This is a genomic window from Streptomyces musisoli, assembly GCF_016741855.1.
GTDB classification, from domain to species: domain Bacteria; phylum Actinomycetota; class Actinomycetes; order Streptomycetales; family Streptomycetaceae; genus Streptomyces; species Streptomyces musisoli.
This window is the reverse complement of sequence record NZ_JAERRH010000027.1, coordinates 1-56,635: the sequence shown is the minus strand read 5'-3', so window position 1 is coordinate 56,635 and position 56,635 is coordinate 1. Positions and strand designations below refer to the sequence as shown.

At 72.6% G+C, this 56,635-nt stretch carries 50 protein-coding genes and 3 pseudogenes; 22 read left to right on the top strand and 31 right to left on the bottom strand.

The annotated features are described in order from the left end of the window. Positions 1-147 precede the first annotated feature (147 nt). Positions 148-657 carry a glycosyltransferase gene (locus JK361_RS36625; RefSeq protein WP_372448775.1) on the bottom strand — a complete coding sequence of 170 codons (510 nt, stop codon included), beginning with the start codon at positions 655-657 and terminating at the stop codon, positions 148-150. 436 nt (positions 658-1,093) lie between these two features. On the opposite strand from JK361_RS36625, the gene JK361_RS36620 reads away from it, so the two are divergent. After that, the gene (locus JK361_RS36620; protein WP_201826696.1) at positions 1,094-3,436 is read left to right on the top strand and encodes an FUSC family protein; all 2,343 of its coding nucleotides are present in this window, start codon (positions 1,094-1,096) and stop codon (positions 3,434-3,436) included. A gap of 209 nt (positions 3,437-3,645) precedes the next feature. On the opposite strand, the gene rox is transcribed toward JK361_RS36620, so the two are convergent. The 5 genes from rox to JK361_RS36595 all read right to left on the bottom strand — a co-directional run bounded on the left by rox (position 3,646) and on the right by JK361_RS36595 (position 11,008). After that, on the bottom strand, positions 3,646-5,073 hold the full coding sequence (rox, locus tag JK361_RS36615; protein ID WP_201826722.1) for a rifampin monooxygenase: 1,428 nt from the start codon (positions 5,071-5,073) through the stop codon (positions 3,646-3,648). Positions 5,074-5,345: 272 nt separating this feature from the next. Beyond that, complete coding sequence (locus JK361_RS36610) at positions 5,346-6,605, bottom strand: MFS transporter (protein ID WP_201826695.1); 1,260 nt, start codon at positions 6,603-6,605, stop codon at positions 5,346-5,348. A 75-nt stretch (positions 6,606-6,680) separates the two neighbouring features. Then, positions 6,681-7,484: a GntR family transcriptional regulator gene (locus tag JK361_RS36605; protein WP_201826693.1), complete on the bottom strand. Its 804-nt coding sequence runs from the start codon at positions 7,482-7,484 to the stop codon at positions 6,681-6,683. Between the two features lie 148 nt (positions 7,485-7,632). Beyond that, positions 7,633-10,419: a SpoIIE family protein phosphatase gene (locus tag JK361_RS36600; RefSeq protein ID WP_201826691.1), complete on the bottom strand. Its 2,787-nt coding sequence runs from the start codon at positions 10,417-10,419 to the stop codon at positions 7,633-7,635. Positions 10,420-10,633: 214 nt separating this feature from the next. After that, entirely contained in the window at positions 10,634-11,008 is a 375-nt protein-coding gene (locus JK361_RS36595; protein ID WP_201826689.1) for a type 1 glutamine amidotransferase family protein, read from the bottom strand. A gap of 74 nt (positions 11,009-11,082) precedes the next feature. On the opposite strand from JK361_RS36595, the pseudogene JK361_RS42765 reads away from it, so the two are divergent. Further along, positions 11,083-11,379, top strand: a pseudogene (locus JK361_RS42765) (hotdog fold domain-containing protein); the annotation flags it as partial. A 138-nt stretch (positions 11,380-11,517) separates the two neighbouring features. Here the strand turns inward: JK361_RS42765 and JK361_RS36585 are convergent. Genes JK361_RS36585 through JK361_RS36575 form a run of 3 tightly spaced genes read right to left on the bottom strand, consistent with a single transcriptional unit; the run spans position 11,518 to position 15,478 of the window. Continuing rightward, positions 11,518-13,374: a GMC family oxidoreductase N-terminal domain-containing protein gene (locus JK361_RS36585; RefSeq protein ID WP_307787417.1), complete on the bottom strand. Its 1,857-nt coding sequence runs from the start codon at positions 13,372-13,374 to the stop codon at positions 11,518-11,520. Beyond that, entirely contained in the window at positions 13,371-14,765 is a 1,395-nt protein-coding gene (locus JK361_RS36580; RefSeq protein ID WP_201826685.1) for a tocopherol cyclase family protein, read from the bottom strand. The genes JK361_RS36585 and JK361_RS36580 overlap by 4 nt, the downstream gene beginning before the upstream one ends. Beyond that, positions 14,762-15,478, bottom strand: coding sequence for a FadR/GntR family transcriptional regulator (locus tag JK361_RS36575; RefSeq protein WP_201826683.1), 717 nt, complete (start codon positions 15,476-15,478; stop codon positions 14,762-14,764). Before JK361_RS36575 ends, JK361_RS36580 begins: the two co-directional genes overlap by 4 nt. 266 nt (positions 15,479-15,744) lie before the next feature. On the opposite strand from JK361_RS36575, the gene JK361_RS36570 reads away from it, so the two are divergent. After that, positions 15,745-16,845 carry a PP2C family protein-serine/threonine phosphatase gene (locus tag JK361_RS36570; protein WP_201826681.1) on the top strand — a complete coding sequence of 367 codons (1,101 nt, stop codon included), beginning with the start codon at positions 15,745-15,747 and terminating at the stop codon, positions 16,843-16,845. A 147-nt stretch (positions 16,846-16,992) separates the two neighbouring features. Here JK361_RS36570 and JK361_RS36565 read toward each other — a convergent pair whose 3' ends face one another. Both JK361_RS36565 and JK361_RS36560 read right to left on the bottom strand, forming a co-directional pair. Further along, positions 16,993-17,805: a maleylpyruvate isomerase family mycothiol-dependent enzyme gene (locus tag JK361_RS36565; protein WP_201826679.1), complete on the bottom strand. Its 813-nt coding sequence runs from the start codon at positions 17,803-17,805 to the stop codon at positions 16,993-16,995. 104 nt (positions 17,806-17,909) lie between these two features. Beyond that, positions 17,910-19,058: a carboxylate-amine ligase gene (locus tag JK361_RS36560; RefSeq protein ID WP_201826677.1), complete on the bottom strand. Its 1,149-nt coding sequence runs from the start codon at positions 19,056-19,058 to the stop codon at positions 17,910-17,912. Positions 19,059-19,893: 835 nt separating this feature from the next. On the opposite strand from JK361_RS36560, the gene JK361_RS36555 reads away from it, so the two are divergent. Continuing rightward, entirely contained in the window at positions 19,894-20,388 is a 495-nt protein-coding gene (locus JK361_RS36555; RefSeq protein ID WP_201826675.1) for a cupin domain-containing protein, read from the top strand. Between the two features lie 89 nt (positions 20,389-20,477). On the opposite strand, the gene JK361_RS36550 is transcribed toward JK361_RS36555, so the two are convergent. Then, positions 20,478-20,624: a hypothetical protein gene (locus tag JK361_RS36550; protein ID WP_201826673.1), complete on the bottom strand. Its 147-nt coding sequence runs from the start codon at positions 20,622-20,624 to the stop codon at positions 20,478-20,480. A 165-nt stretch (positions 20,625-20,789) separates the two neighbouring features. On the opposite strand from JK361_RS36550, the gene JK361_RS36545 reads away from it, so the two are divergent. Beyond that, entirely contained in the window at positions 20,790-21,389 is a 600-nt protein-coding gene (locus tag JK361_RS36545; protein ID WP_201826671.1) for a TetR/AcrR family transcriptional regulator, read from the top strand. A 140-nt stretch (positions 21,390-21,529) separates the two neighbouring features. Next, a complete protein-coding gene (locus tag JK361_RS36540) occupies positions 21,530-22,921 on the top strand; it encodes an ATP-binding protein (protein ID WP_201826670.1) in 1,392 nt (463 codons plus the stop codon). Between the two features lie 49 nt (positions 22,922-22,970). Here the strand turns inward: JK361_RS36540 and JK361_RS36535 are convergent, their stop codons facing one another. Then, a complete protein-coding gene (locus tag JK361_RS36535) occupies positions 22,971-23,525 on the bottom strand; it encodes a DoxX family membrane protein (protein ID WP_201826668.1) in 555 nt (184 codons plus the stop codon). A gap of 335 nt (positions 23,526-23,860) precedes the next feature. Here JK361_RS36535 and JK361_RS36530 point away from each other — a divergent pair, with 335 nt between their 5' ends. Further along, entirely contained in the window at positions 23,861-24,271 is a 411-nt protein-coding gene (locus tag JK361_RS36530) for a hypothetical protein (RefSeq protein ID WP_201826666.1), read from the top strand. Positions 24,272-24,499: 228 nt separating this feature from the next. On the opposite strand, the gene JK361_RS36525 is transcribed toward JK361_RS36530, so the two are convergent. Beyond that, complete coding sequence (locus tag JK361_RS36525) at positions 24,500-24,820, bottom strand: hypothetical protein (RefSeq protein ID WP_201826664.1); 321 nt, start codon at positions 24,818-24,820, stop codon at positions 24,500-24,502. Between the two features lie 335 nt (positions 24,821-25,155). Here JK361_RS36525 and JK361_RS36520 point away from each other — a divergent pair, with 335 nt between their 5' ends. Further along, positions 25,156-25,446: a DUF6355 family natural product biosynthesis protein gene (locus JK361_RS36520; protein ID WP_201826662.1), complete on the top strand. Its 291-nt coding sequence runs from the start codon at positions 25,156-25,158 to the stop codon at positions 25,444-25,446. Between the two features lie 99 nt (positions 25,447-25,545). On the opposite strand, the gene JK361_RS36515 is transcribed toward JK361_RS36520, so the two are convergent. From JK361_RS36515 to JK361_RS36500, 4 genes are all read right to left on the bottom strand, one after another. After that, the gene (locus JK361_RS36515; RefSeq protein WP_201826660.1) at positions 25,546-26,214 is read right to left on the bottom strand and encodes a DUF5825 family protein; all 669 of its coding nucleotides are present in this window, start codon (positions 26,212-26,214) and stop codon (positions 25,546-25,548) included. Between the two features lie 25 nt (positions 26,215-26,239). Continuing rightward, on the bottom strand, positions 26,240-28,153 hold the full coding sequence (locus tag JK361_RS36510; protein ID WP_201826658.1) for a RiPP maturation radical SAM C-methyltransferase: 1,914 nt from the start codon (positions 28,151-28,153) through the stop codon (positions 26,240-26,242). 142 nt (positions 28,154-28,295) lie between these two features. Further along, positions 28,296-30,143 carry a S9 family peptidase gene (locus tag JK361_RS36505; RefSeq protein WP_201826656.1) on the bottom strand — a complete coding sequence of 616 codons (1,848 nt, stop codon included), beginning with the start codon at positions 30,141-30,143 and terminating at the stop codon, positions 28,296-28,298. Beyond that, positions 30,140-31,369, bottom strand: coding sequence for an MFS transporter (locus JK361_RS36500; protein ID WP_307787416.1), 1,230 nt, complete (start codon positions 31,367-31,369; stop codon positions 30,140-30,142). The genes JK361_RS36505 and JK361_RS36500 overlap by 4 nt, the downstream gene beginning before the upstream one ends. 529 nt (positions 31,370-31,898) lie before the next feature. On the opposite strand from JK361_RS36500, the gene JK361_RS42490 reads away from it, so the two are divergent. The 5 genes from JK361_RS42490 (at position 31,899) to JK361_RS36475 (ending at position 35,688) form a co-directional block, all read left to right on the top strand. Further along, positions 31,899-32,579 (top strand): TetR/AcrR family transcriptional regulator C-terminal domain-containing protein, encoded by a 681-nt coding sequence (locus JK361_RS42490; protein WP_201826652.1) that lies wholly within the window; start codon positions 31,899-31,901, stop codon positions 32,577-32,579. Further along, positions 32,576-33,448, top strand: a complete 873-nt coding sequence (locus JK361_RS36490) for an alpha/beta fold hydrolase (RefSeq protein WP_201826650.1) — start codon at positions 32,576-32,578, stop codon at positions 33,446-33,448. The genes JK361_RS42490 and JK361_RS36490 overlap by 4 nt, the downstream gene beginning before the upstream one ends. A gap of 328 nt (positions 33,449-33,776) precedes the next feature. Next, on the top strand, positions 33,777-34,001 hold the full coding sequence (locus tag JK361_RS36485; protein WP_201826648.1) for a hypothetical protein: 225 nt from the start codon (positions 33,777-33,779) through the stop codon (positions 33,999-34,001). A 148-nt stretch (positions 34,002-34,149) separates the two neighbouring features. Next, on the top strand, positions 34,150-34,533 hold the full coding sequence (locus JK361_RS36480) for a twin-arginine translocation signal domain-containing protein (RefSeq protein ID WP_201826646.1): 384 nt from the start codon (positions 34,150-34,152) through the stop codon (positions 34,531-34,533). Between the two features lie 195 nt (positions 34,534-34,728). Beyond that, the gene (locus tag JK361_RS36475; RefSeq protein WP_307787415.1) at positions 34,729-35,688 is read left to right on the top strand and encodes a RimK family alpha-L-glutamate ligase; all 960 of its coding nucleotides are present in this window, start codon (positions 34,729-34,731) and stop codon (positions 35,686-35,688) included. Between the two features lie 118 nt (positions 35,689-35,806). Here the strand turns inward: JK361_RS36475 and JK361_RS36470 are convergent, their stop codons facing one another. Beyond that, positions 35,807-36,412, bottom strand: a complete 606-nt coding sequence (locus tag JK361_RS36470; RefSeq protein ID WP_201826644.1) for a 2'-5' RNA ligase family protein — start codon at positions 36,410-36,412, stop codon at positions 35,807-35,809. Between the two features lie 271 nt (positions 36,413-36,683). After that, positions 36,684-37,835, bottom strand: coding sequence for a glutathione-independent formaldehyde dehydrogenase (locus JK361_RS36465; protein ID WP_201826642.1), 1,152 nt, complete (start codon positions 37,833-37,835; stop codon positions 36,684-36,686). 313 nt (positions 37,836-38,148) lie between these two features. Between JK361_RS36465 and JK361_RS36460 the strand changes: the two genes are divergently transcribed. From JK361_RS36460 to JK361_RS36445, 4 genes are all read left to right on the top strand, one after another. Continuing rightward, positions 38,149-38,559 carry a hypothetical protein gene (locus JK361_RS36460; protein ID WP_307787414.1) on the top strand — a complete coding sequence of 137 codons (411 nt, stop codon included), beginning with the start codon at positions 38,149-38,151 and terminating at the stop codon, positions 38,557-38,559. Between the two features lie 9 nt (positions 38,560-38,568). After that, positions 38,569-39,444 carry a helix-turn-helix transcriptional regulator gene (locus JK361_RS36455; protein WP_201826640.1) on the top strand — a complete coding sequence of 292 codons (876 nt, stop codon included), beginning with the start codon at positions 38,569-38,571 and terminating at the stop codon, positions 39,442-39,444. 235 nt (positions 39,445-39,679) lie between these two features. Continuing rightward, positions 39,680-41,167 carry an amidohydrolase family protein gene (locus JK361_RS36450; protein WP_201826638.1) on the top strand — a complete coding sequence of 496 codons (1,488 nt, stop codon included), beginning with the start codon at positions 39,680-39,682 and terminating at the stop codon, positions 41,165-41,167. 271 nt (positions 41,168-41,438) lie between these two features. Continuing rightward, positions 41,439-42,353 carry a phenylalanine 4-monooxygenase gene (locus JK361_RS36445; RefSeq protein ID WP_201826636.1) on the top strand — a complete coding sequence of 305 codons (915 nt, stop codon included), beginning with the start codon at positions 41,439-41,441 and terminating at the stop codon, positions 42,351-42,353. 60 nt (positions 42,354-42,413) lie between these two features. Here the strand turns inward: JK361_RS36445 and JK361_RS36440 are convergent, their stop codons facing one another. Beyond that, positions 42,414-43,445: a medium chain dehydrogenase/reductase family protein gene (locus JK361_RS36440; protein WP_201826634.1), complete on the bottom strand. Its 1,032-nt coding sequence runs from the start codon at positions 43,443-43,445 to the stop codon at positions 42,414-42,416. 124 nt (positions 43,446-43,569) lie between these two features. On the opposite strand from JK361_RS36440, the gene JK361_RS36435 reads away from it, so the two are divergent. Both JK361_RS36435 and JK361_RS36430 read left to right on the top strand, forming a co-directional pair. Beyond that, complete coding sequence (locus JK361_RS36435) at positions 43,570-44,220, top strand: TetR/AcrR family transcriptional regulator (RefSeq protein WP_201826632.1); 651 nt, start codon at positions 43,570-43,572, stop codon at positions 44,218-44,220. A 198-nt stretch (positions 44,221-44,418) separates the two neighbouring features. Next, a complete protein-coding gene (locus JK361_RS36430) occupies positions 44,419-45,654 on the top strand; it encodes an MFS transporter (protein WP_201826630.1) in 1,236 nt (411 codons plus the stop codon). A gap of 113 nt (positions 45,655-45,767) precedes the next feature. Here the strand turns inward: JK361_RS36430 and JK361_RS36425 are convergent, their stop codons facing one another. The 8 genes and pseudogenes from JK361_RS36425 to JK361_RS36390 all read right to left on the bottom strand — a co-directional run bounded on the left by JK361_RS36425 (position 45,768) and on the right by JK361_RS36390 (position 53,273). After that, positions 45,768-46,208, bottom strand: coding sequence for a hypothetical protein (locus JK361_RS36425; RefSeq protein ID WP_201826628.1), 441 nt, complete (start codon positions 46,206-46,208; stop codon positions 45,768-45,770). 101 nt (positions 46,209-46,309) lie between these two features. Continuing rightward, positions 46,310-47,736 (bottom strand): annotated as a pseudogene (locus tag JK361_RS36420) (alkaline phosphatase family protein). A 356-nt stretch (positions 47,737-48,092) separates the two neighbouring features. Then, complete coding sequence (locus JK361_RS36415; protein WP_307787413.1) at positions 48,093-48,614, bottom strand: hypothetical protein; 522 nt, start codon at positions 48,612-48,614, stop codon at positions 48,093-48,095. A 146-nt stretch (positions 48,615-48,760) separates the two neighbouring features. Next, complete coding sequence (locus JK361_RS36410) at positions 48,761-49,150, bottom strand: RidA family protein (protein WP_201826626.1); 390 nt, start codon at positions 49,148-49,150, stop codon at positions 48,761-48,763. Positions 49,151-49,403: 253 nt separating this feature from the next. Continuing rightward, complete coding sequence (locus JK361_RS36405; RefSeq protein ID WP_201826624.1) at positions 49,404-50,678, bottom strand: cytochrome P450 family protein; 1,275 nt, start codon at positions 50,676-50,678, stop codon at positions 49,404-49,406. 219 nt (positions 50,679-50,897) lie between these two features. After that, the gene (locus JK361_RS36400; protein ID WP_201826622.1) at positions 50,898-51,299 is read right to left on the bottom strand and encodes a PPOX class F420-dependent oxidoreductase; all 402 of its coding nucleotides are present in this window, start codon (positions 51,297-51,299) and stop codon (positions 50,898-50,900) included. A 123-nt stretch (positions 51,300-51,422) separates the two neighbouring features. Next, positions 51,423-52,619, bottom strand: coding sequence for an MFS transporter (locus JK361_RS36395; RefSeq protein WP_201826620.1), 1,197 nt, complete (start codon positions 52,617-52,619; stop codon positions 51,423-51,425). Positions 52,620-52,772: 153 nt separating this feature from the next. After that, positions 52,773-53,273 (bottom strand): GNAT family N-acetyltransferase, encoded by a 501-nt coding sequence (locus JK361_RS36390; RefSeq protein ID WP_201826618.1) that lies wholly within the window; start codon positions 53,271-53,273, stop codon positions 52,773-52,775. Positions 53,274-53,534: 261 nt separating this feature from the next. On the opposite strand from JK361_RS36390, the gene JK361_RS36385 reads away from it, so the two are divergent. Next, positions 53,535-54,098 (top strand): NADPH-dependent FMN reductase, encoded by a 564-nt coding sequence (locus JK361_RS36385; protein ID WP_201826616.1) that lies wholly within the window; start codon positions 53,535-53,537, stop codon positions 54,096-54,098. Between the two features lie 271 nt (positions 54,099-54,369). On the opposite strand, the gene JK361_RS36380 is transcribed toward JK361_RS36385, so the two are convergent. Then, on the bottom strand, positions 54,370-54,867 hold the full coding sequence (locus tag JK361_RS36380) for a CAP domain-containing protein (protein ID WP_201826614.1): 498 nt from the start codon (positions 54,865-54,867) through the stop codon (positions 54,370-54,372). A 234-nt stretch (positions 54,868-55,101) separates the two neighbouring features. Further along, entirely contained in the window at positions 55,102-55,680 is a 579-nt protein-coding gene (locus JK361_RS36375) for a TetR/AcrR family transcriptional regulator (protein ID WP_201826612.1), read from the bottom strand. Between the two features lie 272 nt (positions 55,681-55,952). On the opposite strand from JK361_RS36375, the gene JK361_RS36370 reads away from it, so the two are divergent. Both JK361_RS36370 and JK361_RS36365 read left to right on the top strand, forming a co-directional pair. Continuing rightward, a complete protein-coding gene (locus tag JK361_RS36370) occupies positions 55,953-56,534 on the top strand; it encodes a (2Fe-2S)-binding protein (RefSeq protein ID WP_201826610.1) in 582 nt (193 codons plus the stop codon). Further along, positions 56,531-56,635, top strand: a pseudogene (locus JK361_RS36365) (FAD binding domain-containing protein); the annotation flags it as partial. The gene JK361_RS36370 and the pseudogene JK361_RS36365, both read left to right, overlap by 4 nt.

The window sequence follows — 56,635 nt, the reverse complement described above, 5'->3', positions numbered from 1 at the left end:
TACGCGTACGAGGGCGGTGCATGCGGGCGGGGGACACGCGTACGCGGGTGGTGCAAGCGGGCGGGGGACACGCGTACGCGGGTGGTGCATGCGGACACGGGGATACGCGCGTGCGCGGGTGGTTCACGCGGACATGTGCGGGCCTTCTCAGCTGCCGCTGTCGAGCAGCAGCCGCGCGGCCACCGACGCCCCGTCGGCGCGGACCCGGCCGGCCACGGCGGTCGCCCGTGCGCGGGTCTCGGGGGCCAGGGCATCCCGAAGGGCGGCGGACAGGGAGGCGAAGGTGGGGGTGGGCCCGTCGTGCGCCACACCGACGCCCAGCTCGGCCACCGACAGCGCGCCCGCGGCGGCGGGCAGCACGCCCGTCGCCACCAGCACGTCGCAGCCCTCGGCCGCCGGGGGGACCGCGTCCAGCTGACCGGCGATCAGTTCGGCCGCGCGCCGGGGCAGGGACGAGGGCGGTGGCGCCGCGTTCGTCAGCGCGCGCGCCGACGGGCCGACCGGCACCAGCGGCACGCCGACAGCGGCCAACCGCTGCGCGAAGACCTCGTCCGGCGGCGCGCACACCCGCACCTCCGCGCCGAGTTCCCGCAACCGCGCCGCAAGCCCCGCCAGCGGTTCGACGTCCCCGCGCGACCCATACGTCGACAACAGCACACGCACTTCGTACATCCCCCATTTTCGCTGCTTCCTGGCCTAGGCCGATGATTCTGCGGTACGACGGGGGCCTTGCCGCAAGCCCCCCGGTGCGCTATAAGTTGAGAGTGGCAAGGAGTGGGTGACCTCCTTGCCTTTCGTTTTTTCGCCCCCGGCCCACCGGAGTCTCCGGCTCGTGCGGAGACCGGGTGACGGCCGCGCGGGGGCGACGTGGCGGCCACGACGGCGAGCGCGGCGGGCGGCGTAGTCCTTCGCGGCTCGGATGCCGCCGACGACCAGGCCGAGCCGAACAGGGCGGATCGTGGCCGAGCCGAGCCGCTCGGGGGTGGCCGAGCCGAGCCGCTCGGGGCGTGGCCGCCGCCGTCGACGACGAGCCGGCCCCGGCGAACCGGTGATCAGAAATGCCGGATGCCGTGGGGTAGGTGATTCTGAAGAGATGCGGGGTGTTCCAGGTGCTCGGCTGCCGACGGCCTACGCCGCCTCTGGCCGACGTGCGCTGCGTGTGACCCTTGTCGCCGGAGGGTGCTTCTACTTCTTCCGGTACGGCCTCGACAATCCCGTGGCGGCGATCTACGCGCTGTTCACCGTGGTGGCGCTGGGCGGGCTCTCCAGGATCCCCGGTACCGGGCGGCAGCAGGCGGCGGTGATACTGCGCCTGCTGCCGGTGTGCTGGGTGCTGGTGACCGTGGGCACCTATCTGTCGGTGCGGACCTGGAGCGCGGCACTCGGGATGCTGGTGGTCGGCTTCACGCTGGCCTTCTCCGCCGTGGGCGGCCCACGCCCGGCCGGCGCGGCCCCCGGCCTTCAACTCCTCTACATGCTGCCGTCCTTCCCGCCGTACGATCCCGGCTCGCTCGGTGACCGGCTGATCGGTACGACCACGGGAGCGGTCCTGTTCGTGGTCGCCGAGGCGCTGCTCTTCCGCGAGCCCGCCCCGCTCTCGTACCGGGAGCGGGCCGCCCGGGCCGCCCTGGCCGCAGAGCACTGGGCGGCCGGCCTCGCGGTGTCCTCCTGCGCCCTGACGGACGCGGACGTCCAGGAGGCCCGGGCGGCGGTCCAGGCGCTGCGGCCCCTCAACGTGCCGGACGCGGAACGCCCGGCGGGGCCCGGGGTACGCGACCGCGCCCTCGCCCACACCGGTCTGGCCATCCGGACCCTGCTCAGCAGACTCGTCCAGTTGCCCGCCGCGCCGGGGCGGGAGGCGACACCCGCCACGCCCGCCGAGCCGGGCCGGGAGGCCGCGCCCGCCGTGCCCGCCGCGCCGAGGCGGGAAGCGACGTCCGGCAGGCCGGCACCCGACGTACCGGCCGGGCCGGGGCAGCAGGCGGAACCCGGCGTCACCGCCGTACTGCACGCTGTGGCGAGCCTGGCCGCCGCGACCGCGGCCTGTCTGCGGACGGGAGCGCCCCCCGTGGCGGAGCAGAGGGCGCTCACCGGGGCACGCGCCCGTCTGTCCGACATGTCCGCGGGCCCTCCTCCCACGGCCCTCACCTCCCTTCCGCCCCAGGAGGAAGCGGATGCGCCCGCCGCTCCTCTTCCGCCCGCCGTCCTGCGCCGCCACGCGGCCGTGCTGGAGATCGCCGACGCGGCGCTGGCGATGGGCGCGGCCGCCGATCTGGCGGTGCGCGGCCGGCACGCCACGGTGGAGCTGCCGGTGGGCCACTTCTGGTACGCCAGGAACCGGGCCCCCGTCCTGTGGTGGCACCGGATGCACGGCCACGCCGGGCGCAGGTCGGTGTTCTTCCAGAACGCGGTGCGCATGGCCCTGGCCCTGGCCGCGGCCAGGCTCGTGGCCGGGGTGGACACCCTGCCGCACGGGTTCTGGGCCACGCTGGCCACCCTCACCCTCACCCGCACCACACTGGGCGCGACATGGAGCACCATCCGTGTGGCGCTCGCCGGCACGCTGGCCGGGGCCCTGGTGAGCGGCGGAATACTGATCTTCGTGGGTTCCGGCACCGCCGTCTACGCCGTCCTGCTGCCGTTGCTGATGCTGTTCTCCTTCACGGTGGGACCGGTCAAGGGCATGGGCTGGGCACAGGGACTGTTCACCGTGACCGTGGCACTGGTCTTCGCGCAGCTGGCGCAGCCGACGTGGCGGCTGGCGGAGGTGAGGATCCTCGACGTGCTGGTCGGCAGTGCGATCGGCGCCGTCTTCGGTGTGCTGGCCTGGCCCCGGGGTGCCCATGACGAGATGCGCCGTGCGGGGGCGGAACTCCTGCGCAGGGCGGCGGAGATCGTGGTCGCGACCAGCGCCTCGGTGGCGGGCGGCGCGGCGTCGCCCGCCCCGTCGGGAGTGCCGGGCCGCCGGTCGCTGCAACGTGCCGTCATCCTCGCGGAGTCCGCCTACGCACAGTTGCAGAGCGAGCCCCCGCCCCTCGGGGGGCGGGGGCGCAGGGCGGGGCCGCCTCCCGTGGTGGACTGGCAGGCGACGCTGATCACCGGGCATCACGCCCTGTGGGGCTCCGCCCGGATGCTGGAGCCGCCGGTCACCGAGCTGGGTCCCGCGGCGGCCGAGTCGGCGGGCACTCTGGGGGAGCGGGTGGCGGGGCGGATGCTGCTGGTCTCGGCGGCACTGGATCCGGGAGAGGACACGCCGGTCACGTCGATACCGCTGATCGATCCCGCCCGGGCGGCCTTCTCCGTCGAGCCGCCCGGCGCGCCGCGACAGTACTACGCGGCCGTGGCCTGGCTGGGCTCGCTCATGACCGACCTGACACGCATCGCGCACGGCGATCGCGCCCCCGGGGCCGGCGCGGCAGGAGCCGACGGGCGGTGACCACCCGCTCATCCGGCGGCGGTGCCGAACCACGGGCTCATCCGGCGGCGGTGCCGGATCACCCGCTCAGCCGGGGGCGGTGCCGAACCACGGGCTCATCCGGCGGCGGTGCCGGATCACCCGCTCAGTCGGCGGCGGTGCCGAACCACGGGCTCATCCGGCGGCGGTGCCGGACCACCCACCCAGCCGGGGGCGGTGCGAACCACGGCTCAGTCGGCGGCGGTGCCGAACCACTCGGGCAGCCGGCCCAGCAGCTCCTGCTGGTCGTCGCCGGCCCACGCCACATGGCCGTCCGGCCGCAGCAGCACCGCGGGCGCCTGCAGCTCCTCGCTGACGTCGACGACGTGGTCGACGCGGTCCGCCCAGCCCCGTACCGACAGCCGGCCGGTCTGGTCGAGCAGCAGCCCGCGTCCGCCGTGCATCAGCTCGTAGAGGCGACCCCCCTTCAGCTGAAGGTCGCGCAGCCGCCGGCCGAGCAGTTCATGGCCCTCGCCGAAGTCGTAGCGGACCCCGACCGCGGTGATCAGCCCGGTGACGTACCGGTTCACCTCCTCGAAGTCCATCAGCTCCGAGAACAGGGTCCGCAGCGCGGTCGCACCCGGATCGGACCCCAGCAACGCCATCTGCGCGCGGGTGTTCTCCAGCACGCGCGCGGCCACCGGGTGCCGTTCGGCGTGGTAGCTGTCGAGCAGCCCCTCCGGCGCCCAGCCGTTCACCGCTGCGGCCAGCTTCCAGCCGAGGTTGAACGCGTCCTGAACGCCGAGGTTCAGCCCCTGCCCACCGGTCGGCGGGTGGATGTGCGCCGCGTCGCCGGCCAGCAGCACCCGGCCGACCCGGTAGCGCTCGGCCTGCCGGGTGGCGTCGCCGAACCGGGAGAGCCAGCGCGGCGAGTGCGCGCCGAAGTCGGTGCCGGCGAAGGCCCGCAGCCGCCGCTTGAACTCCTCGAGGGTCGGCGCGACCGCACGGTCCTCGGCCACGCCGTCGGCGGGTACGACGAGGCGGTACCTCCCGTTCCCGAGGGGCGAGGCGCCGAACCGGAGCTGGGTCTTGCGCACCTCCTCGACGGCAGCGGCGACCACCGCCGGATCCTCGGTCAGCTCCATGTCGCCCAGCAGCGTCTCCACCGTGGCCGGTTCACCGGGGAAAGCCACGCCGATCCGCTTGCGCACCGTGCTGCGGCCACCGTCGCAGCCGACGAGATAACGCGAGCGCAGGCGCGTGCCGTCCGCCAGCTCGACGGTCACCCCGTCCTCGTCCTGGCTCAGCCCGGTCACTTCGCAGCCGCGCCGGATCTCGGCGCCGAGTTCGCGAGCACGCTCGTCGAGGAGCCGTTCGGTGACCGGCTGCGGCGTGGCGAGACCGTACGGGTGAGCCGTGTCCAGCTGATCCGGCCACGGCTTCTGGATACCGCCGAAGAGGCCGCCGACCTGGAACTTCTCGCTGACCGCCAGGAACCGGTCCAGGAGGCCGCGCTGGTCCATCACCTCGACGCTGCGCGTGTGCAGGCCCTGTCCGCGGGACTCCCCGGTCGGCTCGGTCAGCCTCTCCAGCACGACCACCTGCACGTCGTGCAGCCGCAACTCGGCGGCCAGCATCAAGCCGGTCGGTCCGCCGCCGACCACGATCACGTCCATCATCACAACGCCCATTTCCGAGCCCCGCACGTCGACGAAGCACAGGTTGCTCCGTGAATCCCTGATTTCCGCAGGTTCTGGCTACGACCGGAGATTTTGCAGCAGCTCCCGGGCCTTGCCGCAAGGCCCCCCGTGCGCTATACGTTGAGAGTGGCAAGGAGCGGCGACCTCCTTGCCTTTGCTGTGTGTGCCGCACCCTTGCCGGGCGCCGGGCCCGGCCCCGACGGTGCCGCGGGCGGGCAGCCGGCGCCGCGGCACGCCCGGTCCGGTGGACCTCAGCGGGCGAACTCGGGGTCCCGGTCCGCGGGCAGGGAGTGCAGGGTCCGCAGCGGTGACAGGAAGGTGGGGAGGGCGCTCAGCGTCATGCCTACGGCACCGACCCACAGGGTGGCCGTCGCCCCGAACGCGGAACCCGAGACTCCGCCCAGCAGACCGCCCAGCGGAATGCCACCCCAGGACACGAACCGAGCCGTCGCGCTCACCCGGCCCAGCAGCCGATCCGGTGTGAGCGCCTGCTGGAGGCTCGACTGGGCCACGACGCGGACCACTCCCCCCAGGGAGAGAGCCGCGAGTCCGCACGCGGCCACGTACCCGCTCCAGCCCGGTCGTGCCAACGGCATCAGGGCGGTCAGCGGACAGGTGACCAGGGACGCCAGCCAGATGACCGGGCCGTGCCCGATGCGGGCCGAGACCCTCTTCGCCAGCAGCGCGCCCAGCAGGGCACCGCACCCCATTCCCGACAGGACGAGGCCGACGCCGAAGGGCTGGAGGCCGAGTTTCCGCTCCAGGAAGACCAGCAGCATGGTCTGGTACATGACCAGGAAGAGGTTGAATATCGCATCCCCCGCCATGACGGCACGCAGGGCGGGGTGCCCGAGGACGAACCCGAGTCCCTCCCTGATCTCCCGGCCCAGCCGTGGGTGTCCACTCGGCTCAGGCCGCTGTTCGCGTGTGCGGATGGTGAGCGCGAGCAGACCCGACATGGCCATCCCGGCCGCACTCGCCAGGAGCGTCGCGGGGGCTCCCACCAGGCCGGCCATCGGCCCTGCCACCGTCGGCCCGCTGATACTGGTCACCGAACGTATCGCCGAGAGTTTCGCGTTCCCCTCCATCAGACGTTCGCGACCCACCAGGTGAGGGAGGAAGCTGACGTAGGAGACGTCGAAGAAGACGGTCAGCACGCCGTGGACCAGGGCGACCGCGTAGAGCCACCAGATGGTCAGCAGGTCTGCCCACCACGCCACCGGTATCGTCGACAGGACCAGCGCGCGCACCAGATCGGCGCTGATCATCACCGATCGCTTCCGCACGCGGTCCACCCACGCGCCGGCCGGCAACCCGACCAGGAGCGAACCCGCCGTGGTCATCGCGGCCAGTAATCCGACCCGGAACTCGTCGGCGTCCAATGCCTCGATGGCCACCAGAGGCAACGCCAGGAAGATGATGCGATCGCCCAGCTGGCCGAGCGCCGTGGCAGCGAACAGACGCCCGAAGTCCGGGTCGTGCAGGAGTCCGGGCCGGGACGTTTTCGACATGCGTGTCTCCTACTGCCGGTCTCGAAAAGCGCTTGAGTGAATGCGAGAAGCGCTACGGGCGGTCGACGAGGAGCCCTACGGGCGGTCGACCCCGAATTCGTAGACCACTTCCCGCAGTGCGTCCGGGATGACCATGTCCGCGGTTTCCACCGGACGTCCGTCCGTGTCGTAGATGGTCCGCTCGATCTGGAGCACCAGGTCCCCCGGGCTGATCCCCAGGAGGTTCGCCTGGGCCGGGGTGGCGCGAGCCGGACGCGGCATCTCGACCACGGTCTCGACGACCACGCCGATGGAGCGCATGCGCTCGACCACGCCCTTGCCCGCCAGGGGGCCCATCTCGGGCAGCACGACCGGAGTCCCGTCCGTGACGGCCATCGGCTCCCAGGATTCGGAGAGCTGGACGGGCCGGCCCCCGGCGAGGAACTCGTAGTGCGTGGTGACGCAGGGATCGCCGGGGCTGATGGCCAGCCGTTCGGCGATCGCCTCGGGGGCGGGGACCCGCACCTGGCTGTGCGTGTCCCAGGCGTCGGCCCTGCCCCGCTCCGTCACGGCGCCGGCCCGGCCCTGCTCCGGGGCGGCGCCGGTCCTGTCCCGCGCCGCCCCAAAGCGGGAGACGCCATGGCGTTCGCGGTGTCGCGAGCGGACCAGGCGCAGACGCTCGCGCGGTACCCGCACATAGGTACCCGAGCCGGCGCGTCCTTCGAGGAGACCGTCGCCGATCAGACGGTCCATGGCCCGCTGCACGACGTTGCGCCCGACTCCGTACTCCTCGGCGAGCCGCGCCCGGGACGGCAGACGCTCGCCGATCTCCCACTCTCCCGCGACGATCCGGGCGCGCAGCACGTCGGCCACTGCAAGGTAAGGCGCCTCGCGGGGCATGGGCGATCCTCCGGTGGTCTGCTGCCCTCGACCTGGTGTTTCCAGGGGGCGTTGGCAAGTTACTGCACCGGGAGAAAGCTGCTGGAGTAGAAATACGCTCGGCGCTCCCGCGTCCGACCGGGCCGGGCCGCGAGGGCGGTGACGGCCGTCAGAGACCCATGACGTCGAACAGGACCGCCGGGTCCGGTTCCGTGGCGCGGTCCAGGCTCTGCTCGGCCCAGATGACCTTGCCCCGCGCCACGTAGCGGGTTCCCCACAGGTCCGCGAACTGGGAGACGAGGAACAGACCGCGGCCTCCCTCGTCCGTGGTGGCCGCCTGCCGCAGCCGGGGCGAGGTGTTGCTGCCGTCCGACACCTCGCAGACCAGGGTGCGGCCCAGCAGCAGCCTGACCCGCACCGGCGGCGTGCCGTAGCGGAGCGCGTTGGTGAGCAGCTCGCTGAGGATCAGCTCCGTCGCGAACGACATCTCCTCCAGTCCCCAGCCCGCCAGCCGCCGGCTCACCTCGCCGCGTACCCGGGACACGGCCGTGACGTCGAACGGCACGTCCCAGGTCGCGACGCACGAGGGGGCGAGCAACCGGGTGCGGGCCACCAGCAGCGCCACGTCGTCACTGGGGTGCTCCGGCAGCATCGTCTCCACGAGGGCGCGGCAGGTCTCCTCCGGCGTCCGGTCCGCCTGGGCGATGGTCGAGGAGAGCAGCTCGATGCCCTCGTCGATGTCCCGTCCGCGGCTCTCGATCAGACCGTCGGTGAACAGGACGAGGCGGCTGCCCTCCGGCAGGTCCAGCTCGCCGGCCTCGAAGGGATGGCCGCCCACGCCCAGGGGCGGCGCCAGGGGCAGGTCGGGGAAGACCACCCTGCCCTCGGGGTCGACCACGGCGGGGGCGAGGTGCCCGGCGCGGGAGAGGGTGCAGTGCCCGCAGACCGGATCGTAGATGACGTAGAGGCAGGTGGCGCCGGTGAGCGGCACCCGGTCGTCGTCGGCGGTCGCGGCCTGGGTGTCCAGCCGCGTCACCATCTCGTCGAGGTGCCCGAGCAGCTCGTCCGGGGTCAGGTCCAGTGAGGAGAAGTTCAGCACCGCCGTGCGCAGCCGTCCCATGGTGGCCGCGGCCTGCATCCCGTGCCCGACGATGTCCCCGACGACGAGTGCCACCCGGAACCCGGGCAGCGGAATGACGTCGAACCAGTCGCCGCCCACCCCGGACTGCGCCGGAAGATACCGTGAGGCGATCTCCAGCACATCCTGTTCCGGGAGGCCCAGCGGCAGCAGATTGCGCTGAAGCGTCACCGCCATCTCGTGCTCGCGGGAGTACCGGCGCGCGTTGTCGATCGCCACGGCGGCCCGGGCCACCAGCTCCTCGGCCACGGCGACGTCCTCCTCCTCGAACCGGGGGGAGTCCGCACCGCGCCAGAAGTTGACCATGCCGAGGACCACCCCCCGGGCCCGGACCGGCACCGACATCATCGAGTGGATGCCGTAGCGGAGCGCCTCCTGCGCCCCCTCGGGGTCCTGCGCGCGCCAGTCCTGGGCGGTGTGCAGGTCCGGCACCAGGACGGCCTTGCCGCGGCGCAGGGCGGCCACCATCGGGGTGTCCGCCATCACGAACCGGATCACATCACCCACCGGTTGCAGGGGATGCCCGGCCCGCGCCGCGCGCACCGCGGTGCGCCGCATGGCCCGCACCGCGCCCGTGGGCTCCTCACCGCGCAGCACGGCGTCGAGCAGTTCCACGGTGACCACGTCGGCCATCCGGGGGACCGCCACCTCGGTCAGCTCCTCGGCCGTACGCCGTACGTCGAGGGTGGTGCCGATCCGCACGCCCGCCTCGTACAGGAACGACAGCCGGCCCCGCGCCAGCTCGGCCTGCCCGGACAGGGCCTTCAGCTCGGTGGTGTCACGGAAGGTGGCGACCAGACCCTGGGCGCCGCCGTACGGGGCGATGGGCCGGACGTTCATCGCCAGCAGCCGGTCCCCGGCCGGGACGACCTCGTCGGACACGGCCTCGCCCGCCACCAGCAGGCGCGTCGGTCTCGGCCCCAGGCCGAGATCCCGCACACAGCGCCGGCCGGCGTCCTCGGTGAGGTCCAGCAGCCGGCGCGCCTCGTCGTTGGCGAGCAGGACGCGCCCGTCGCCGCCGACGATCAGCACTCCTTCGCGCACCGCGTGCAGTACGGCGTCGTGGTGCTCGTACATCCGCGTCATCTCGACCGGGCCGAGTCCGTGGGTCTGCCGCAGCAGACGGCGGCTGACCAGTGCCGCGCCGCCCGTCGCCAGGACGAGTGCCCCCGCCGCGGCGCCGAGCAGCAACGGCAGCTGCCGGTTCAGCACCTCGCCGACGTTGGCGTACTCGATGCCTGCGGTGACCATGCCGATCACGCGCCGGCTCGCATCGGTCACGGGGACGACCGCGCGGACCGCGTCGGCCGGCCGGCCGTGAAACGTCTCGGTGAACGTCTCCCCGGTGGTGGCGGGTCCGACACCCTGGGCCTTCGTGCCGATCAAGGTGGGGTCGGGGTCGGTGAGCCGGATCCCGTGTCGGTCCAGAACGGTGACGAAGTCGACCCCGGACCCCTTCTGCACCTGGTCCGCCTGCTGTTGCAGCCGCGCCGTGGGATTCGGGGACGCGAGCGCGAGCGCCGTACCGGGGGCATGGGCGAACGCCTCGGCCACGGCCAGGGAACGGTCCATGGCACTGCGCTCGGCGTCGTACCGTCCCTGCACCACCAGGGCGGCCGCGCCCACCGCGACCAGCAGCAGCATGATCAGCGCCTGGAACAGGAACACCTGCGCGGCCAGGGTGCGGACGCTCAGGGACGCCGTCAGGCGGCGTCCGCGTAGCGGCCAGGGCCTTCGGCTACGGGACGGCTCGGAGGACCACCGTGTGCCGGGCGGCGGCGCCGCTCTCGCCCATGGGCGGCGGGAACGTCCGCTCATCTCCCTTTTCTAGCACTGGAACTCCACCCCAGGCGACTGGTATGCCCGCTGATGGTGGCATTGCGTAATCCATGTGCCGGTATGAACGCTGATGATGGTATTGCGGCCAACGGGTGCGTCGGGCGGGAGCATGCGTCGGTGCGTCGGTGCGTCGGTGCGTCGGTGCGTCGGTGCGTCGGTGCGTCGGTGCGTCGGTGTGACGGTGTGACGGCGCTCAGTGGCGCCGGAGGGCGCCGGCGGTCTCCCCCGTGCGCTCGCGGAGCAGGATGCGCAGCGTGTCGGCGTGCTCGTGGCCGACCTTGCGGGTGATCGCGGGGTCGCTCTGCGCGAGCGCCGCGGAGATCGTGTACGCCGCCTGGGAGGGGCGCTCGTCGACGACCAGGTAGCGGGCGACCGGATCGGCCAAGGCCGGACTCGTCATCCGCACGATCGCCGGCGCCAGGTCGACGTGCCCGAACGCCGCGCCGGCCGTCGTCACGCCGTCGCAGGTGGTGACCATGCGGGTCTCGTCCATCGTGACCGCCGGGTAGCGCTTGCGGAAGTAGGGCGCGAGCCACCAGCTCGTGGTGGCGCGCCGCCCGGCGAGCACACCCCCGAGGTGGCGGTGGAGGAGGGGCCGGCCGTCTTCACGGGCGAGCCCCGGGAGCGCACCTGTTCAACCCCATGGGCACGGTCCACGGCGGTTACCTGGCCACCCTCCTCGACTCGGTCCTCGGCACCGTCGTGCTGGCCGCCCTCCTCGACTCGGTCCTCGGCACCGTCGTGCTGGCCGCCCTCCTCGACTCGGTCCTCGGCACCGTCGTGCTGGCCGCCCTCCTCGACTCGGTCCTCGGCACCGTCGTGCTGGCCGCCCTGCCGGCCGGCCGCGCCTGCACCACCGTCCGGCTCGGTGTGAACCACGTCAGGCCGGTGCCGGCCACCACACCGACGCTGCGCCGCGAGGGCCGGCCCGTGCACGTCGGCCGCACGACGGCGACCGCCGAAGCCCGGATCGCCCGGGCGGCCGACCGTAGCTGTACGCCCACGGAACGGCCACCCGCGCCGTGTTCGCGCTCCCCGACGCGGCCCGACGTCCTCGCCCCTCCCGACGGGCCCCTCTCACCCGGCCCGCGCCACGAAGCGCCCCGCGACGGCCAGGGCCGCGGCCATGATGCTCAGCTGTGGGTTCACCTCCGGACAGCTCGGCAGCACGGAGCCGTCGGCGATCAGCACACCGTGCACGCCGCGCAGCCGCCCCTCCGGGTCGGCCGGTGCCTGTTGCGGGTCGCCGCCTGCCGCCGCCGTGCCCGTGGGGTGGAACGCGGAGACGTGGAGGTCGCGCACGCTCACCGTGTCGAGCAACGCCTCCAGTTGGGCGAGGTTGCGGGCACGCGGGACACGGGGGACGCCGGTCAGCACCTCCTCCGCGCCGGCGGCGAACAGCAGCCGTCCCATGGCCCGCTGGGCCCGCAGCAGCCGGCCCGCGTCGCGCGCCGCGAGGCCGTAGCGCGGCAGCGGGCGGTCGCGGCCGAGGACACGGCCCGACGGGCGGTCGGCGATCATGGCGCCGAGGGTCGCCAGCCGCTCCGTCCGCTCCAGCTCGCCGCGCAGCTCGCGGCCGACACCCGGCAGCACGAAGGAACTCATGCCCGGCGGTGCCGCGGTGGCCTCGATCAGGATGCCGTCGGCCCGCAGGTGCTCCACCCCGACGCTCTGCAATACGCCCCGCGAACCGGTGACCGGGTGGCTGAAGCGGCCCGCGACGCTGATGGCGGGGTGCACGCTGAGGTTGCGGCCGAGCCGGGGATGTCCGCCCAGACCGGAGCGGCGCAGCAGCGGCGGGGTGTGGAGCGCCCCGGCGGCGACGACGACCAAGGGGCTCAGGATCTCCAGTTCGCTGCCGTCCGGGCGGCGGGCCAGTACCCCGGCGGCCCGTGGCCCGGCCGGACCGTCGCGGTCGGTCAGGATCCGCCGTACGCGCGCGTGGGTCACGATACGGGCGCCGGCCGCGCAGGCGGCGGGGAGCACGGACAGCTGGACGCTCTGTTTGGCGCCGGTCGGGCAGCCGACGACGCACTGGCAGGAGCCCCTGCATCCGGGCGCGTTGCGCCGCAGCGGCGCGGCGGTCCAGCCGAGGGCCTCCGCCCCGGCCAGCGCGAGCAGCCCGTTGCCGCCGATGACGTCCAGCGGCTGCCGTGCCACCCGCAGCGTGCGCTCGACCTCGTCGAGGTGGGCGCCGAAGCCCTCGGCGGCGGCGAATCCGTGCCGGCCCAGCCAGCGGGCCACGACCTGGTCCGGTGTGCGGTAACACGTACCGGAGTTGACGACGGTGGTACCGCCGACGGCCCGGCCCACGGGCAGGACCAGCGGGGGGTTTCCCACGGCGATGGTCGCGCCGCCGTCCCGGTACAGGTCCAGGAAGCGGTCGAGCGGAGCCCGCTGCCCGAACGACGCGGTGGAGTGATGGGCCCCCTCTTCGACGACGACGACGCTCAGGCCCGCCTCGGCCAGCGTCCGGGCGGCCATGGCACCGCCGGCCCCCGACCCGACGACGACCGCGTCGGCGGTGGACCGCGTGGGCCAGTCGCGGGAGGGCGTGCAGTCGAGCGGCGGGTCCTCGGGGGCGGACACCGCGGGCGTCGGGGAACGGTGCAGCATCCGTTCGGTGCCGGCAGCCAGCAGGAGCGGCACCTTCACGGCGTCCAGGAGCGGTAGCAGGGCCCGGCGTGCGGCGAGCGACGCCATCACGTGCTCCCGTTCCACCGGGCCGAGCGCCAACAGGCGCCGGCCCGTGCGGGCGACGGCGTAGGCGTCGATCGCGGCAGCGGCGCCGTGGACCGCCGCGCGCGCCGGAGCCGGCATGGCGTCGAGCAGGGCCGTGACGCGCCGGGGCACGGCCCGGGTCCAGTCGGCCGTTCCGTCGTCGGCGAGGAGAGCGGCGGCAAGTCCGTCCAGGGAACGGGGGGTTCGGCTCACCGGTCGCCGACCTCCGCGTGCGCGGTGCCCGACAGCCGCCAGGTCGCCTCCGGCCGCCATCGGCCCCACCAGCGTTCCAGGCGCACCTCCGCGTCCGCCCTCTCGCTGTTGCGGCACACCGCGCGGGAACCGTCCGGATCGGTGTAGTCGAGGGCGAGTGTCGCTCCCGGTGGCTGGGTCACCGTGACGTGGATGCGACGCAGTCCCGCCCGGCCCCGGACCCGCCATGTCGGAAGGCCGATGTCCGCCCGGAACCGGCCGAAGCCCGCCCAGCCCACGGCCGTCCGCTCTGCCCGCCCGGGCCAGACGCGGCCGTTGCGGTACAGGCGCAGGAACACCAGCGGCGGCAGCCGGTCGAGTCCGCGCCGCATCGACACCGCGGCGACGATCTCCAGGACGTCGCCGCCGCCCAGATCGGCGTGCAGCCAGGCCCACCGGCGGGCGTTGCCGTGGCCGTAGATGCGGGCGCTCGCCCCGGGCGCGTCCGTGATCCGCAGCTCGCCGCCGCCGTGGCGGACGGACCCGCTGTAGCGGGCACGGGCGGCCGGCAGCATGTGCGAGGCCGGCAGCCAGGGGCGCCGCCACGACCAGCGCGGGAAGGTGTGCAGCGGCGGGCTCTGGAACCGCTCGGTGAGCGCCCATGCGAACGGCCCGGCCGCGCCGGTGAGACGGCCGGACGTGACACGGGTGTCCCCGGCGCTGAAGCCGTGTGCCGGGCCGGTCCAGGGGGCGGGCCCGAAGCGGGCGTGCTCGGGCGGGCCGTCCGCCGGGAACACGGCGACCCAGCCGTGTGCGTAGGCGGGTTCGCCGTCGCGCGGCGCGACCACCTCGTGGTGCAGCCAGAGGCCGGTGCCGGTCGCCGGATCGGTCAGGGTGGTGTACCAGACCTCCGTCCGGCCCGGGGTGCCGTCCCAGCGCGGCGCCAGGTGCCGGCCGGCGGAGGGCTCGGGCGTCCGCGGGAACCGGAACCCGGCGAGGAAGGGCAGCAGGCCGGTGGCGAGGGGGAAGCGCAGAGTGCCCTCACCGACGCGCTCACCGTCCTCGCAGATCGTGTACGGCAGTACGGTCATCGAGGACAGCGGGCGTTTGTACGACACCGACTTCCAGCCGTCCAGCAGCAGACGCCGGCCCCCCAGGCTGAAGCGGAGCCGGTAGCGGATCCTGCGGCGGGCCAGTGGTGAGATCTCCAACTCGCCCTCGGCTTCCGGGTCGTCGGCCCGCCCGGCTATCCGGACGCGTCCCGTCAGCCGTGCCCGGGTCGTGCGGTGCGGCAGCATCAGGCTGTCCGCGCGGGCCAGGAGGTCCAGCCGCACCGGGCGGTCGGCCGTCTCGCCGGCCAGGCGGATCCGGCCCAGCATCGTCTCCCGGAACAGCGTTCCGCGTGCGGTCACCGGGCATCCCCCCGACGCCCGCCGGAACGCGCGAGCCCTTCGAGCATCAGCCGTTCCGTGGTCGACAGGTAGTCGCCCGCGGCGGTGCGCGCGGCTTCCCGGTCGCCGGCCGCGACGGCCTCGACGACCGGCGCCAGTCGGTCGTGCGCGGTCCGGGCGTCCTCGAAGGGGCCGGCCAGTGCGGCGCGCACCGGCAGGTAGGCGTTGAACAAGGTGTTCGTCAACAGCACGTACACCCGGTTCCCCGTGGCGCGGGCCAGGGCCCGGTGGACCTCGGCGTCCGCCAGCTGTGCCGGGTCGCCGCCGTCCGCCTCCAACACGGCGGCAAGCAGCCGGCGCAACTCGCCGACATGCGCCGGTGTGGCGCAGGCCGCGGCACGCTCCGCGATCAACGCACCGATGCTGCGGCGGACTTCGAAGATCTCCCCGATCCAGTCCGGGCTGTGCCGCACCAGCATGGGGAGCAGATCGGCCCCGCCCAGGCGCAGGAAGTCCCGTACCCGCGTGCCGACTCCGTGGCGCGTCTCCAGCAGACCGGACTGCGCGAGCCTGCCGAAGGCGTGCTTGAGCGTGGTGCGGGTGACCCCGAACCCGTCGGCGAGTTCGCGTTCGGGCGGCAGATAGCTTCCGGCGGGATGGCGTCCGGCGAGGATGTCCTCGCGCAGCTTCCTCTCCAGCACGTCGACGATCGTCTCGCGTGGCAGTGCTTCCATCCCGGCCTCCGACTCGACTCAGTGGTTCAGTGGCTGAGCCACTCAACCAATAGGGTTCCGCGGAGTCAATAACCGTGGCGGAACATGCCGTTGAGTGGAGCAATGCCGGTGTGCCGTGGCCCGGCACACCAGGCTGGGAGTCTTGTCCGGTTCCGGTGACAGGAGTCCGTGTGCGAAGACCACGTATGCCGAAGCCCGGCCATACCGGTCGAGAGCCGGAGAGCGGCGCCGCCGCGCGGACGCGGTTGCCGGAGCCCCCCGCGTGGATGCGGTGGCTTCCGGTCCTGTACGTGGCGGGCCTGCTCGTGCTGGAACCCGTGACGCCGGTGGAGTGGCCGGTGAGCTTCGTGCTGATCGCCCTGCCGCTGGTGACCGCGTTCGCCCACGGGCCCGCCGTCGTCGCCGGTGCCACGGCGTTCGCCGTCCTCATGTTGGGGATCCTGGCCGGCACCCCGTGCTGTGCCGGACGGCCGGTCGGCTACCTCTGGGAGCGCTACTACGTGGCCGCCTACGTCTGCACCGCCTTGGTGGGCATCCTCGGCACCATCCTGGCCGCGCACCGCGTCCACCGTGAACGCACGCTGGCCGATGTGCGCTTCGTGGCCGACATCGCCCAACGGGTCCTGCTCAGGCCAGTTCCCCACCGCATCGGCGATCTCCTGCTGGAGAGCCTCTACCTGGCGGCCGCGGCGGAGGCGCGCATCGGCGGTGACCTCTACGAGGCCGTCCCCACCTCGTACGGGGTCCGGCTGCTCATCGGCGACGTGCGCGGCAAGGGGCTGCTCGCGGTGGAGACCGCGGCGGCCCTGCTCGGCGCGTTCCGCGAGGCGGCGCACGACGAACCGGCGCTCCCCGACCTGGCGGACCGGGTGGAGAGGAGCATGAGCCGCCGGGCGACGCAGCTGGGCGGCTCCGAGGTGGGGGAGCGGTTCGTCACGGCGGTCTTCGTCGAGGTCCCCATGGAGCCCACGCTGATCCGCGTCGTCAACTGCGGGCATCCGCCCCCGATCCTCATCCGGTCGGACGAGGTCCGCGAACTGGACAGCGGGCGTTCGGCTCCGCCGCTGAACCTGGGCATGCTGCTCGGGGAGCCGTACCACGTCGACACCTATGACTTCCGCCCCGGCGACCAGCTCCTGCTGTACACGGACGGTGTCACGGAGACCCGCGACGCGGGCGGCTCCTTCTACCCGCTGCTCCAGCGCCTTCGTTCCTGGCGGTCCCTCCCGCCGCGGGATCTGCTGGAACGGCTGCACCGCGACCTGCTGGACTACAGCGGCGACCGCCTCCAGGACGACATCGCGGCGCTGGCCGTCCGGCGCCCCGCCGACGACTCGACCGAACCGCCTCCGTCACCGACCGGATGAGCCCGGCCGGCGACGGCAAGGGGCATGCCCCTGGGAAGGGAACCGGTGGCAAGAAGCGTGCCTCTCGCCGGTCCGGACGGCCTGCGGCCAGGGGCGTGCGCCCTCCCGCCGGATCAGAACACCGGCGGAAGGCGTGTCCCCGTCGGATCAGAAGGCCGTGTGGGCGAACCAGCGGTCGAGGACCGCGGTCTCTCCCGACACGTCGAAGACGGGCTCCTGGTACGACCGCCGCCCGTAGAGCAGCAGCAGAAGGTCCGCCGCCTGCCCGCGCACCGCGACCGCGTCCGGCCCGGGCGTCGCGTCGGCGCCCGGGCGCGGCAGCAGCCGGAAACCGTCCGGGTCCAGCCGCACCCGCCACTCCTCGCCGGAGGCGCCGCCGGAGTCCGTACACCGGAACGCGACGGTCTCGCCGTCGCCGCGCAGTTTGGTCACACCGGGAGCGAAGAGCCCCGCGTAGGGCAGGTTGACCAGGAACTCGTCCACCCCGTCCGCCGCCAGCGCGGGGTCGACGTCCGTCTCCCGGCCCACGGCACGCTCCGCGTCCACCCGGTGCACCAGCGTTTCGAAGAGCATCCGGCGGGCCCAGAACCGCGCGTGCTGGTCCTCGCCCCAGGCCCACATCGCCGCGTCGGGATCCGTGTCGCCGAGCACGGCCGCCACTTCGGGCACCCCGGCCATCACCCAGCCGGCGTAGTCCCGCGCGTGCTCGGGCAGGCCCAGCTCCACCTCGCGGCTGCGCGGAGGCTCCTGCACACGCCGGGTCAGCAGCGCGCTGAACCAGCGCTGGAGCGATCCCACGTGCCGGGTGAGGTCGGCCAGCGTCCAGTCGGGACAGTCGGGTACGGCGCTCGTGGGGTCGGCGCCGCTCACCGTCTCGGCGAAGCGGCGGGTCTCCCGCTCGATCGCCTCACGGTAGGTGTCGTACGGCAGGGGGTGCCCCGCTCCGCCGGTCGTTGCCATCTGCTGCCGCCGTTCTGTCCTCGGTCTGGATCTTTGTCGGCATCAGTGTGGAGGCTGGAGTCCACTCGAAGGCAAATCGACGGGTCGCGTGCCGTCGGTCCGGGTCACCGTGGTTCGACGGCGAGGGTGTCGACCACGGCCTGGAGGCTGCCACCGTGATGGCCCGCGATACGCCGCTGGCGCGAGGAGCCGCTGCCCCGGCTCTGCACGGCGCTGAGCCAGTCGCCCACCCGCCGGTCGTCGCCGTAGCCGGTCAGCTGCGGCTCGACCCGTTTCCACAGCTCCTCGACCAGGGGGCCGACGGCCGTGGGGGTGTGGTCGCGGGTGTGGGTGGCGGGCAGGATGCCGGAGGTCCCGTGCCGGGCGGCCTGCCAGCATGCAGCCCTGAGCAGCGGATCGGGTACCTCGGGCGCGGGCTCGCCGGTGCGTACCGCCTGCACGGCGCCGGCGACGAGGGCACGGACGAGGAGCGCGTAGGCAGCGGTGGTCGCGGCCTCGGGCAGCACGTCGGCGATGCGTACCTCGAGGGTGGGCAGGTGCGGGGAGGGGCGGACGTACCAGTAGATCATGGCCGGGTCCATCGCCGCGCCACTGGCGATGAGTTGACCCACTATCCGTTCGTAGTGGGCAACTCCCCGCAGGTAGGGCGGAGGGCCCGCCGAGGGCCACCGGCTCCAGACCATGGTGCGCCAGCTCGCGTACGCGGTGTCCGTCCCGTCGCTGTAGGGGGAGTTGCCGGTGATGGCGAGCAGCAAGGGCATCCAGCCCCGCAGATGGTTGACCGCCCGTACGGCCTCCTCCCGGTCGTCCACGCCGACGTGTACGTGGCAGGCGTTCACTCCCTGGTCGTGCATCAAAGGCCCGAAGCGGCGTGCGAAGGCCCGGTAGCGAGGCTTGTCCGCGATGGGCGGCGGCCCGGGCCGGCCGAGGACCGGGGTGCCGCTGGGCACCAGCAAGCAGTCGTACTCGGCCGCGGCCGCGGCCGCGCCCCGCCGTAACCGGACGATCTCGGCCTCCAGTTCGGCGGCGGTGCGGCACACCGCGCTGACGGTCTCCACCTGGGCCTGCGAGACCTCCGCGGTGACATGGGATGCGCCGATGCGGCCCAGCGCGGCACGCACCACGGACGGGGCCCGGTGCACAGCCGCCCTGCTGTGCCGCCCGGCCAGGACGAACTCCTCCTCCACTCCGACGGTCGGCGGTGCGGTCACCTCGGCCGGGGCTACGGGCGTACCGGCGGCGGCAGGGGTCACGGCATCAAGCGGCTCTGGCACGTCCAGCCCTTTCGGAAGACACAGGACACCGGCATCCACGTGCCGCGGGCTCTGTGCGGCCCGCGTTCACTACTGTCGCGCTCGGGGGCATGGGGCCACTCCCTGTCGAACAGTGGGTGGGAGCATGCTCGTCCCGTGCCGGAGGCCCGGCAAGCGGGTACCCGGTCACCATCGGCGGGGGCCGACCGCCGGTTACCCGCCAGGTGGCCGTGGAAGCGCTGTCCGAGATGCGCGCAGGCGCGGGTCCGGCTGCGGTCGCCGAGGGCGGGTGGGGCGGGGTGGGCCCACGGTGCTCCGGAGCAGACGTGCTCCGCGTGGCCGAAAGTCGGACGGGGGCGCCCCGGGCCTGACCGTCACCACCCAGGAGGACCGGCCGGACCGCCGCGCTGAGTGCTCGGCACCCGGTCCCGCCTCACCGCCGACGACCGGCCGACCGGCGGGCGTCCGACCGGATTTGGGCCGGCCGCGGTACGCCCGGACCGGGCCGCGCCGGTCATGGCCACGGTGACGTGACCGATGCCGTCAGCGGCTCCGGCACCCTCGGCTCAGCAGGTGGGGCGTTCGCCCGTCGCCGGATCCAGGGCGTCGAGGGGCGCTGACGGCGGGACGCGGCGCGCGACCGCCGTCCGAGGCCCGAGACACCACGGCCGACGCCCGAGGCACCGGCGGCGGCGGCGCCCCCGAGCGCGGCCGTTCCTCGGCGACCGCCGCGAAGCAGCGCAGCGTGCGTGGCTCCTGCGGCGATACCCGTTCGGTATCGAGGTCGCATGACGGGTCTTGGACAGTGCTCCCCGTCCGGCAGTGCAATCGGGATATGACCGATGAACTCAAGACCGACGAGCCGACCGCAGTCCCCGCCGTCTCGGTGGTCGGGCCTGACGAGGGCGAGGTGATCGTCCTGGGCTCCACGCGCATGCGCGTCCTCGAGGACGGCAGCAACACCGGGCACCGCATCGGGATCGCCGAGTCCGTCCTCGCCCCGCACACCCCGGGGCCCCCGCAGCATCGCCACGCGCGGCACGACGAGGGCTTCTACATCGTCTGCGGCACCGTGCGGTTCACCGTCGCGGACCAGGAGTACGACGCGACCGCGGGCACGCTCGTGATGGTCCCGCCCGGAGCCCCGCACACCTTCGCCAACCGCACGGACCGGCCGGCCGTCATGCTCAGCACGTTCACGCCCGACCTGTATGTGCAGTACTTCCGCGACCTGCGGGACATGAGCGCGGACGGCCGGCCCTTGACCCCGCGGGCGAGCTTCCAGGTGATGAGCCGCTACGCCACCGAACCCGCGGCCGACGGCGGCTGACGGCCGGAACGCCGGGCCCCTCACCCGCCGGGCCGCGGCCGGGCGGGCCCGGTGGCGGCCCGGCGTTCTCCCGACTCCGCGAAGTCTCCTCAGAGGACCGTGAAGGACTGGTGGTCCGCCAGGGCGAGCATGCGGACGAAATCGGCCAGGCGGACGGCCGTGCGGGCGAGGAGACGGGGAAGCGGGCGTACCCGGGGGCCGTAGGCCGCCGGCCAGAGTGCGGGGATGCGATTCATGGCCGCGAGCATGCGGCCCGGGCCGCGCGCCGCCGGCACATCGTGGACGATCCTGGACGCCGGTCGGATGCCGGCGGCGATGCCGAGCGCCGGCGCCAGGCGGCCTTCGCCGTGCTCCGCCCGCGAAGTATCTTGGAATCCTGATTCCAAGATGGCGGGTGAGGCATGCCGGACATCAAGCACTTCGACCCCGACGAGACCCTGGACGTGGTCGTGCGGCTGTTCTGGAGGCAGGGCGTGGCCACGACCGGGGTCCAGGACATCGTGACCGCGACCGGCCTCAACCGCTCCAGCCTGTACGCCACCTTCGGCGGCAAGCAGGAGCTGTACCTGGCCGCGCTGCGCCGCTACCGGGAGCGGCGGTCCCAGCCGATGTTCCGCCGGCTCACGGAGGGCGACCGCGGCCTGCCGGCGGTGGCCGAGTTCTTCGACAGCCTGATCGCGGTGCGGTGTTCGGGCGAGTACGCTCGCTGGGGCTGCATGGTCTCCAACGCCCACGCCGGCGCGGAGAACGGCGATCCGGATGTCCGCGCCGTGCTCGACCGGCACCACCAGGAGCTGCGGGACGCCCTGTACACGGCGCTCACCGCGGCCGCGGCGCGGGCCCAACTGGCCGCGGGAACGGATCCGGAGGCGACCGCGGAACTGCTGGCCCTGCTCGCCTACGGCGTGAACCTGCGCTCCCGCGCGGGCGCCGACGCCCGGACCCTGCGCGGGACCGTGACCGCGGCGCTGGACTCGATCGGACGGGCGCCCCTCGCCTGACACGGCCATGAGACGAGCCCGGCCCGGTGCGACAGCGCCGGGCCGGGCTCTTTTCCCTTGACAGCCGAGGCCCTCCGTCCGCTAACTTGAAACGACCGTTCCAAGTTCGTCGTGGCTCAGGGCCCAGGGGGAGGACGTTCGTGCCGCAGCTGCTGGATCCGGGCAAGGCCCGCACCATGGACGAGTTCGTCGCCGAGCTGCGGCTGCTGAAGGCGTGGGCGGGCAACCCCTCGATCACCGAGATCACCCGCCGCGTGCACCAGGACTGGCAGCGCGCCGGCCGCCCGCGCGGCGAGTGGCCGGCGCGCTCGACCATCGGCGACTGCTTCCGGTTCGGACGCCGGCGCCCGAACTCCGACCTGCTGCTGGCCGTCGTCCGGGTCCTCGTCGGCGACGAGGCGGCCGTCGCCATGTGGCGGCAGGCGCTGCGCACGGTCCTCGGCGAGGCCGAGGCGTCCGCCCGTGTCTGCGCCTATGACCGGCTGCCCGCGGGGCAGTCCCCGCTCGTCGGCCGGTCCCGGTCGGTGTCCGGCACCGAAGCCGCTCTCGCGGCCGAAGGAGGGCCGGGCGTGGTGGTGCTGGAAGGGGCCGCAGGGGCGGGAAAGACCTCGCTGGCCCTGCACGTGGCCCGCCGGGCACGCGCCCGGACGCACGCCGGCGCCCCCGTGCTCTTCGCCAACCTGCGCGGCTTCGCACCGGACCGTCCGGCCGCCGACCCCGCGGCGGTGCTGGAGACGTTCCTGCGCCTGCTGGGCGTCACCGGGGACCGCATCCCGCACGGCAGAGAGGCCCGGACCTCCCTCTACCGGCAACACCTGGCCCGTGCGGACGCGTTCGTCGTGCTGGACGACGCGGCGGACGCCGAGCAGGTCCGGCCCCTGCTTCCCGGGGGCCCGGGATCCAGCACCCTGATCACCAGCCGCCGTGTGCTGCGTGACCTCCCCGAGGCCACCCGCCGCACCGTCGGACCCCTGGCACCGGCCGACTCGGTGGACCTCCTGCGGCGCACCGCAGGGACGGATGCCGTCGCCACGGACACCGGCGCGCTTCGGCGGATCGCCGACGACCTCGGACACCTTCCCCTGGCGCTGACCGTCATCGGCCGCCACATGCGGCAGCACCCCGGTTGGACACTCGACGACTACGACCGGGAAGCCGTGGTGTCCCTCGCCCTGGAGGACGGCGTGCGCCGAGCGCTGGCCGCCTCCGACGCCCGAACGACCCCGGGAGCAAGGAAGTTGCTGCGCCTCCTGGCCCTTCACCCCTCGGGCCGTACGGACATCGCCGGTGCCGTGGCTCTCGCGGGTGAGCACGAGCACACCGTGCGGGAACATCTCGACGCGCTGTCCGCGACCCATCTCCTGACGGAGACGCAACCCGGACGGTTCCGCCTGCACGCACTGGCCCGCGCCTATGCGGAGGAGCGCATCGGCATCGACGTGCCGGGGACGTCGATCCGTCAGGCCCTCGGCCGCGGCGGCCGAGCAGGCCGGCCTCGCGTACGCCTGCCCCGGCACCGGTACGGCAGGTGACCTCCGCACCGTCGCCGGCCGCCGCTCCGGCCGGAACGGCTCGGGCGGGTCACAGGGTCAGCGCGATCGCGGCGGCGATGCCGCCCAGCCCCAGGGCGACGGCGGCCGGAGCCCAGCCGCCTTCGCCCCAGCGGAAGAACCGGTCGATCGCCAGCCGGCCCGGGCCGATGGCGGCGACGGCGAGGGCGACGACGGCGATCGCGACGTTGTACTCCACGCCACCGTCCGTGTCCCACAGGCCATGGGCACCGGTGACGGTGGCCATGGCATTGATCATCACCCCGATCAGCGCGGCGGCCGCCAGCGGCGTGAGCAGTCCGACGGCCAGGCCCAGACCACCGAGGAACTCGGACAGGCCGCAGATCACGGCGTAGACCTTCCCCGGGCGGTAGCCCAGGGCGTCGAATCCCTTGCCGGTCGCCGTCAGACCCGGGCCGCCGAACAGCCCGAACAGCTTCTGTGAGCCGTGACCGGCCATGAACAGTCCGAAGGTCAGCCTGAGCAGCAACAGCCCGCAGTCACCAGCGGTCACCCGTTGCTCAAGGGTCCGCTGGGCCGGCTGCCGCAGGAGGGCCGAAGGCCGACCCGAGTTGCGCTTCGTCATGTGAGTTCTCCGGTACGGACGCCGAAACGAGCGCTTCCCCCAGCCTGGAAAGGCGTCGGTCCGCCGGTCGGCGGTGAGTCCACCTGCGCGTCGTCGCAGCGTGGGAACCGCCCCTACCGATGCTTCCGCAACAGCGGTGTCCTCGCACATCGGAGGAAGGTGGCGGCCGCGGCCGACAGGGCCCGGGCCGAAGCGCACGCGATTCGCCCCACCATTCACACCTACGGGCGAATCAGCGGATGGATGTCCGGGCTCGTCCCGTGGTGTGCGGTGTCCTGGGGCGCGCAGCCCTGACGGGACAGGGCCGGCCGGACACGGGGCAGGGGGTAAGGCGGATGCGTGTCTTCGTTCTGTGCGCTTGGCTGCTGACGGCGGTCCTGGGCGGCTACCTCGCCCTTGTGTGGATCCGGCACGGCGGACTGCGGCAGCGCACCCCGGGCGTGACGCGGCTGCCGCTGTGGCTGGTCGTCGGCCATGTGGCGCTCGCCGTGGCCGGACTCGCCGCCTGGAGCGCGTACCTGCTGGGCGGCGTCAGGAGCTCCGCCTGGGCGGCCTGCGCGGTCGTCCTGATCGTGGCCGCGTTCGGCTTCATGATGCTGCTGCGCTGGCTGCCCAGCTCCGGTCGTCATGCGCACGGCGCCGCCACCGCCGAGCGGCACTTCCCGCTCACCGCCGTCGTCGCGCACGGCACGAGTGCGGGCGCCACGGTGCTCCTGGTGCTCCTCGTCGTCCTGCGCCGGGTGTGAGGGGCGGCCGGCGTCGTCACGGTCCACGACTTCGGCGAAACGATGCGGGCCGTGCTCGGGGTGAGGGTGAAGACCGGGGACGACCGGCGTCGAGCGCAGCTCTCCGCCGTCTCTCTCGCGCCCTGCGCCACGGCCGGGCGGCAGCGGCCGATGCCGGTGCGCCGAGTGCTCCGCACGGCACGGGGCGCGCCGCTCGACGGGCGCGCCCCTCTGTGTCCGCCGCGGCCACTACTGGAGCACGATGATCACGAAGGGCCCGCGGTCGAATCGGTGATCGAAGTGGTGGCCGAAGCGGAAGCCATCGTGATCGAAGTGGTGGCCGAAGCGGAAGCCATCGTGATCGAAGCGGTCGTGACCGAAACGGAAGCCACCGTGGTCGAAGCAGCGCCAGTCGTCGTGGCCCCAGCAGCCACCGGTGGTGGCCTGAGTGGTGTGCACGGCGGGAGCCGCGGCCGCGGCCGTGCCCGCCGCACCGACCGCCGCTGCGCCGGCCATCACCATGCCGGCCGCGGAAGCCGCGACGACCCGCCGTACGTGCTGTGCTCGCATGATGGATGCACCCTTCCTCTCCTCGTCTCGCGCGACTCTGGCGGCACGGGACGAACGGCCGCAGCGCGGATCGGCATGGCCGCGGCCCTACTCCTGATACGGCCGCGACGCCTTTTCGGATTGCCTGCCGGCGCGGTGCCGTACCGCAGTCCGGGGCGCCCGTCCACAGGGGTGATCCGTTCGGCGTACCGAGGAAATGATTCGGCGGGTGACAGCGAACGGCAGACGGCGGATTCCGCATCGGTGATCCGTGATCATGGGCCCGTGCCCGGCCGCGCGCCCACGCTCCGCCGGGGACGCCGTTCCTTCCCCCCGCTTGTCACGAGGAGTTCGCCGTGTACGTTCGCCGCCTGCTGACCAGTGCCCTCGGTACCGTCTCCCTCGCACTCGGACTCCTCGGTGCCGGCACCGCCACGGCGACGCCGGCGGCCGCGGATCCGTGCGGGTTCTACGAGACCGGCTCCGACGCCTACTACAACCACTGCACGTCCGACGGCTCCCACGTGGTGATCAAGGTCGAGGTGGCGCTGGCCCCCGACTACGAGCGCTGTGTCGGCCCGGGCCGGACCTGGCTCGGCTCCGCCGACCGGATCCAGGGCGCCCACTACGCGGGCCGTACCTGCTGACGGACAGCACCTCTTGGCGACAGCCGGCCGGGGTCGCACCCTTGGCCGGCCCCGGTCCGCGTGACGAAAGCCGCCGACGGCGCGTCGCGGCCTCGGCGGTCAGATGGTCATCGGCTCCTGGAGCCAGCGGCTGATCCGGTACGGCACCCACCAGGCCAGCGGTCCGACGTCGAGGACGAGCTTCTCGCTCCGGAAGTCCTCGAGGACGGCCGCCGGCACGGAATCCGCCGGCGCCCCGTACGCCAGCCGCTCGATCGTGTCCTCGTAGTGCGGCTCGTCGGCGGTGAACCGGCGCAGCTCCCCCCAGCGGCGGTCCCGGATCTGCACGAAGCCGGGGCCCTTGCGCCACAGGCACTTGCACAGGTAGTGGCCCTGCTGCCAGGCGCGCAGGGTCTCGCCGGCCCCGGCGGGCCCTTCGAGGTGCCGGGGCGGCTGAAGGTGGCTGAGGACCTGCCAGGCTTCGGCCGGCGCCGGCGCAAGACGCACCTCCCACTCGACCAGGACGGCGCGCGCGGTCAGGTCGCGCACCAGGCTCAGCGCCGCCACCGCCTCGGCGGCCCGCTCGGCGTCCGCACCGGCGGTGAGGTCCACGGTGGCGCCCAGCCGTACGCGCCGTGCGCCGAGCTGCCACAGCCGCTCGCTCTCGCCCTCCAGCGGGCCGGGGAGGGCGAGTTCGCCCAGGAACATGCCGGGCAGTGCGCAGGCGGCGGGGTCGTAGTCGCGCCAGGCGAGGACGCTGGGCGGGCTCATGGTGCTCGATGTGCTCATGGGCGTACTCCTCCTCGGGGCGCGGTCACGCGTGGACGGGCTCGGCGGGGGCGGACCGTGCCGCGTGGGTGTGGCGCATGAAGTCGAGCCGTAGCAGGTCCTCGTTGACGGCGGCCGGGGCGATGTGCACGTACTGCCCGCCGTCGGTGAAGACGATCCCGAGCGAGACCCACACGTCGAGGAGACGCTGCACGGCGGCCTCGTCGAGGGCGGCTCCGGCGACCTTGCCCGCGGCCTTCCGGGTGAGGGCGGCGACGCTGTGCGGCTGGTCGAGAAGGCGGAAGGCGACCAGTTCGAAGGGGTCGGTCAGCTCGGTCGTCCGCCACTCGAAGGCGCGGCGCCGGGAGACCAGGACGATCCGGTCGCCCAGATCGGTGTGAGTCAGCCGGGCGTCGGCGTGGTGCTTCTTCCACGCGGCCAGGGCGTCGTTGAGCGCGGTGACGGTCGGTTCGCCGATGCCCCGCGCCGGTGCCTCGAAGACGTACGCGAGGTCGTACAGCTCCTCCTCCGGCAGGTCGTAGGTGAAGCGGTAGTGCTCCTCGGGCCTGAGGCCGGTGAAGCCGAGTTCGGGGCGCTCGAAGTACGGGCTGAAGCGTTCGATGGCGATCCGGGCCGACAGGTCGACGGGCGGGTCGAGGTGTTCCAGCGCCGGTATCTGGGCGATCACCGGGTCGTAGTCCTGGGCGGTCTCGCCGGGGAAGCCGTGGAGGTAGTTCCAGGCGACGGACAGTCCGGTCTCGGCTCCGTCCCGGAGCATCCGGACGTTCTGGCAGCCGCTGACGCCCTTGTCCATCAGGTCCAGCACCCGGTGGTTGAGCGATTCGATGCCGGGCTGGACGTAGATCATCCCCGCGTCGGCGAGGGTGCGGAGCTGGGGGCGGCGCATGTTTGCCTTGATCTCGATGTGCAGCCGCAGGTCGTACTCGCTGTCGATGATCCGGGGCAGCACGGTCGACAGGTAGCCCATGTCGAGGATGTTGTCGACGACGTACATGTCCAGGACCCGGTGGCGGCGGGCCAGTTCGATGATCTCCTGGTAGAAGGTGTCCGGGCTCTTGGAACGGAACTCCATGAACGAGCCGTTGAGCCCGCAGAAGGTGCAGTGGTGCTTCTCGCCCCACCAGCAGCCGCGGGCGCCCTCGACGACCAGCTTGGGCTCGACCCAGTGGCGGGCGGCGGAGGCGGCGAGACGCTCGAAGTAGCCGCTGTAGTCGGGCGGCAGGATCGCGGCGGGCGGCAGCGGACGGGTGGCCATCGCGTTGGCGACGCTCTCCCCCTCGGGGCCCCGGTGGCACAGGCCGGGCACCTCCGCGAGGTCCGAGCCGTCGGTGAGGGCGGTCAGCAACCGCGGGAAGGCCGCCTCGCCCTCTCCTCGTACGACGTGGTCGACGAAGGGGAAGTTGCGGTGCACGGCGGCGCCCTGCGCCCCGTCGCAGTTGGCTCCGCCGATCACGGTGACGATGTGCGGGGCGAGCTGCTTGACCCGCCGGGCCGCGGCCAGCGCCGCGGCGTTCTGCTGGAAGGTGGAGGTGAAGCCGACGACGTCGGGTGCGTGCGCGACGATCCGCCGCGCGATCTCGTCGACGAACTCCGGCGCCACCCGGTGCAGCGCGTGCGTCATGGCCATACGCGACTTCTTGAGTTTCCCGCGCATCACCGCGGTGAACTCCTCCTCGCGCCAGTGCGGATCGTCGTACAGGGCCGAGGAGAACACCCAGTCGCCGCAGCCCATGAAATAGGAGGAAAGTGAGTAGTACTCGTAGTCGTCACCGGTGAATTCGGTGCGTGCGGTGATCCAGTCGGTGAATTCGAGATTGGCGTGCAGCACCTCGGCCTCGGCGCCGGGCACGCGCTCGTCCACGCTCCGTTTGAGGATTCCCAGGGCGAGGGACGGCAGGTCGATGGGCGACCAGGGCATGTTGACCAACAGGACACGCATGTCGGCTCCTCGGAGAATCGGGTACCGGCCGGCCCGGAGTGGTACCGGGCCGGCCGGCAGGGGTCAGTCCTCTTCCGCGTCCTCGGCGTTGCGGAACGGGACGGTGACGGTGATGCCGACGCTCGGCTTGCGGTTCTCCTCGTCACCCGCGAGCGGGTCGTTGTGAATGACGTCCTTCTGCATGGGTCGTTCTCCTCTCCGTGGTGTGTACGGCGGTGTGGTGCTCCCCGCTCCGGTCGGAGCGGGGCGTCTGGGGGTGGCGTCCGCCAGGGGCGCGCAGTGCCCGGTCGAGGAAGACCACGGCCCGGCGCAGCACGGTGACGTGGTCGTAGCCGTCGTAGCCGTCGTGGCCGGAGTCGAGCCACAGCGCCTCGTGCCGGACACCGGCGGCGCGCAGTGCGGCGAGGTAGCCGCGGACCTGGCCGGGCGGGCATTTGGCGTCACGCGTGGCCGCCGCCACCAGCAGCGGGGCGCGGACCGCGGCGGCGTAGTGGATCGGCGAACTGCGCGCGTAGCGCTCGGGCACCTGCTCGGGCGTGCCGCCGAAGAGGCGTTCGTCCAGAGCGCGCAGCGCCGAAGTGGTGGTGCGGTGGGCAGCCACGCAGTCGGCGACCGGCTTGACCGCGACCCCGGCCTGCCACAGTCCGGGCCGGGTGCCCAGGGCGAGCAGGACCAGGTAGCCGCCCCAGGAGGTGCCCCACAGGCCGACGGCGTCCGCGCGGATCAGTCCCCGGGCGACCAGGTCGGCACGCACCGATGCCAGATCCCCGACCTGGGTCAGTCCGACCCCGTCCCGGAAGGCGCGCCGCCAGCGCGGTCCGTAGCCGGTGGAGCCGCGGTAGTTGACGCGGGCGACGGCGAACCCGGAGGCGACCAGGGAGTGGACGACGCCGTCGTAGGCGTCCCGGTCGTGGTCGCCGGGCCCGCCGTGCACCAGGAACACCGCCGGAGCCGGACCGCGCGGTTCGTCGGGCAGGCTGAGCAGAGTGTGCACGGGTCCGTCCGGTCCCGGTGTCCACACGTCCTGGTGGGTACCGGGGAACCGGTCGGGAAGCGTGGGCAGCACGGGCAGGGCGGTGCCCCGGGTGGAACACAGCCGGGGCGGGTCGCCGGCGGCTGTCCAGAGGTAGTGCAGGTCCCCGCCGGGCCGGAGGGCGGCGTCCAGCACGGTGCCCGCCGGGGTGGGTACGGGGGTGAGCGTCCGCGCGGCGAGGTCGGCGCGGTGCAGCGTGGAGCGGCCGTGGCGGTCCTGGCGGACCAGGACGGACCGGCCGTCGCCGTCCCAGCGGGCCGTGATCTCCGTGTCGAAGGCACACCAGTCGTGGGTGATCAGGCCGGTGGCGGGCCGCCAGGACGCCAGGACGTACCGGTCGTCGTACTCGCGGACGAGGAGGAGTTCCTCGCCGTCCGCGGTGGGCGCGAACCCCAGGGACCACAGCCGGCCGGAGTCACCGCCGCCGGGCAGCACGGCCCGTGGGACACCCTCGCGGTCGAGCACGCGGACGGCTCCCGCGCCGGCGAGGGCGAGCAGCCGGCCCCCGGGAGTGATGCCGGTGAGCGTGACGTGGCCCGGGATCCGGGCCACCGCGCGGCCGGTGCCGCCGCGGGGGCCCACGTGGACGGTGGTGGCGTCACCGTCCCCGGCCGCGACGGCGACGGTGCCGTGGTCGCTCACCGCGAGACCGCGCGGGAGCCCGGGCGGGACGTTCGTCAGCCCGGGACGGTCGGGGCCGCCGGTGAAGGGCTGGAACCACCAGTTCCCCGAACCGTGTTCGTCCTCGTCGAACCACCACACGTGCGCGTCCCGGTCGATGGCACCGTGCAGGGTGCCCAGGGGGCGCCGGGTGACCTGCCGGGCGCGACGGGCGACGGCGTCCCAGGTGAACACCTCGCACCGGCCCTCGGCGTCCGCGGTGAGGACCATCCTGGCCGGATCCGCCGCGCAGACATCCGGCAGGGCGGCCCGGTACACCTGGTAGCCGTCGCTCATCCGGCGGCCCCCGCCGTGAGGACACCCCGCACCGGGCGCCGGGAACCGTGGGCCGCGAGCAGACCGAGCAGCACACCGCAGAAGACCGCGGGCGCGGCGGGGGAGACCCGGTCGGCGAGCACGCCGGCCAGCACGGGAGCCAGGGCGGAGGCACCCGTGGTCGCGGTGGCCAGGACGGCGCCGGTGCGGGCCTGGAGCGCGGGAGCGGTGGCCTGCACGGCACGGGCCTGGAGCACGACGGAGGCGAGCGGCATCAGCAGGCACGCCAGGCCGAACAGCACTCCGTACGCCCATGCGTCCGTGACGGTGGCGAGCGCGACGGCGAGCGGCAGGAGCAGCCAGGTCACGCCGGTGACGACCCGTGCGGCGCCGAAACGTTTGGCCACGTTCGGTGCGGCGAGCGCGCCCACCAGTCCGGCGGCGCCGGAGAGGGCCAGGATCAGGCCCAGCACGGCACCGGAGCGGCCGTCCCGCTGGAGGGTGAAGACGGCTCCGTAGTACAGCGCCACCACGACCGCGTTGACGGTGGTGCCCCACACCAGCACCAGTCGCAGCAGCGGGGAGGAACGCACCAGCCGCAGCCCGGCCGCGCCTTCCCGCAGCACGCCTTCGCCGCGTTCGCGCGGTGCCGGCGCCGTGAGGTCCGCGCGCATGGCGGACACGCACAGCGCGCTGACGACGTAGGAGAGGGCGTCGGCGAGGAACGGCAACGCGCGGGCGGCCTGGTACAGGAGTCCGCCCAGTGCCGGGCCGGCGATCAGCGCGCCCTGGTCGGCGGCGGTCAGCCGGGCGACGGCCCGGGGCTGCTCGGGGCCCGGGCAGACCAGCGCGACCGTCCCGCGTGCGGCCGCCTCGAAGCAGGCGGTCGCCACCCGTTCGACCAGCACGGCGGCGAGGACGAGGCCCAGGGGTGGCCTTCCGGTGCCCAGGGCGAACGCCACGCAGCCCATGGCGAGCGCGGAGACGGCCGCCGATCCGATCATGACGCGTTTTCGGGCGCCCCGGTCGGCGGGCAGGGCGACGAGCGGGCCGAGGAGGAGGCCGACGGCGGTGGAGGCACCGGCGATCAGGCCGACGGTCCCGGGGGAGTTGCCCAGGCCCAGGAGGAGCAGCGGGAGGACGGTGCCGGAGGCCTGGCTGCCGATTCCGTCGGCCGCGCCGGCCCACCACAGGAGCCGGAAGTCAGCTGATTCCGCCCGCTGGTGGGACGGTCGTGCGGGGGACACTGGCCGTTCCACGAAGCACCTCACCGGCGTGGCGAAATTGTGCAGAAAGTGTGGCGGAGGCGGAGCGAGCGGGATCCTAGGCGGGCGTGAAGAGGTGTCACAAGAGCCGGAGACGCGTGGCCGGATTCCTCTCGTGAGGTGGCAAGGAAGGGAAAGTCCGTCATACGCGCAAATAGAGGAGATCCTTCCGTGCGGGGGGAGGAGGGAGCCCCTTTTCCGCCAGCGGAAATGCGCGACAGGGCCTGGGCCCGGCCCGGTCGCGCCGGATGTGCGAACAGGCGGGGCGGACTGCCCGCCGGTGTCGTGGGAGCGCCGGCGAGGCGTCGGTTTCGACCGAGAACATTCGCCGCCCTGCGGTGCCGGGCGACGGCTGTTCCTGCTGGGCGGGACGGGACGGTGCCCGGGGGCCTCCGGGGTGGGGGCGGCCTTCGGGAGGGGCGTGGCCTCCGGGAGGCGACGGCCTTCTCGGTGGACGCCCCGGCGCTCAGGACGCTTGCGTTATGCGTCCATTGGACGCATAGTTTGCGCTGTGAAGGCGGGATCGGCGCAATGGTGGCGGGCGCGCTACGCGGCCCGCGAGCGTCAGCGGCCGCGTGCGGGCGGGCTCGAACTCGGGCGGATCACCCGGGCGGCGCTGGAGATCGTGGACGCCGAAGGGCTCGCGGCGCTCACCATGCGCAGGGTGGCCGAGGAGATCGGCGTACGGCACACCTCGCTGTACCGGCACGTGGCCAGCAGGGACGAGCTGCTGGTGGAACTCGTCGACCATGTGCTCGGCGAGGTGGTCCCGCAGACGACCGGCCGAGGCTGGCGGGCCGACCTGGAACAGGCCGCCTGGGAGTTCAGACGGGTTCTGCTCGCGCACCCCGCGATCGTGCCGCTGCTCACCCTGGGGCAGCTGCTCGGGCCCCACGCACTGCGCGGACGGGAGTTCGGGCTCGGCCTGCTGACCCGGGCCGGATGGGCACCTTCGCGAGCGGTCCACATCTATCTGACGGTCGCGCATTTCGTGATCGGCACCGCACTGCTGGGCACCGGCGGCGCGGCACGCGGCGCCGAGGAACGGACCGCCATGACGGAACTGTTCGCCGGACTGCCGCAGTACCCGCTGGTACGGGAACTCGCCGAACCGCTCAACATCCCCGACGGCGACCAGGAGTTCGACTTCGGGCTGACCGCTCTGCTCAACGGTATGGGAGACCCCCGATGAAACTCGCCGACTGGATCGCGGGCGGTACGCGGCCCGAACTGAACGGGCACCGCATGTTCGTCCGCCAGGACGGTGACGGCAGTCCCGTGACACTGGTGCACGGCTTCCCCACCTCGTCCCACGACTGGGCGACGACCGTCCCGCACCTGGTCGCGGCCGGACACCGGGTGACCACTCCCGATCTGCTCGGATTCGGGCAGAGCGACAAGCCGCCGCGCCACCGCTACTCCATCCATGAGCAGGCCGACCTGATCGAGGCCCTCTGGGAGCATCTGGGTGTCGGTGAGACCGCGCTGGTCGCCCATGACTACGGCGTCTCCGTCGCCCAGGAGCTGCTCGCGCGCGACCCCGGCCGCATCACCCGCACCGCCCTGCTGAACGGCGGCCTCTACGCCGACCTCCACCGCCCGATCCTGATGCAGCGACTCCTGCACAGCCGCGTCGGACCGCTGCTGGCCCGGCTCACCGACGAGAAGCGGTTCACCGTGAACCTGCGCAGCGTCCTGGGCAGGCCCGTCCCGGACGAGGTTCTGCACGACATGTGGACGTCCGTCGCCCACGAGAACGGCCATCACCTGGCCCCGCGTCTGCTCCGGTACATCGACGACCGCCGTGTCCACTTCGACCGCTGGACCGGCTCCCTCGAACGGTACGAGGGCCCGCTCCTGTTCGTCTGGGGCCCCGAGGACCCCGTCAGCGGAGCCCACGTCCTGGAGCGCCTGCGCCGCCGACGCCCCGGCGCCGCCTTCACCGTACTGACCGGCGTCGGCCACTATCCGCAGGTCGAAGCGCCTGAGGAGACGGCGGAGGCGCTGGCCGCCTTCCTGACGGATCAGGACTCGGCCGGGCGGTCACACGTCACGTCCTGACGTCCGGCTCCTGCGGCGAGGAGCGGACCTCCCTCTCGCCGGCCACTGCTTCGGTTGCCGCCTCGTGTGCGAAGCGGTGCGGTGGGCGGCCAACGCCCGGATCGACGACATCCGGCGGCGGGATGAACGAATCGGGGCCTCACGGCGTCGATCTGCTGTGAATACCCAAATGTGTGACCGTCGTGTTGTGTCAGTGATCGTCACGGCCCTGGTGGCCCTGACGGGATGTTCGGCGTGGGGAGCAGGGGCCGGAGCGAAAACCGTCACGAGGAAGGAGGCGATCACCCGGTCGGTGGGCGTGGGCGCCGATGACCGTACCCTCACCGTCATGGTGGAGTCGGGCGGGTGCGACGAGACCCCTCGGCTGGAGGCTTCCGAGACCACCGGAACCGTCTCCCTCACCGTGCGGATCACCACCCGGACGGAACCGGACGTCGTCTGCCCGGCCGATTCCAGGCTCGGCCCGGTCCGGGCGGTCCTGGACACGGCCTTGGGAGCGAGGACGGTGACCGACGGGACGAGCGGCCGTCGGCTGTCGGTCCACAGAGGATGACGAGCGGCCCAGGGTCTGCCGGTCGGGGGACTTCAGCCGCCGGCCGTGAAGCGGATGACATCGTTCAGCCCCCGCCCCCGTCGAATGTGCTTACGATCAAGCGGTGGCCATGGGAGACACCCGTATGGCCGGCGGAAAAGGGGGAAGCGTGACCAGCATTTCGAGGCGATCCCTGCTCGGATACTCCGGGACGACCGCGGCGGGCGCGATGATCGGCGGGACGGTCTCGGCGCCGCAGGCCCAGGCGGCGCAGGCCCAGGCGGCGCAGGCCGAGACGGCGCAGGCCGAGACGGAGACCGCGGCGGCCGACTTCCCCCGGGGGACGCTCTTTGACGGTGTGGCGTCGCTGAACGCCGACAGGGACATGCCCTACGAACTGCAGATCAAGTTCAGCGTCACGACGGAGGAGGCTCCGGCGGCCAACGCCATCACTCCTCAGGAAATCGCCAGACTGCTCAGCGACTTCGCCGTCTCCAAGGGCTGGCCGCCGGTCACCTTCTACGGCACCCCGGCACCCGCTCCGCTGAACTGACCCGGGCCCGGCGGCCGGGCACCGGACACGGCCACCGGCACGGTCCGGTGCCCGGCCGCCGTGGTGCCCCGGGTCCTCGTCCGTCCGTGGACACATGTCGCGTTCCACAGCCCGTGACAGCGTGATCACGGAACTGCGAGACTTGCCTCGCCGACGGCCCGCGGGTGGTGGGCGGCGAAAAGGCGAGGAGCCAGCGTGGTCGATCAGCACCGTGCCCTGCCGGGGGTTCCGGCACCCGCCGACGTGTGGATGCTGGTGCGGCACCGGCCGGCTGTGCTGCGCCGGTCCACTCAGGAACTGGCGGCGGCGCTCACCGGCACCTATGGCCCACGCTTTGCTGTCTGGCACACCGACGAGCTGCTCTTCGGGGTGCGGGGCGGGCGGCTGACGCTCCAGACCCTGGGCGGCACACAGCTGCCCGCTCCCGAGGTGGTGTGCGTGCGCCAGGTCGCCGGCCCCATGCACCACGACCGCGAGGTGACCCTGCTACGGCACCTCACCCGCATGGGCAGCACCCTCGTCAACACCTTCGACGCCCAGCTCAAGTCCCGGAACAAGATCTGGCAGTTGCAGGAACTCGCCCTGGCCGGGCTGCCGGTGCCCGACACCCTCACCTACGCGACCGCCCCCTTGGAGGGCGTCGTCCGCAGCCCCCACCTGGACACGCCGTGCGTGGTGAAGTCGGTCGCCGGCGCGAAGGGCGGGCAGGTCTTCCTCGCCCCCGACCCGCACCTGCTCCGGGAGGTGGCGGGCAGCCTCACGCAGGACACGCCGTTCCTCTTCCAGGAGCACGTGGCCCCCTCGCACGGCCGCACGCTCCGGGTGGTCGTGGTCGACGGTGAACCGGTGGACGCGGTGCTGCACACCTCCGGCAACGGCACCCTCGCCGCCAACATCGCCAAAGGCGGCTCCGCCACCCTGTGCACCGGCCGCTACCCGGGGGCGGAGGAACTCGCGGTGCGCGCGGCAGGCGTTCTCGGCCTGGACATCGCCGGGGTGGACCTGCTGTTCGCCTCCCCGGACACCTACAGCGTCTGCGAGGTCAACGCCGTACCGGGCTGGCGACCGGAGATGACCGCGATCATCCCCGCCATCAAGGACTGCGTCGCCCGTCGCCTGTCCGCCCGGGGCCGCGCGGTGCCACGACGGCGGTAATACCGGGCAGGGGCAGGGGCAGGGGCAGGGGCAGGGGCAGGGCAGACGCAGACGCAGAGGCAGGGGGCAGGGGTCAGGGCCGGGACAGGCGCCGGGCCGCGGCAGGGGCGGCCCGAGGTCAGTCCGGATACTCCCGCGGAGGGCGGACCTCGCCCGTGCCCAGACCGATCACCGCCCGGGGCCGCATGGGCCCCTCCTCGCGCCGGGAGAGTACGACCACCTCCTCGACCACCGCCGACAGCGCGCCGAGCCGGACGGCGCACTCGGCGGCCAGGCGCCCGGGGTCGTGGGTGCGGCCGAGGGACAGATGCGGGGTGAAGCGCCCGCCGCGTCCCCGGCACAGCGGGAACCGCAGCTCCAGCTCCCGGTGGAGACGCGCCCACGGCGCGGATCCCGCCGCGGCCGGATCGAGCCACACCGTGGCGTAGTGCCGGTGCCGGAAGGAGCGCACTCCCGCCAGACGCGCCGTGAACGCCGCGCTCCGGGCCGCGGCGGCGCGAAGCAGCGGTACGGCCCGGGTGAACTCCTCCTCCGGCACGAACCCGAACAGCAGGTTCACGTGCGGCGGCCACCGTCGTACCTGTGGATCGTGCTCCCAGCGGATGTCCTGGATCGCCGGCCACAGCTCTGCCGGCGGCAGCCAGGCCACCGCTGTCCGGGCCGTCGGCCGCACCGCGAGCGCGTCCACCGGTACGGCCCCGCCGTAAGCCGGATTCCCGTCCACCAGGCCATGGTCCCAGACCCGCCGACGGCCGCTCCCCGCTCCCGTCAGGTCGGGAGCGGGGAGACGATCCCATCTCGGTACGATCCCTTCTCGGTACGCGGGGCCGGTTCCGAGGCGGCGCCCGGGGCGGCGGCGCACGCAGGCGCGGCCCCCGGCGTCCCCGGTGGACGGCCCCCTCGCCGTCAGCCCACGCAGGGCGGTGCCGACGTCGTCGGCGCGGGGGCGAGCGGCCACCGTGTCCCATGCGAGCGGTGGTCGCTCCGGTACCGCGTCACGCGGCGAGGGCGTGGCCCGGGTGCAGGACGACCTTGGTGTAGCCCTCGATGCGCTTGTCGAACTTCTCGTACGCCTGCGGAGCGTCCTCCAGCGGCAGTTCGTGGGAGACCACGAAGCTGGGCTTGGCGCGCCCGGCGATGATCAGATCGCGCAGCTGGCGGTTGTACCGCTTGACGTTGCACTGGCCCGTCCCCATCTTCTGGCCCTTCTCGAACATCCTCCCGATCGAGACCAGAAGCTGGCCGTGCTTGGCGTGCTCGTCGGGCCCGCCCGGGTCGGAGGGCACGTACAGGCCCGGTATGCCGAGCCTGCCGGTCGCCCGCACCGTCTCGACCAGCTCGTTGAGGACGATGGCGGGTTCCTCGTGGCTGGTGTCGTGAGCCTGGGCCTGGTAGCCGACGGCGTCCACTCCCTTGTCGGTACCCTCTCCGTTCGTCTGTTCCTTGATCTGCTGCGCCGGGTCTCCCTTGGTGAAGTCGATGGGGATGGCCCCGATCTCCTCCGCCTTGGCGAGCCGCTCGGGCACCCGGTCGACCGAGAACACCTTGGCCGCGCCGCGCACCAGCGCCGAGTAGGCGGCCATGAGGCCCACCGGTCCGGCGCCGTAGACGGCCACGGTCTCGCCGGGCGAGACCTGGGCGAGTTCGCAGCCGTGGTAGCCGGTCGGGAAGATGTCGGCGAGCAGTACGAAGTCGGTCTCGAACTCGTCTCCCGGTGGCAGTTTCAGGCAGTTGAAGTCGGCGAAGGGCACCCGCAGCCGCTCCGCCTGGCCGCCCTTGTAGGGGCCCATGGCCACGTATCCGTACGCCCCGCCGGCAAATCCGGGATTGACCGTCAGGCAGAATCCCGTCTCTCCGGCGAGGCAGTTCTTGCAGAATCCGCACGCGACGTTGAAGGGCATCACGACCCGGTCGCCCACGGAGAGGGTGGCCACACCGTCGCCGACCTCTTCGATGACGCCGAGGTTCTCGTGTCCGAAGACGATGCCCGGCTCGGCCGCCGTGCGCCCCTCGTACATGTGCAGGTCGGATCCGCAGATCGCGGACGACGTGACCCGTACGAGCACGTCGTTGGGGTGCTGGATCTGCGGATCGTCGACGTCCTTCACCGTGACGCTGAAGGGCCTTTCGTAGACAACGGCTTTCACCTGTGTCACCTCCGCGTCGAGCGCTGGAAGACGGCAGCGAGGACAGGCCGCTGCCGGGGCCACGCGAAGGCGAGGCCCTCGGACTGTGCCGTGGCCCGTGCGCTCGCTTCACCGCCGGTACTTCCAGGTAACGCCCGCGGGTCAGCGGGTGCAACCCTCCTCGGCGGTCCGCCGTGAGGGGGAGGCGCTCAGGCGCCGGGCGTCACGCTGCATGCGCGGGCGGATGCCGACCGTGGCGTTCACCGAGGGCCTCGCAGGCGGACCGACCACCGCGAGGGGCGTGCTGTCGATCAGGCCACGTACCCTCGACCGCGTGCCTCGCCATGCGAAGAAGCCGCGCCGACTGGTCGCCGACGGGCGCCTGTACCTGTGGACGATGCGCCACAGCCACCGGAGGGACGCCGACGGCCGTTCCGTGGACTGCCGCCAGATCCTCACGTTGTCCCCGCAGCCGGTCGGCACCGGCGGCCCGCTGCGCATCGTCTTCGCCGACGGCCCCGGCCGGTACGTCCCGGGCGGGGCACCCTTCGGCTCCGGGGACGTGGGCTTCACCCGGGGCGCGGACCTGAACCTGCATGAACCGGGCGCCGTCCGGGCGCTGCTGGACGTGGCCCTGGCCCGTGGCTGGCGACCGGAGGAGCGGACGGCGGCCGAGATGGATGGCTGGTCCCTGCTGGAGGCGGCCGCCGCGCGAAGGAGGGACGCCGGCCCAGGGGACGACTAGGTTGGGATCATGAGCGAGAGCACTCCGTTGGGCGAGTTCCTCAGAGCGCGGCGTGAGGCCCTCAAGCCACGGGACGTGGGCCTGCCTGAACACGGCCGCAGACGGGTGCCCGGGCTGCGTCGCGAGGAGGTCGCCCTGCTCGCCGGCATGAGCGCGGACTACTACATGCGGCTGGAACAGGGACGCGAGGCCAGGCCCTCGCCCCAGGTGGTCGACGCCGTCGCCGCCGCCCTGCGGCTCGACGCCGAGACACACGGTCATCTGCGCAGGCTCAGCCGGGCACCGCGAGAGCGCCGCCGCGTCACCGCCGGACACGACCGGATCAGCCGCCAGCTCCTCCAACTGCTCGACAGCTGGCCCGGCACCCCCGCGTTCGTCCTGGGGCCCGCCCTGGACGTCCTCGCGCACAACGCGCTCGCCGCGGCCCTGCACAGCGGATTCCAGCGGTTCGACAACCTGGCCCGCATGGTGTTCCTCGACCCGGCCGGGAGCGTTTTCTACCGGGACCGGGAGGACGCGGCGAGGTCCTGCGTCGCCGCACTCCGCGCGGCCTACGGACACGACCCCGACTCCCCGCGGCTCACCGAGATCGTCGACACGCTCGGCACGGAGTGCGCCGAATTCGCCGCGCTGTGGGCGCGGCACGAGGTCAGGGGAAAGACCCGGCAGGCCAAGCACCTCCGGCACCCCGAGGCCGGTGCGCTGGAGATCCAGTTCTCGGCCTTCACGGTGAACGACGCCCCGCACCAGCAACTGGTCGTCTACCAGGCCGAGCCCGCCAGTCCCACGGCGGCCGCGTTCGCGGAACTCCGTTCCCGTGCCGGCCGCGGGGAATCCGCACCGACGGACCGGAACGGACCCGGCCGGGCGCTCGACGAGACCTGACCTCCTGCTGCCGGTCCCACCGCCGCCACGGACGTTCTCCTCGAAGCACGCGGCCCCCGGTCGCCGTGAACCCGCACGGTCGACCGGCGCCAGGGCCCCGCGCCGGGAAGTGCCCCGATCCTGGGTGCGCGGCACCAGGGAAGACCGCGGCCTGGTTGCCGTGGTGGCGGCGACCGAGGGTGGAAGCCGTGCACCCCGGCACTCCTCCCGTCGACGTACGCAAGCGAAGGTCCTCATGAACGTCAACGACACCACCAGCGCCGCCGTCCTCGAACAGCTCCGGCGCCGCCCCGCGGACCGGCGGCGCATCCTGTTCACCGGCGCGACCATCGTCACCATGGACCCCGGCCTCGGCGTCCTCGACCGCGGCGACCTCCTCGTCGAGGGCGACACGATCACCGCCGTCGGACCCCGCCTCGACCCCAAAGACGCCGTGGTCGCCGACGTCACCGGTGCGATCCTCAGCCCCGGCTTCGTCGACACCCACCGGCACGCCTGGCAGGCCCAGTTGCGCCGGATCATGCCGGACGTCGACGACCTCGGCGGCTACGTCACGGCCACCCTGGCCGGCTACGCCCCCGTCTACCGGCCCGAGGACATGTACACCGGCACCAGGCTGGCCGCCCTGAGCGCGATCGACAGCGGCATCACGACCATGCTCGACTTCTCCCACAACTCCCGCACCGGCGAGCACTCCGACGCCGCCATCGAGGCCCTCCGTGACACCGGCATCCGTGGTGTGCACGCCTCCATGGGGCCGCACTTCGGTGACTGGGACCGGCAGTGGCCCGGCGACCTGACCCGTCTCAGGGATCGGTACTTCAGCAGCGACGAGCAGCTGCTGACCCTGCGCCTGGCGACGCTCGCCACCGCGGAGATCGCCGGGCCGGCGCTCGCCTACGGCGCCGAACTCGCCCGTGCGGCAGCCGATCTGGACGTCGGCGTGAGCGTGGACGCCGTCTTCGGCGCCTCCTCCTCCGCCGCGGTACTGAGCTGGGCCGAGCACGGCATCCTCGGCCCCGGCGTCACGCTCATCCACTGCACCGGACTGACGCCGGAGGCATGGAAGGCGATGGGGGAGACCGGCACCACGGTGGCGCTCGCCCCCACCTCCGACGCGCAGATCGGCCTGGAGACCGCCGTCCCCGCCGTCGACGAGGCCCTCGGCGCCGGCATCCGCCCCGGCCTGAGCATCGACGTCGAAGTCGCCCTGGCCGGAGACATGTTCACGCAGATGAGGGCCCTGCACACCATCCAGCGGATGCGCGCGGTCAACGCCGTCCACGGCACCGATCGGGAGCCCTCCCGCATCAGCACCCACGACGTCCTCGACTTCGCCACCCTGCAAGGCGCCCGCACCAACGCTCTGGCCGCCGTCACCGGCTCACTCACCCCGGGCAAGAAGGCCGACCTGCTGGTCATCCAGGCCGAGGACCTCAACAACATGCCGCTCAACGACCCGATCGGCACCGTCGTCCTCGGCTCCGACGCCCGCAACATCACCGCCGTCCTCGTGAACGGCGAGCCCCGCAAGTGGAACGGCGAGGTCCTCGACATCGATCTGCCCGCCCTGCGCGGCGAGGTCCAGGCATCGCGCACGTACGTGCTGGACACCTCGGCCGGCCAGTCCCCGTCGTCGCGCCCCGCCCGCCCGGCGGTGCGACCACAGGACCTGGAACGCGGCCGTGACGTCGCCCGGAAGCCGGCCGTGGGTGTCGTGTGAGCCCTGGGAAGGGCCCCTGCTTCCGGCACGGAGGGCGACGGACGGAGCGCCCACGGTGCACGCCGGGGCGGTCCGGTGGCCGACGAGCGGTACTGCTCGGACACTGGCCATGGAAGGACCGCCTCACGTTCGGCTCACCCGAGCCGTCCGGCGCCGACCGTCCGGCCCGGTCACCGCACCGGCCCGGACGGTCGGCGCCGCCCAGCACCCCAGTCCCCGCTTCCACCGGCGACCGCCTGACCGAGCAGGGCCGGGAAGGAATGATCGGTTCATGAGCGGCATCCAGGTACGAACGCCCGTCACGGCCGACGGCCGGCTGGGCACCGCCGCCGAACACCCCGGGCTCAGCGACCCGGACTACCTGTCCCGGCGGCGGGCGATCGGCGCGGTCGCCCGCGGCCACCGGGTCGGCGATCCGTACCCGCCGGTGGACTACAGCGCGCGCGAGGAGACGACCTGGCGCACCGTCCACCGGGCCCTGTGGACGGCGCAGGGCGAGCACGCGTGCCGCGCCGCGCTCGACGCCAGGGAGCACGCCCCGGTCCCCGCGGACCACATCCCGCAGCACGCCGAGGTCGGCGCGCACCTGCGGCACCTGACGGGCTTCCGTTTCACCCTCGCCGGGGGAGTGGTCGAGAACAAGCGGTTCCTCGGATCGATGGCCGACGGCTGGTTCCACGCCGTGCAGTTCGTCCGCCACCCGGCAGTGCCGCTGTTCACCCCGGAACCCGACGTCATCCACGACGTCTTCGGCCACGGCATCCACCTGGCCTCGCCGGCCTTCGCCGACGTCTACCGGCTGATCGGGCGGGCGGCGATGCGGGTCGAGCGCGAGGACGTCCTGCAGATGATCAGCGACGTGTACTGGTTCACCCTGGAGTACGGGGTCATCGACGAGTGCGGGACCCCGAAGGCGTACGGCGCCGCCCTGCTCTCTTCCTACGGGGAGATCGGCCGGCTGGGGGCGGCCCGCATCCGTCCGCTGGATATCGACGCCATGCTCACCACGACCTACGACATCCGGGGCTATCAGCCGGTCCTCTTCAGCGCCCGGTCTCTGGACGAGGTCACCGACACCCTGGCCGGTTTCCTGGAGGGACTGGACGACGACAGCGAGCCGCGCCGGCGCCCGGCCCGGCAAGGCACCGGCACCGCAGTCGGCGCCCGGACCGGTCACGGCCGCTAGATCCCCGCGGATCGCCGGATGTGGGTCCGTGCGGGGGTGTCACCGGCCGGGGGCGGGGAGTCAGGGGGTCAGGACGACCTTGCCGGTGACGGTGCCGGACTCCGCCAGGCGCAGGGCCTCCGCAGCCCTGGCCAGCGGCAGCCGGGCGGCGATGCGGGCGGTGACGTCACCACGCTGGACCGCGGTGAAGACCTCGGTGAGATCGCTCCGCAGGCGGGCGCGGAAGCGGTCCTTGTTCAGCGCTCGGCCGGCCCAGATGTTGTAGAAGCGGGCGCGACGGCCGTTGGGCAGGGTGTTCCAGAGCCAGGTGCGGGCGAGGATCTTCAGCACGGGCCACTGCTTGGAGCCGGTCTCGTCGCGGGTGGAGGCGCTGCCGTAGGCGACGAGGGTGCCGCCGTGGGCGAGCAGGTGCCATGAGTCGACGACGCTGCGACCGCCGAGGTGGTCGAAGACCGCGTCCACCCCGCCGGGAGCCAGCTCCCGCACCCGGGCCGTCACGGCTCCGGCGCGGTAGTCGACCGGGGTGACGCCCAGTTCCCGCAGCGCGTCGTGGTGCCGGGGAGAGGCCGTGCCGATCACCTTCGCGCCGGCCGCCAGGGCGAGTTGGACCAGGACGGAGCCGACGCCGCCGCCGGCGCCGTGCACCAGCACCGTCTGCCCGGCCCGCACCCGGGCCGTGCGGTGCAGCATCTGCCAGGCGGTGATGCCGTTGACCACGACGGTCTCGGCCTGCGCGGCCGTCACGCCCTGCGGCACCTCGACCGCGTCCGCCGCGTCGGCCAGCACGTGACTGGCCCACCCGCCGACCTTGACCAGCGCGGCCACCCGCCGGCCGGCCAGGCCCGGGTCGACTCCCGGGCCGGTCGAGAACACCCGGCCCACCAGGTCGTAGCCGGGCACGAACGGGAACGGCGGCTGGTCGTAGTACCGGCCGCGGCGCATCTGCTGTTCGGCGAAGGAGACGCCGGTCGCCTCCATGGCGATCACGATCTGTCCCGGGCCGGGCTCCGGCACGGAGGAGTGCCGGATCTGCAGCTCTTCCGGGGCCACGATGCCCGGCAGTACGACCTGGACGAGGCGTTCGTCGCTCACGATCGCCTTCCTCTCTCTAGAAGCTCTCGTGTTCGTTAGAAGTTCTAACTCACGGCTGCCGTGAGCGTCAATAGCGTTCGTGATAGGTTCTAACTGTGGCGGGCGAGAGGACGGGAGAACGATCGTGGGCAAGCCGGATGCGGGCACTCCCAGGGAGCGGTACCGCGCCCAGGTGCGGGAGGAGATCAAGAAGTACGCGTGGGAGCAGATCGCGACCGCGGGGGCGTCGGCTCTGTCCCTCAATGCGATCGCCAAGCAGATCGGGATGAGCGGGCCGGCCCTGTACCGGTATTTCGCCAACCGCGACGAGTTGATCACCGAACTCATCAAGGACGCCTACCGCAGCCTGGCCGACATCCTCCAGGACCGGGCGGAGGCCGGCGCCGGTCTCGACGGCCTGGCGCACGCCTTGCGGGAGTGGGCCCTGGCCGATCCCCAGCGGTACTTCCTCGTCTACGGCACGCCCGTGCCCGGTTACCACGCCCCCGCGGACACCACCCGGATCACCGCGGAGATCATGGCCGTCATCCTCGACGCCTGCACCGCCGGACAGCCCCCCGTCGCGCCGCCGTCACCGCTCGAGACGCACCTGGACGATCACCGGGTCTGGGCCCGGCAGCACCCGGCCCCGCCGTCGGCGCTGCGACGGGCCCTCGCCTTCTGGACCCGCCTGCACGGCGTGCTCTCCCTCGAACTCGCCGGCCACTTCGACGGCATGGGCTTCGACCCGGCCCGGCTCTACGCCGACGAGATCGAGGGCGTCACGGGTCACTGACGGCGGCGGCGGCTCGACGCCGGGAACGCGCGACCGCTCGCCGCCAGGGCCTGAGGGGCGGTCGTCGTGTGCGGCGCCCGAGGGTGCGGGGGAGTGGAGGCGGCGCAAGCCGCTTGCTGTGCAATCCTCTTGCTATTGCAAGTAAGATGCAACAAGCTTGACGGGTCATTACCGGCCGCCGTGACCTGGAGCCTTGTCATGCCCCGCTTGATACCCGGCCCAGGACCACAGCGCGTCCTCGCGGCCTCGAACTTCGTCTACACCATCGGCAGCGGCCTCTATCTGACCGCCGGGGTCCTCTACTTCACCGAGGCGGTCCACCTTCCGGCGGACCAGGTGGGTATCGGGCTCGGCATCGCCGGTCTCGTCGCACTGGCCCTCGGGGTCGCGGTCGGACATCTGGCGGACAGGTACGGAGCACGCGGTGTCCATGCCGCCACCCTCGTGGTCCAGGCGCTGGCCACCGCCGGCTTCGTACTGGCGGACAGCTTCTGGCCGTTCGTCCTCGTGGTCTGTGCGGCGGCCGGGGCGAAGGCGGCCGGAACAGCCGCGCGCGCCCCGCTCATCAGGCACTACGGAGGAGCCCGGCCACAGGAGTTCCGGGCCTACCTGCGGGCGGTGACGAACGTCGGCATCTCCCTCGGCGCCGTGGGAGCGGGCTGGGTCGTCCAGGTCGGCACCCTCACCGCCTACCAACTCATGGTCGCGGGCAACGCGATCGCCTTCGTCGTCTCCGCGGCTCTCCTGTTCCTCCTCCCGCCCGTCGCGCCCGTCCCCGCCACCGGAGGCCCCCGCTGGATCGCCCTCCGGGACCGCCCCTACCTGCTGCTCACCGCGCTCGACGGCATCATGGCCATCCAGTTCAAGGTGCTCACCGTGGCCGTCCCGCTCTGGCTGGTCGGGGCCACCAGTGCCCCGCACTGGCTCATCTCGGGCACCATGCTCACCTGTACCGTCATCGTCGTCGCGTTCCAGGTACGGGCGAGCCGGGGCATCGATTCCCCCTCGGCCGGCGGAAACGCCTACCGTCGAGCAGGCATCGCGTTTCTCGTCTCCTGCTCGATGATCTCGCTGTCCGCGGGGATTCCGGCCTGGGCCGCGGGGACGCTGCTCATCGCCGCGGTGGTGGTCCACACAGTCGGTGAACTGTTGCACTCCGCCGCCGGCTTCGAGGTGTCCTTCGCCCTCGCACCGCGGCATGCCACCGGCCAGTACCTGGGGGTCTTCGGTCTCGGCGCCGGACTGGCCGAGGCCCTCGGACCGGGACTGCTCATCGCGCTCTGCATCACCTGGGGCCGCCCCGGGTGGTACGTCGTAGGAGCCATGTTCGCCCTGACGGGCCTGGCCGCACCGTTCGCCGTCCGTCGGGCGAACCCCGGCCCCACCGGCGAACCGGCGCGGAGCCGAGCCGGGCTCCTCAGCCGTTCGACTTGATCACCTCCATCGGGATGCGGGACGTGAGCCGCCCTCTCGAACCGACCGCCCTCCATCGGCCGAGGTGCTCCTCGGCCTGCGCCCCCGTCGGCCCACCGGTCGGCCCGGGGGGCTCAGGGCAGGTCGTCGCGTCCCAGCCACGCCGGCTTCACCGGGACGCCGTCCGCGTACCGCTCGACGTCCTCCGCCACCGGCCCGGACGCAGGCGCGGCGGGCACCTCTCCCGCGGGTCCCGGGGGCACGGCCGACGGATCCTCCGCGGGCCCGGGCACGACGGGACCGTCGGAGTCCTCCAGCAGCTCCGCCACCGAGAACCGTGTGACGAACGACTGCCAGGCTCCGTCGATGACCAGGAGGAACCCGTCCCCGTCCCGCAGGAGCCGACGGCGCTTCGGGCTCCGGGGGTGCTCGGGCGAATGGCGCCGCGCGATGCGCTCGAGTTCCGCGAGCGCGTCCGCACGAGAGCCGGTGATGTGTGCCACCACATACGCCTCGATGTGCTTGCGCTCCCCGGCACCCACGGTCGTCTCGACGACGAGCCCCCATGTGGTCATCTTTCCGTCCCCCTGACCTCGTGTGGCTCCCCACAGTAGAAGGCGCGGCCGCGACATGTGCCGCCAGGTCGGGGGTCTGTGCCGAAGCCCGTCAGTCGCTGTCACACGTGGGGACGGCGGCCCCCCTCCTGGTGCGGGAAGGTCTGGTCCGCTCCCGGCAGTCTCGGCTTCGGCAGCGTCGCCACCTCCTCCTCCGCCTTCTCCAACTGCTCCGCCGTGTCGTCGGGGAGCCGGGGAGCGCCGGGGCTGGCATCACGGAAGCGGAAGGCGGTCGTGAAGTCGCCGAAGGTGGCGCGCCGCCAGTCGCTGATGTTCGGCTCCTCCACTCCGGTGAACCGCTCCAGGAACTGAAGGACGGACGTGTGGTCGAGGGGTTCCGACGCGACCCAGCCGCCCACGTCCAGGGCGAGATGACGATGGCCGGGACACGGAAGCCGCCGCCGATCGGCAGGCCCTTGATGTACTCGTCCGCCGTGCCCGGGGGCGGGGTGGGCGGAGGCACGTGATCGAACAGGCCGTCGTTCTCGTCGTAGTCGAGGATGAAGGCGGTCTTGCGCCACACCTCCGGGTTCGACGCGATCGCCTCGATCTTCGAGGCCACGAAATCCGCACCGGCGGCAGGGAGATGGTCCGGGTGCTCCGACTGGTGGCTCGTCGGCATGATCCAGCTCACCGTCGGCAGGCGGTCGTTGCGGGCGTCGTCCTCGAAGGTGCCCTCGGGCTGCGGGCGCACGCCGCGTTCGTACAGGGCGGAGCCCGGCCGCGCGTTCCTGAAGGCGGCGAACTGCTCCAGCATGTTGCAGCCGTAGTCGTCGTCCTGCTGGTACACCTTCCAGCTGACGCCGGCCGCCTGGAGCCGTTCGGCGTACGTCGTCCAGCGGTACGGCGTGGGCGCGGAGTTGCTGATGACCGGGCCGCCCCTGGTGCCGCCGGGGTCGATCGTGCCGGTCATCCACATCAGCCGGTTGGGCCACGTGGGGCCGAACACCGAGCAGAAGTAGTTGTCGCAGACGGTGAAGGCCTCGGCGAGCGCGAACTGGAACGGTATGTCCTCGCGCGTGTAGTACCCCATCACATAGGGCCCGTTGGCGCCGTCGGCCTTGCGGTGTGCGGGCAGCCACTGGTCCATCTTGCCGCCGTTCCAGGCCTGGTGCTGCACCGACCAGGCGTGGCTGGTGGACGGGATGGCCTGGGCGCTCGACTTGTGGGTGTCGAGATGGAAGGGCAGGAGGTAGCCCCTCGGGTTCATGGTGTCGGGCTGGTAGAAGACGCTGCGCCCGTTGTCGAGTCGGAGGGCCTGCGGGTCGTTGAAGCCCCGGACGCCCGACAGGGTGCCGAAGTAGTGGTCGAACGAGCGGTTCTCCTGCATCAGCAGGACGACGTGCTCGATGTCGCGCAGCGAGCCGTCCTTGGCAGGGCCGGCGGCGACGGCCTTCTGGACGCTCGGCGGGAGAAGGGAGAGGGACGTGGTGCCGCCCAGTGCACCAGCGGCGGAACCAAGAAGTCTACGGCGTGTCAACTCGGCCATGACGCCCCCTTCTTGAGCGAGGATGCTCACCGGAGTGACGGCCGGCCAGGCGAAGACGGACGGGCCGTCTTTCATCCTTCGCCCGCGACGGCAGGGCGCATCAGGTAGGGGCAGTGAACATGTGACCAACGCGGGGGAAGGGGTTGGGCAAGCCGTGACATCCAACGCCCCCGCGTTGCACGGCCGTTGCCTCACGTTGAGGAACCGGAGGCTGAGTTCGCCGACTTGCCCGACGGTTCACGGCGGGATGGAGGATGGCACCCTCACGTTCGGGCGGGGAGGCCGCGATCCACACCACCACCGCCGTCACCCCGTCCGGGCGTCGCTCCGCTCCGAGGAACAAGAGCCTGGCCGCCTCAGGACCGCCCCCACCAGTTCGGGGAGACGCTCAACGCCCATACGTCCCCTGCTTGGTGAATCTCCGGGTCGTCGGCATCGTGATCGCCGTGCCCGTAGGGATCGGGGTCGTCGATGACGAAGATGCGGACGCCGGACTCCGGCACGCGGTAGCGGTGGACGTCGCCCGAGAGGTCATCGGGCTCGATCGTGCCCCCCAGGGATAGGACCGCCGATCTCAACTCCTCGAACCGGGCGCGGGGCGCGAACTCTCCGTACTCGTGTATCAGGGGCGACGGCACGCAGGGGCCGTGGATCAACCGGTGGACCTGGATGCGGATCCCGAAGCAGGACATGGGCCCGTCGGCATCCGAGAAGGAGAGCTCCACCAGCCCGTAGTCTCTGCGTAGCAGCCCCTTGCCGGGATCGTCGAGGTGGTCGGGCCCCACTGTGGCTTCCCATGCGCCGGGACCGGAGCCGATTCCGGTCCCGAGGACGTCGCCGTGCATCGCGACGTGGCTGTAGAAGTCCAGACCGGACACCCGCTGATCTCCTTGGTTCGGGGCGACATGTGGTGCAGACCGTAGCGAGTGGCCGTGACCGGCGGGAGCCCGGTGTTCCGTTGACGACCGCCCCGGGGCGCCGCCGGCAGACGGCGCTCCCGTTTCCGCCGGGACGGACCGGGCTGCTACGCGGTGACCCGGCGCGCGTACACCTCGATCTCGATCTTCATGCGGGGGTCCGAGAGACCGCACATGAGCATCGTGGCGGCCGGGCGGACGCTGCCGAAGCAGCGGCGCAGGACCGGCCAGCAGGGTTCGAAGTCCTCGCGGTCGGGCAGCATGTAGCGCACCCGCACCACGTCGGCGAAGGTGCAGTCCGCCTCGGCCAGCGCCGCCTCGATGTTGCGCAGGCACTGCTCGGCCTGCTCCACCACGTCGTCGGAGATCGTCATGGTGGCGTAGTCGAAGCCGGTCGTCCCGGACACGTGCACCCAGTCGCCGTCGACCACGGCCCGGGCATAGCCGATCTGCTCCTCGAAGGTCGAGCCGCTGAGGATCGCATGTCGCTCTGTCATGCGCCGAACGCTAGGTGACCAGCACGGATACGTCTAATACAACTGAAGGCACGACCTGATATCTCTGGCATATGGACCGCCCCGAACTCCCCTCCCACAACTGCACGCCTTCGTCGTGCTCGCCGAGGAGCTCCACTTCGGCCGCGCGGCCGCCCGCCTGGGCATCGCCCAGCCACCGCTGAGCCGGCGGAATCGGCCTGCTGCGGTGTCCCGGAGCCGACCGTCCCGGGGGGGAGAGAGAGCCGGCCGGCTCCTACCGCCTGTCGCCCTCCGTGTGCTGAACCGGTCCGGGCGTACCGTCGCGTTCGCCGCCGGGGGAGGTGAACCTGACCGGGAGCCGCACCGGGCCGCGCAGGCTGCCGGGCTGCCAGCTCAGCTCGGTCGGCGCCACCGCCAGGGCCAGGTCCGGCAGACGGTGCAGGACCGTGCCGATGGCGATCTGGCCCTCCAGCCGGGCGAGGGGCGCGCCGAGGCAGTAGTGGATGCCGTGCCCGAAGGCCAGGTGGCCGCTGTCACGCCGGGTGACGTCCAGCCTGTCCGGGTCGGGGAACCGCGCCGGATCGCGGTCGGCGATCGCGGACGCGACGAGCACGGTCGCGCCCCGCGGGATGGTCACGCCCGCGATCTCGACGTCTTCGCGCGCGAAACGGGCGATGCCCGGGCTGACCGGGCCGTCGTAGCGGAGGAACTCCTCGACCGCGTCGGGCATCAGCTCCGGACGATCTCGCAGCAGGGTCAGCTGGTCGGGGTTGGCGAGCAGTGCGGCGATGCCGCCGCCGATCAGATTGACCGTGGTGATGTACCCGGCCACCAGCAGCAGGAACGCCGTCGCGATCAGCTCGTCGCGGCTCAGCCGCTGCTCCTCGTCGTGGGCGCTGATCAGCGCGCTGAGCAGGTCGTCCCCCGGACGGGTGCGCTTGGAGTAGAGGTGCTTCGTCAGGTACGCGTGCATCTGGTGCCACGCCTCGTCGACGACGGCCGGGTCGGGCATCTCCTCCCCGCGGACGAGCATGGCGTCGGTCCACCGCTGGAAGTCGTGCCGGTCGTCCACCGGCACACCGAGCAGCTCGCTGATGACGGTGACCGGCAGCGGCAGCGCGAGGTCCGCCACGAGTTCGGCCCGGCCGGCCGGTACCACCGCGTCGAGCAGCCGGTCGGTGATCTCCTGGATACGGGGCCGCAGCGCGGCGACCCGGCGCGCCGTGAACGCCTTCGACACCAGGCGGCGCAGCCGGGTGTGGTCGGGCGGGTCGGAACGGAGCATGTTGCTCATCATCGATTCGCGCTCGAACTCGGGCAGCCGCTCGAGGAGGCGGGGGTCCGAGGCGTCGCGGATGTCACTGCTCAGCCTCGGGTCGGTCAGGGCGGCGAGTCCGTCCTCGTAGCGTGTGACCAGCCAGACGTCCATGCCGCCGACGACGACCGCGCGCCGGACCGGGCCCTCCTCGCGCAGCCGTCGGTAGAGCGGGAAGGGGTCCGCCACGAAGGCCGGGTCGGCGTAGGGGAGAAGGACCGGCTGCTGGCTCATCGCGCCTCCCGGGGAAGTCATCGACCCGCACGCACCCTCTATCGGCAGGTATGGGCTGTATACCCCTATTGTCCAGCACCCTAGTGATCATCACCCGGTCCGCCGACCGGCCTGGTCCGCCGATCGCGCCCCGGCCTGCCGATCGCGCCCCGGTCCGCCGGCCGGGCCTGGGTGCCGCGCCCGCCTGCCGGCGGACAGTGCCGGCTCGCCGGCCGGTGTCTAGCCGCGAGGGCTGCTGATCCGTTCGGGCCGGATCACGTAGATCACCCGGACCTGGTCGCGGCCGCCGAACCACGGGTAGGGCCCGCCGAGGTACTTCCGGGCGAGCGCCTCGATGTGGTCGGCTGCCCCCTCCGTGGTCACACGCACCACCCGCCCGCGGATCTGGACGTAGGAGGCCGGTTCCGAGGGGTCGGAGACGGCGACGGCGACCCGCGGGTCACGCGCGATGTTCCTGGTCTTCTGATGAGACTCGACACTGTTGATCAGGACATGCTCGCCATCGGTGTCGACCCACGTCTGGGTGAGCTGGGGCGAGCCGTCGGGCATCGTGGTGGCGAGGTAGCAGGTGCTGGGGCGGCGCAGCAGTGCCACCACGTCCTCGCCGAGGGGTATGGGCACGGGGGCTCCAGGGGCGGCTCGGTGGGGTGCGAGCTTCCGGTGGGGCTCAGGATGCGTGAGCGCACGGCGAGGGTCAACCGCAGGAGGGTCTTCCCTTTCGACTGGCGGAAGCGTAGGTTCCGACTACCCCGCGTCGGCGCCTCCCGAGGCGTCGGCCCGCCCGTCCCGGGGCGGCGGGCCCGCGGGGGCCAAATTGCCCAGAGTGCGGGCGACGGTCACCCCGGTGCCGAAGAAGCCCTGGTACTCGCCCATCCGGTCGGCCGGTGCCAGATCGAAGGACAGCTGCCAGGAGCCCGCCGACTGCTGCATCTCCGCCACCACCTGAAGTACCGCACCGGCGATCAGGATCACCGCCGCGGGCCAGGCCGACCGGCCCTGCGACAGCGCGAACACCGCGCAGGACGCGAACATCACGAGCCCGGACCGGCGCAGGACCCGCAGAGCGGTGCCGAGACCCGTCACGGCCCTGGCCGCCCGCACCTGGAACAGCGTCACCGCGAGCGTGTTGAGCACGAACAGCCCCGAGGCCAGCCACGCCGGCGCGGCGGTCCGCTCGGTGATCCACAGCGGTAGCGCGAGGCTGAGCAGTGGCAGGCGGAGCAGGAGGACGGTGTTGAGGAGCGCGACCAGGACGTACGGCCGGTCGCGCAGCACCGCGAACCGCCGGCCGTCGGCGCCGGTGCCGACGTCGGCCACGTCGGCCACGTCGGCCACGCCGGCCACGCCGGTCGAGGCGGGTGCGGTGGGCACGGTGGGCGTGGAGAGCACAACGGGCAGCCGCAGCAGGAGCAGCGCGCAGGCAAGGAAGCAGAGCGCGTCCAGCGCGAGTACACCCCGGTACGCCGCCGCTGTTCCGGTACTCAGCGCCAGCCCGCCGAGCGCCGCGCCCAGCGCGAGCCCGCCGTTCAGGGTCGACTGGAGCCGCGCCAGCAGTCCGGTCCGCTCCCCGGCCGGTACCAGCCCCGCCAGCAGCGCCTGGCGGGCCGCCGCGAGCCCGGACTGCGCGGAGGCGTAGACACCGGCGGCGAGGACGAACGGCGCGAACCCCCGTACCAGGAGGAACCCGGCGATCGCCGCCGAGGTCGCCAGCGCCAGCAGCACCGATGTGGTGCGTGGCCCGCGCCGGTCCGCGAGCCGCCCGAGCGGCACGCCGACCAGGGAGCCGATCGCCCAGGCCAGGGTCAGCCCGAGCCCCACGCGGGCGGGAGCGAGGCCGACGACGTGGGTGAAGTACAGCGCCGAGGTCACGTAATAGGCGCCGTCTCCCACGGAGTTGGCGAGCTGGGCGAGGGCGAGCAGGCGCTGCGGTCGCTTCGTCATAGCGATGACGTTAGAGGGGCAATGGACCGTCGAGTAGATCCAATTGATGCCCGTGGCAGTGGCCCAATTCGCGGCCGCCTTCTCGGTCGGCGGATGCGAGGCGTTCGGCCCACGCCTCACGGGGTGAGGGATCCCTTCCCGGGCGGTGAGGCCCTAGTGGGCGTCCGGGCGGGTGAGGGCGAGGCGCCAGTCGTTGGAGCGGATGGCATGTCCCGGCGGGTATTCGAACTCGCAGGGTCCCACCAGTTCGAAACCCGCCTTCCGGCACACCGCGTTGGACGCCTCGTGGTGCACGGACGGGAACGCGTGCAGCCATGCGTGCGAGCCGTCCCGGGCGGCCCGCTGCGCGCACAGACGAAGTGCCTCGGCCGCGAAGCCACGGCCCTGGTACTCGGGAAGGATGCCGTACCCCGTCTCGTAGACCTGCTCCCCGTTCCACTCCCGCGTCCAGTACCCGACCGATCCCACCACCTGGTCGTCCAGGACGACCAGGAACATCCGTCCGTCGGCGAGGCTGAGGTACCGCTCGTGACGGCGGCGCAGCTGCTCGGCGGTCTCCGGGCCTCCGAGGTGCTCGGTCATCTCGGCGGAGTTCTGGCGACGGAGCAGGTCGAGCCCTTGACCGGACCACTGGGCGAGTTCGAGAGACGTCATGCGGTCAAAGGTAGTGCCCCGGTCCGACAGTGGAGCCGGCCGAACCCAGGGGCTGACATTACGGCGGCCTACGTCGTCGTAATGGCGGGCGATCACTTCGCCCCGGAAACCGAGGCGACACACGGGGGTGACCGATGAGCGACCTCGAGACCGTCGCCGACCGGATCGAGATCAGGCCGTGGCGCGGCGTGGTCACCGACGCGGTGACATGCGCGCCTACGACCGCTTGCGTCACACCGACATCAGGACAGGAGAGCGAAGATGAGGATCGGGATCGTACTCGGCAGCACCCGCCCCGGCCGCAGGGGAGAGCAGGTCGCCCGGTGGGTGCTTGAAGTGGCGAAGGGCCGTGGAGACGCCGATTTCGAGGTGGTCGACCTGCTCGACCACCCGTTGCCGCACGTGGACGAGCCGCCGGTGTCGGCGGAACGCCACCGGCACGAGCGGACCAGGGAATGGGCGGCCACCGTCGCCTCGTTCGACGGGTTCGTGATGGTCACTCCCGAGTACAACCACTCCATACCCGGAGTGCTCAAGAACGCGATCGACCTCCTGCACGCGGAATGGAACGACAAGGCGATCGGCTTCGTCTCCTACGGCGGAGTGGGCGGCGCCCGCGCGGTCGAGCAACTGAGGCTGGTCTGCGGGGCATTGCGGATGGCCGATGTGGCGGGGCAGGTCACACTGTCCCTGCAGACAGAGTTTGAGAACTATGTCACCTTCAAGCCGGGTGAGCACAACGTCACCGCCTTGAACACCCTGCTGGACCAGGTCATCTCCTGGAGTGCCGCTCTCAGGCCGCTGCGCGCCCCTTCCCCGCGCTGAGCCCGAAAAGCCGTCGCATAAGGGGGTTGCACCTTACCGGTCAGCGGTCCGCCCCGGGCCTCCACCCGGGGCAGGCCACGTGATGCCCGGGCAGGCTCCACCGCCTGCGCGATGCTCCCTCTTCCACCGCCTGCTGCGCCGGCTCGGGATTCCCTCCCGGCGGCTTCCCGAACCGGGTGCGCCGAGAAGGGTGTAGGGATCGTCAACAGCCCCCATTTCCAAGTGAAGTGGGGGCTGTGGTCCTGCTCTGGCGGGGCTGGTGCCGGACGGGTCAGGGCTTGTAATGACAGACCGTCACGCCTTCCCGGGCTCCGCAGCCGATCTTGGTGAACCGGCTCTGGATCATGTTCCAGTAGTGACCCCACTGGGTCTTGTAACCCTGGCTGTTGGGGTCCTTGTTGGGGTCGGCGTCGTACTTGCTCTTCTCCGCGGCCCACTGCGCGGTGGCCCCGGCCGGTCCGACGGTCGACATGTTCTCCGCACCGTTGAACGAGGGCGAGTGCTTCAGCGAGCCGGGCCCGCTCGGTGTGGAGTCCGGGTTGTCGGCCCAGGCCTGTGCGTCCTTGGCGACACTGTCGTCCCAAGCCAGCGGGGGTGCGTCGGCGGCCTGGCGCACTTTGTTGGTTTCGTTGACGATGGTTTGCTGATCGGCTGCGCTGACGTCGGAGACAGTTGCGGAGGCGCTCGTCGCGAGCATCGTGCCTCCGGCCATCAGTCCGGCCGTGATGACGGCCACGGCCTGATGACGTACCCAAGTCGGCTTGTTCATGGCGACCCCCTGGTCGCAGAGAGAGCGGCAGATACTGCCGGCGGGCATCACCCGTCACGGAAGCAGCCGCGTACCCGGCTTGCGCCGGCCGGGCCGTACGGCCTGCTGTTGCGGTGGCCGGGAAGCCTCCGCCGACAAAGTGGCCTGGTCGGGCGGCCGTACGACCGCCCCCTTCACCCAGACCAGCCTAAGTCGAGGGTGTCCGCGCGTCGACCGGGGGAGGCGGCGCGGCGTTCACCTGCCGGCGGTTCCCGCGCGCAGGCCGTCCATGACGAGGTCGAGGAGCCGGGCGGCGCGAGGCCGCCAGTCCAGGTCCGGTTCGAGCTGCCAGAGGCCCGCGATGGCGAGCAGGAAGTCGTCCGCGGTGACTCCGGGCCGGATGGTGCCGGCCTCCTCGTTGGCGCGGAGCAGGAGTTCGGCCGCGGCGGTCACCGGCGTGTGGGGCGGCTTGGCCGGGCTGCCGGGTGCGCTGGTGGCCTGCCGGATCGCGTCGGCGAGTCCGGCCTTGGTCATGGCGAATTCGGCGAGCCGGTCCATCCAGGCGCGCAGGGCCTCATCGGGTGACCGGGTCTCGATCAGCTGGGTCGCGGCGTCCGCCACGTGCTGCATCTCGTGACGGTAGATCTCGAGGACGAGTGCTTCGCGGTTGGGGAAGTTGCGGTAGAAGGTGCCCTGCCCGACGCCCGCCTTCTTGGCGATCACGCTCAGCGGGGCATCGGCGCAGTGCGACAGTTCGTCGAGCGCCACTTCCAGGATGCGTTCGCGATTGCGCTGCGCGTCCGAGCGCCGGGGTGAGTCCTTCTGCTGAGGCACTCGTCCTCCTCGATCAAGGGTCCCCGACCGAAACCCAGTCTTGCTAACCGGACAGCTGTCCGTTACGTTGGAACAGGTAACGGACAGCTGTCCGTTTCCCGTCCACCATAGCTGCGGACGAGGCCCCAAGGGCAGCCGCCGGCTGCCACTGTCCGGCCCGGCATCCCGCACACTCGCTTCGCCCTCGCGGCACAGGTCCCGTGCGGCCACTCTCCGCGCCGCGCGGTACCCCAGCTGCCCCCACCGTCCTGGAAACGCGAAAGAAGCAGCTCATGGACTCACCGACGTCCAGTGTCGTCACCTTGAGGATCAACGGGGAGAAGTACACGCTGCCCGTCGATCACCGCACCACCCTGCTCGACGCACTACGCGAACGTCTCGATCTCACCGGCACCAAAAAGGGCTGTGACCAGGGACAATGCGGAGCCTGCACCGTCCTGCTGGACGGGCGCCGGACCGTCGCCTGCCTACAGCTCGCCGTGGCGGCCGAGGGCCGTGAGATCACCACCATCGAAGGCGTGGCAGACGGCGAGCGACTGCATCCGGTGCAGCAGGCCTTCCTCGACCTGGACGGCTTCCAGTGCGGCTACTGCACCCCCGGACAGATCTGCTCGGCGATCGGGATGATCGAGGAGCACGCGGCGGGCTGGCCGAGCGCCGTCACCGACGACGTCCGGCCCGAAGCCGGACCACCACCCCTGACCGACGACGAGATCCGGGAACGGATGAGCGGCAACCTGTGCCGCTGCGGCGCGTACGTCTCGATCGTCGAGGCGGTGGGACGCGCGGCCCGGGCCCGGCCGGACGAGGGGCATGAGCACCCCGAAGCGACTGTGAAGGAGAGCGTGGCATGAGGGAGTTCGGCTATCGGCGGGTGTCCGACGTCGCCGGCGCCGTCGCGCTGTTCGGCGCCGAACCGGACACCCGCTTCCTCGGTGGCGGTACCAATCTCGTC

Excerpts from the sequence above, each read along its gene's own strand:
- JK361_RS36620 (WP_201826696.1), top strand. The coding sequence starts at position 1,094 with ATGCGGGGTGTTCCAGGTGCTCGGCTGCCGACGGCCTACGCCGCCTCT.
- rox (WP_201826722.1), bottom strand. The coding sequence starts at position 5,073 with ATGATGGACGTGATCGTGGTCGGCGGCGGACCGACCGGCTTGATGCTG.
- JK361_RS36610 (WP_201826695.1), bottom strand. The coding sequence starts at position 6,605 with ATGTCGAAAACGTCCCGGCCCGGACTCCTGCACGACCCGGACTTCGGG.
- JK361_RS36605 (WP_201826693.1), bottom strand. The coding sequence starts at position 7,484 with ATGCCCCGCGAGGCGCCTTACCTTGCAGTGGCCGACGTGCTGCGCGCC.
- JK361_RS36600 (WP_201826691.1), bottom strand. The coding sequence starts at position 10,419 with ATGAGCGGACGTTCCCGCCGCCCATGGGCGAGAGCGGCGCCGCCGCCC.
- JK361_RS36575 (WP_201826683.1), bottom strand. The coding sequence starts at position 15,478 with ATGGAAGCACTGCCACGCGAGACGATCGTCGACGTGCTGGAGAGGAAG.
- JK361_RS36570 (WP_201826681.1), top strand. The coding sequence starts at position 15,745 with ATGCGGTGGCTTCCGGTCCTGTACGTGGCGGGCCTGCTCGTGCTGGAA.
- JK361_RS36565 (WP_201826679.1), bottom strand. The coding sequence starts at position 17,805 with ATGGCAACGACCGGCGGAGCGGGGCACCCCCTGCCGTACGACACCTAC.
- JK361_RS36555 (WP_201826675.1), top strand. The coding sequence starts at position 19,894 with ATGACCGATGAACTCAAGACCGACGAGCCGACCGCAGTCCCCGCCGTC.
- JK361_RS36550 (WP_201826673.1), bottom strand. The coding sequence starts at position 20,624 with ATGAATCGCATCCCCGCACTCTGGCCGGCGGCCTACGGCCCCCGGGTA.
- JK361_RS36545 (WP_201826671.1), top strand. The coding sequence starts at position 20,790 with ATGCCGGACATCAAGCACTTCGACCCCGACGAGACCCTGGACGTGGTC.
- JK361_RS36535 (WP_201826668.1), bottom strand. The coding sequence starts at position 23,525 with ATGACGAAGCGCAACTCGGGTCGGCCTTCGGCCCTCCTGCGGCAGCCG.
- JK361_RS36530 (WP_201826666.1), top strand. The coding sequence starts at position 23,861 with ATGCGTGTCTTCGTTCTGTGCGCTTGGCTGCTGACGGCGGTCCTGGGC.
- JK361_RS36525 (WP_201826664.1), bottom strand. The coding sequence starts at position 24,820 with ATGCGAGCACAGCACGTACGGCGGGTCGTCGCGGCTTCCGCGGCCGGC.
- JK361_RS36515 (WP_201826660.1), bottom strand. The coding sequence starts at position 26,214 with ATGAGCACATCGAGCACCATGAGCCCGCCCAGCGTCCTCGCCTGGCGC.
- JK361_RS36510 (WP_201826658.1), bottom strand. The coding sequence starts at position 28,153 with ATGCGTGTCCTGTTGGTCAACATGCCCTGGTCGCCCATCGACCTGCCG.
- JK361_RS36505 (WP_201826656.1), bottom strand. The coding sequence starts at position 30,143 with ATGAGCGACGGCTACCAGGTGTACCGGGCCGCCCTGCCGGATGTCTGC.
- JK361_RS36490 (WP_201826650.1), top strand. The coding sequence starts at position 32,576 with ATGAAACTCGCCGACTGGATCGCGGGCGGTACGCGGCCCGAACTGAAC.
- JK361_RS36485 (WP_201826648.1), top strand. The coding sequence starts at position 33,777 with ATGGTGGAGTCGGGCGGGTGCGACGAGACCCCTCGGCTGGAGGCTTCC.
- JK361_RS36455 (WP_201826640.1), top strand. The coding sequence starts at position 38,569 with ATGAGCGAGAGCACTCCGTTGGGCGAGTTCCTCAGAGCGCGGCGTGAG.
- JK361_RS36450 (WP_201826638.1), top strand. The coding sequence starts at position 39,680 with ATGAACGTCAACGACACCACCAGCGCCGCCGTCCTCGAACAGCTCCGG.
- JK361_RS36445 (WP_201826636.1), top strand. The coding sequence starts at position 41,439 with ATGAGCGGCATCCAGGTACGAACGCCCGTCACGGCCGACGGCCGGCTG.
- JK361_RS36430 (WP_201826630.1), top strand. The coding sequence starts at position 44,419 with ATGCCCCGCTTGATACCCGGCCCAGGACCACAGCGCGTCCTCGCGGCC.
- JK361_RS36425 (WP_201826628.1), bottom strand. The coding sequence starts at position 46,208 with ATGACCACATGGGGGCTCGTCGTCGAGACGACCGTGGGTGCCGGGGAG.
- JK361_RS36410 (WP_201826626.1), bottom strand. The coding sequence starts at position 49,150 with ATGACAGAGCGACATGCGATCCTCAGCGGCTCGACCTTCGAGGAGCAG.
- JK361_RS36405 (WP_201826624.1), bottom strand. The coding sequence starts at position 50,678 with ATGAGCCAGCAGCCGGTCCTTCTCCCCTACGCCGACCCGGCCTTCGTG.
- JK361_RS36395 (WP_201826620.1), bottom strand. The coding sequence starts at position 52,619 with ATGACGAAGCGACCGCAGCGCCTGCTCGCCCTCGCCCAGCTCGCCAAC.
- JK361_RS36390 (WP_201826618.1), bottom strand. The coding sequence starts at position 53,273 with ATGACGTCTCTCGAACTCGCCCAGTGGTCCGGTCAAGGGCTCGACCTG.
- JK361_RS36385 (WP_201826616.1), top strand. The coding sequence starts at position 53,535 with ATGAGGATCGGGATCGTACTCGGCAGCACCCGCCCCGGCCGCAGGGGA.
- JK361_RS36380 (WP_201826614.1), bottom strand. The coding sequence starts at position 54,867 with ATGAACAAGCCGACTTGGGTACGTCATCAGGCCGTGGCCGTCATCACG.
- JK361_RS36370 (WP_201826610.1), top strand. The coding sequence starts at position 55,953 with ATGGACTCACCGACGTCCAGTGTCGTCACCTTGAGGATCAACGGGGAG.